The 57,671-nt window shown below is 71.9% G+C and carries 26 protein-coding genes and 1 pseudogene (1 of these 27 running past the window's edge); 19 read left to right on the forward strand and 8 right to left on the reverse strand.

The genetic code is table 11. From position 1 onward, the window contains the following. Positions 1-61: 61 nt before the first annotated feature. From LMU33_RS37670 to LMU33_RS37705, 8 genes are all read right to left on the reverse strand, one after another. A complete protein-coding gene (locus tag LMU33_RS37670) occupies positions 62-748 on the reverse strand; it encodes a DUF4097 family beta strand repeat-containing protein (protein ID WP_228626001.1) in 687 nt (228 codons plus the stop codon). A 184-nt stretch (positions 749-932) separates the two neighbouring features. Then, entirely contained in the window at positions 933-2,168 is a 1,236-nt protein-coding gene (locus tag LMU33_RS37675; protein ID WP_228626003.1) for an acetylornithine transaminase, read from the reverse strand. Beyond that, positions 2,165-3,115, reverse strand: coding sequence for an acetylglutamate kinase (gene argB, locus LMU33_RS37680; RefSeq protein WP_228626005.1), 951 nt, complete (start codon positions 3,113-3,115; stop codon positions 2,165-2,167). Before argB ends, LMU33_RS37675 begins: the two co-directional genes overlap by 4 nt. Then, on the reverse strand, positions 3,112-4,263 hold the full coding sequence (argJ, locus tag LMU33_RS37685; protein ID WP_228626007.1) for a bifunctional glutamate N-acetyltransferase/amino-acid acetyltransferase ArgJ: 1,152 nt from the start codon (positions 4,261-4,263) through the stop codon (positions 3,112-3,114). Before argJ ends, argB begins: the two co-directional genes overlap by 4 nt. After that, complete coding sequence (argC, locus tag LMU33_RS37690; RefSeq protein ID WP_228626009.1) at positions 4,260-5,288, reverse strand: N-acetyl-gamma-glutamyl-phosphate reductase; 1,029 nt, start codon at positions 5,286-5,288, stop codon at positions 4,260-4,262. Before argC ends, argJ begins: the two co-directional genes overlap by 4 nt. A 27-nt stretch (positions 5,289-5,315) precedes the next feature. Continuing rightward, positions 5,316-6,512, reverse strand: a complete 1,197-nt coding sequence (locus LMU33_RS37695) for a serine hydrolase domain-containing protein (RefSeq protein ID WP_228626011.1) — start codon at positions 6,510-6,512, stop codon at positions 5,316-5,318. A 157-nt stretch (positions 6,513-6,669) separates the two neighbouring features. Then, positions 6,670-7,653 carry an AfsR/SARP family transcriptional regulator gene (locus tag LMU33_RS37700; protein ID WP_228626013.1) on the reverse strand — a complete coding sequence of 328 codons (984 nt, stop codon included), beginning with the start codon at positions 7,651-7,653 and terminating at the stop codon, positions 6,670-6,672. 27 nt (positions 7,654-7,680) lie between these two features. Continuing rightward, positions 7,681-8,427 carry a thioesterase II family protein gene (locus tag LMU33_RS37705; RefSeq protein ID WP_228626015.1) on the reverse strand — a complete coding sequence of 249 codons (747 nt, stop codon included), beginning with the start codon at positions 8,425-8,427 and terminating at the stop codon, positions 7,681-7,683. Between the two features lie 474 nt (positions 8,428-8,901). Between LMU33_RS37705 and LMU33_RS37710 the strand changes: the two genes are divergently transcribed. The 19 genes and pseudogenes from LMU33_RS37710 to LMU33_RS37800 form a co-directional block, all read left to right on the forward strand. Beyond that, entirely contained in the window at positions 8,902-9,117 is a 216-nt protein-coding gene (locus LMU33_RS37710) for an MbtH family protein (RefSeq protein WP_228626016.1), read from the forward strand. Positions 9,118-9,336: 219 nt separating this feature from the next. Continuing rightward, positions 9,337-10,029 (forward strand): LmbU family transcriptional regulator, encoded by a 693-nt coding sequence (locus tag LMU33_RS37715; RefSeq protein ID WP_228626018.1) that lies wholly within the window; start codon positions 9,337-9,339, stop codon positions 10,027-10,029. Between the two features lie 90 nt (positions 10,030-10,119). Further along, positions 10,120-11,706 carry an amino acid adenylation domain-containing protein gene (locus LMU33_RS37720; protein ID WP_228626020.1) on the forward strand — a complete coding sequence of 529 codons (1,587 nt, stop codon included), beginning with the start codon at positions 10,120-10,122 and terminating at the stop codon, positions 11,704-11,706. 34 nt (positions 11,707-11,740) lie between these two features. Continuing rightward, the gene (locus LMU33_RS37725) at positions 11,741-11,971 is read left to right on the forward strand and encodes a phosphopantetheine-binding protein (RefSeq protein WP_208903924.1); all 231 of its coding nucleotides are present in this window, start codon (positions 11,741-11,743) and stop codon (positions 11,969-11,971) included. Positions 11,972-11,984: 13 nt separating this feature from the next. Further along, positions 11,985-13,172: an NAD(P)/FAD-dependent oxidoreductase gene (locus tag LMU33_RS37730; RefSeq protein ID WP_228626022.1), complete on the forward strand. Its 1,188-nt coding sequence runs from the start codon at positions 11,985-11,987 to the stop codon at positions 13,170-13,172. Positions 13,173-13,212: 40 nt separating this feature from the next. Further along, positions 13,213-21,006, forward strand: coding sequence for a non-ribosomal peptide synthetase (locus LMU33_RS37735; protein ID WP_228626024.1), 7,794 nt, complete (start codon positions 13,213-13,215; stop codon positions 21,004-21,006). Continuing rightward, a complete protein-coding gene (locus tag LMU33_RS37740; RefSeq protein WP_228626026.1) occupies positions 21,003-28,775 on the forward strand; it encodes a non-ribosomal peptide synthetase in 7,773 nt (2,590 codons plus the stop codon). The genes LMU33_RS37735 and LMU33_RS37740 overlap by 4 nt, the downstream gene beginning before the upstream one ends. A 4-nt stretch (positions 28,776-28,779) precedes the next feature. Then, entirely contained in the window at positions 28,780-32,667 is a 3,888-nt protein-coding gene (locus tag LMU33_RS37745; protein WP_228626028.1) for a non-ribosomal peptide synthetase, read from the forward strand. Between the two features lie 70 nt (positions 32,668-32,737). Then, positions 32,738-33,472: a thioesterase II family protein gene (locus tag LMU33_RS37750; protein WP_228626030.1), complete on the forward strand. Its 735-nt coding sequence runs from the start codon at positions 32,738-32,740 to the stop codon at positions 33,470-33,472. A 100-nt stretch (positions 33,473-33,572) separates the two neighbouring features. Next, positions 33,573-34,547, forward strand: a complete 975-nt coding sequence (locus tag LMU33_RS37755; RefSeq protein WP_228626032.1) for an ATP-binding cassette domain-containing protein — start codon at positions 33,573-33,575, stop codon at positions 34,545-34,547. Then, positions 34,544-35,308 carry an ABC transporter permease gene (locus LMU33_RS37760; RefSeq protein WP_228626034.1) on the forward strand — a complete coding sequence of 255 codons (765 nt, stop codon included), beginning with the start codon at positions 34,544-34,546 and terminating at the stop codon, positions 35,306-35,308. Before LMU33_RS37755 ends, LMU33_RS37760 begins: the two co-directional genes overlap by 4 nt. A 448-nt stretch (positions 35,309-35,756) precedes the next feature. After that, complete coding sequence (locus tag LMU33_RS37765) at positions 35,757-36,017, forward strand: acyl carrier protein (RefSeq protein ID WP_228626036.1); 261 nt, start codon at positions 35,757-35,759, stop codon at positions 36,015-36,017. Then, positions 36,014-37,264, forward strand: coding sequence for a cytochrome P450 (locus tag LMU33_RS37770; RefSeq protein ID WP_228626037.1), 1,251 nt, complete (start codon positions 36,014-36,016; stop codon positions 37,262-37,264). The genes LMU33_RS37765 and LMU33_RS37770 overlap by 4 nt, the downstream gene beginning before the upstream one ends. Further along, complete coding sequence (locus LMU33_RS37775; protein ID WP_228626039.1) at positions 37,261-37,998, forward strand: thioesterase II family protein; 738 nt, start codon at positions 37,261-37,263, stop codon at positions 37,996-37,998. The genes LMU33_RS37770 and LMU33_RS37775 overlap by 4 nt, the downstream gene beginning before the upstream one ends. 55 nt (positions 37,999-38,053) lie before the next feature. Next, positions 38,054-41,167 (forward strand): type I polyketide synthase, encoded by a 3,114-nt coding sequence (locus LMU33_RS37780; RefSeq protein WP_228626041.1) that lies wholly within the window; start codon positions 38,054-38,056, stop codon positions 41,165-41,167. 70 nt (positions 41,168-41,237) lie between these two features. After that, positions 41,238-46,778, forward strand: a pseudogene (locus LMU33_RS37785) (type I polyketide synthase); the annotation flags it as partial. A gap of 9 nt (positions 46,779-46,787) precedes the next feature. Continuing rightward, positions 46,788-53,372 (forward strand): type I polyketide synthase, encoded by a 6,585-nt coding sequence (locus LMU33_RS37790; protein ID WP_228626045.1) that lies wholly within the window; start codon positions 46,788-46,790, stop codon positions 53,370-53,372. 5 nt (positions 53,373-53,377) lie between these two features. Further along, a complete protein-coding gene (locus LMU33_RS37795) occupies positions 53,378-56,500 on the forward strand; it encodes a type I polyketide synthase (protein ID WP_228626047.1) in 3,123 nt (1,040 codons plus the stop codon). 153 nt (positions 56,501-56,653) lie between these two features. Beyond that, positions 56,654-57,671, forward strand: partial view of a non-ribosomal peptide synthetase gene (locus LMU33_RS37800; protein ID WP_228626049.1) — the 5' portion only. Its footprint extends 2,201 nt past the window's final position; the window shows 1,018 of its 3,219 coding nt (coding positions 1-1,018); the start codon lies at positions 56,654-56,656; the stop codon falls past the right edge of the window.

Genomic DNA, 57,671 nt, shown 5'->3' on the forward strand with positions numbered 1-57,671 from the left:
GACCGTTCGCCGCGATGGCCAACGTGCTCATGAGGGTGCTCCTTAGAGGGGCGGAGGGTGGTCAGAGGCTGCTGGCGGTGATGTCGCCGTAGGCGGTGGTGGCCCGGATGTTCAGGGCGGCGGCGCCGGTGTTGTGGAGCGAGTTCTGGATCCGGCCGTAGGTGGTGCCGGCGTCCAGGGAGGCGGAGACGCCGTGGGCGGCCACGACCGAGATGTCGCCGTACTGGGTGTCCAGGGTGACCGTGCCGCCATGGGCCTCGGCGATCCGGATGTCGCCCCTCTGTGTGCTGATCTGCGCGGGGCCGCCCAGGCGGCCGACCGTGATCTCGCCGTCGTGGGCGCTGAGGCGGGCGCTGGCGGCCTCGTCGAGCTTGACCGAGCGGTAGCCGCCCTCGAAGGCGACGTCGCCGAGCCGTCCGACGCCGCGGAACTCGGCGCCGGCGGTCTTCGCCTCGATCCGGGAGCCGGCGGGCAACTGGACGGTGACCTCGACGGACCCGGAGCTTCCGAGGAACCGGTTGGTCGCCTCCGGGGCCTGGATGCGCAGGACGCCGTCGCCGTAGGAAACCGTGATCTCCTCGGCCGCCCTGACGTCGCGGCTCTTGGCGGGGTTGGCGGGCCGGACCTCGACCGTGGTGTCGGTCCGGTCGGCGGCGATGAACTGGAGGCGTCCGGCGGGGATGTCGAGGACGGCGGAGATGGGGGCGGGGGTGTCGAACTTCTGCGGGGTGCTCAGGCTCTTCTGCATCGTGCGCTCCTTCGGCTCGCTGTTTCCGATAGTGGAAACGCTACGTTGCATTCATGATCCTGGCAACAAGTTCGTTGCATGAAATCAGCATAGCTGCAGGTGAAAGGCGAGAAATCGTTGCAACGGTCCTGAATCTAACGCAACGACCCTCACATGCTTCGTTGCAATGGATTGAGAGTGAACGCTATGCCGGGGACCCCACCGCCGTCAGCTCCCCGTCGAGGGTCTCGGACAGGGCCGCCCGGAAGCCCTCGACGCATGTGTCCACCTCACGGTCCGACACGATCAGCGGCGGGGCGAGCCGGACGACGTCCGGCATCACCGCGTTCACCAGCAGACCCCTGTCCTGGGCCGCCTGCTGTACGCGCGCCGCGAGGTTTCCGTGGAGCGCGACGCCCAACAGCAGTCCGGCGCCGCGGACTTCGCGCACCAGGGGGTGGCCCAGGGCTTCCAGGCCGTGCCGCAGACGCTGTCCCGCCGAGGTCACGTGGGCGAGGAGGCCCGCCCGCTCGATGGTGTCCAGTACGGCGAGGGCGGCCGCGCACACCACGGGGTTCCCGCTGAAGGTGGAGCCGTGCGCGCCGGGCGTGAGCAGCTCGGCGGCCGCGCCGAAGGCGAGCGTCGCGCCGATGGGCAGCCCGCCGCCCAGCCCCTTGGCGAGGGTGACGACATCCGCCTCGACGCCTTCGGCCTGCGCCGCGAACCAGTGGCCCGTGCGCCCGATGCCGGTCTGGATCTCGTCCAGGACGAGGAGGGTGCCGGTCGCCGCCGTGATCTCGCGGGCGGCCCGCAGATAGCCGGGCGGCGGCACGACCACACCGTTCTCCCCCTGCAGGGGCTCCAGGATCACCAGCGCGGTGTCCGCGGTGACGGCGGTGCGCAGGGCCTCTACGTCCCCGTACGGCACATGGCTGACGCAGCCCGGCAGTGGCTCGAAGGGACGCTGCTTGGCGGGCTGGCCGGTCAGGGCCAGGGCCCCCATGGTGCGGCCGTGGAAGCCGCCGGTGGCCGACACCATGTGCGTACGGCCCGTGAGCCGGCCGATCTTGAAGGCCGCCTCGTTGGCCTCCGCGCCGGAGTTGGCGAAGTACACCCGGCCGTCGCGCCCGGCGAGCCGCAGCAGGCGCTCGGCGAGGCGCACGGTCGGTTCGGCCAGGAACAGGTTCGAAACGTGCCCCAGCGAGGCGACCTGCTCGCTGACGGCCCGTACGACCGCCGGATGCGCGTGGCCGAGCGCGTTGACCGCGATACCGCCGAGGAAGTCGAGGTACTCGTTGCCCTCCGCGTCCCAGACCCGGGCGCCCTGGCCGCGGACCAGAGGCAGCCGCGGGGTGCCGAAGTTGTCCATCATGACGCCCTGCCAGCGGTGGGTCAGCGCCGCGTTGCCCGCCTCGGTGAAGATGTCCGCGCCGTCGCTCATGCCGTCGCTCCCTCGAAGCGCACGTCGTCGTCCGGCACGACCACCGTGCCGGTGCCGTCATCGGTGAAGATCTGCAGCAGGAGGGAATGCTTGACCCGGCCGTCGACGACGCGGGCGGAGCGCACGCCGTTGTTCACGGCGTGCAGGCAACCCTCCATCTTGGGGATCATCCCGGAGGCCAACCGGGGCAGCAGCTCGGCCAGTTCGCCGGCGGTCAGGCGGGGGATCACCTCGTCGCTGTGCGGCCAGTTCGCGTACAGACCCTCGACGTCGGTCAGGACGAGCAGCATCTCGGCGCCGAGCGCGGCGGCGAGGGCCGCGGCCGCGGTGTCGGCGTTGACGTTGAACACACCGCCCTCGGCGGCGTCCTTGTCGTCCTCGGGACGGGCGATGGAGGAGACGACGGGGATGCGTCCGCTGTCGATGAGGTCCCGCACGATCCCGGCGTCGACCCGGGCGACCTCGCCGACGCGGCCGATGTCCACGGGCTTGCCGTCCTTCTCCGCGTAGCGTTTGACGGCGGTCATCAGGCGGGCGTCCTCACCCGTCAGACCCACCGCGTGCGGGCCGTGCGCGTTGAGCAGCCCGACCAGCTCGCGCTGCACCTGCCCGGCGAGGACCATGCGTACGACCTCCATGGTCTCGTCGGTGGTGACCCGCAGGCCGCTCTCGAACCGGGACTGAAGGCCCAGACGCTCGAGCTGTGCGCTGATCTGCGGGCCGCCGCCGTGCACCACGACGGGGCGCAGGCCCGCGTGCCGCAGATACAGGATGTCCATGGCGAAGGCCGCCTTCAGGTCGTCGTCGACCATGGCGTTGCCGCCGAACTTGATGACGACGGTCTTGCCGTGGTGGTCCGCCAGCCAGGGCAGCGCCTCGACGAGGGCACGGGCCTTCGGCAGGGCGGCCGATCGAGAAGAAGACTGCGGAGACGGCGAAGCGCTCATGAGGCGTACTCGCTGTTCTCGTGGACGTAGTCGGCGGTGAGGTCGTTGGTCCAGATGACGGCGGAGTCCGCGCCCTCCGCGAGGTCAACGGTGATCCGGACCTCGCGGCCGGACATGTCCACCCGCGCGCGGTCCTCGCCCACCGCTCCGTTCTTGCAGACCCACACGCCGTTGATGGCGACGCCCAGCCGGTCGGGTTCGAAGGCGGCGGAGGTGGTGCCGATCGCGGACAGGACGCGGCCCCAGTTGGGGTCCTCGCCGTGGATCGCGCACTTGAGGAGGTTGTTGCGGGCGACGGAACGGCCCACCTCCACGGCGTCGTCCTCGCTCGCGGCGCCCACGACCTCGATGCGGATCTCCTTGCTCGCGCCCTCGGCGTCCCCGATGAGCTGCCCGGCCAGGTCGGCGCAGACCGCGCGGACGGCCTCGGCGAACTCGCCGTATTCCGGGGTGACCCTGGAGGCGCCGGAGGCGAGCAGCAGCACGGTGTCGTTGGTGGACATGCAGCCGTCGGAGTCGACCCGGTCGAAGGTGACACGGGTGGCGTCCCGCAGCGCCCGGTCCAGGGCCGCGCCCTCCAGGGCGGCGTCCGTGGTGAGGACGACCAGCATGGTGGCGAGCCCGGGGGCGAGCATCCCGGCGCCCTTGGCCATGCCGCCGACGGTCCACCCGCCCCGGGTGACGGCGGCCGTCTTGTGCACGGTGTCGGTGGTCATGACGGCGACGGCCGCGTCCTCGCCGCCGGACGTGGACAGCCGGGTGACGGCGCTCTCGACGCCGGCCAGGACCCGGTCCATGGGCAGTGGTACGCCGATCAGCCCGGTGGAACAGACCGCCACGTCCACCGCGTCCAGGCCGAGCCGCTCGGCGGCCTTCTCGGCGGTGGCGCACGTGTCCTGGTAGCCCTGTGGTCCGGTACAGGCGTTGGCACCACCGGAGTTGAGCACGACCGCGCGGATCTCGCCGTCCGCGAGCACCTGCCGGGACCACCGGACGGGCGCGGCCTGCACGCGGTTGGAGGTGAACACGCCCGCCGCGGCGCAGCGCGGCCCGTTGTTGACGACGAGCGCCAGGTCCCGGTTGCCGTTCTCCTTGATGCCCGCGGCGATGCCCGCCGCGGTGAAACCTTGTGGTGCGGTGACACTCACGGTGCGACTCCGATCGTGGAAAGTCCCAGTCCCTCGGGGAGGCCGAGCGCGGCGTTCATGCTCTGGACGGCACCGCCAGCGGTGCCCTTGGTGAGGTTGTCGATGGCGCTGATCGCGATGATCCGGCCGACCGCCGCGTCGAGGGCCACCTGGACCTGGGCGGCGTTCGACCCCCGCACGGCCGCGGTGCCGGGCCACTGCCCCTCGGGCAGCAGCCGTACGAACGGCTCGTCGGCCAGCGCCTTCTCGTACGCGGCCCGCACGTCGTGTGCGCCGACCCCGGGGCGCGCCGCGGCGGAGCAGGTGGCGAGGATGCCGCGGGGCATGGGGGCCAGGGTCGGCGTGAAGGAGACGGCGACCCGGCGACCCGCCACGGCGCTGAGGTTCTGCACCATCTCGGGCGTGTGCCGGTGGCCGCCACCCACACCGTACGGCCGCATGGACCCCATGACCTCACTGCCGAGCAGGTCCGCCCTGGGTGCCTTCCCCGCCCCGGACGTGCCGGACGCCGCGACGACCACCGCCTCGGGTTCGGCCAGGCCGGCCGCGTAGGCGGGGAAGAGCGCCAGCGACACGGCGGTCGGGTAGCAGCCGGGCACCGCGATGCGCCGGGCGCCCGCCAACGCGGCGCGGGCTCCCGGCAGTTCGGGCAGGCCGTAGGGCCAGGTGCCCGCGTGCGGCGAGCCGTAGAACGTCTCCCAGTCGGCGGCGTCCGCGAGGCGGAAGTCCGCGCCGCAGTCGATGACGAGCGTGTCGTCGCCCAACTGCTGTGCGACGGCGGCGGACTGGCCGTGCGGCAGGGCGAGGAAGACGACGTCGTGGCCCTCGAGGGCGTCGGCGGTGGTGGGCCGTACCTCCCGCTCGGCCAGCGGAGCCAGGTGCGGCTGCAGCGTGCCGAGACGCCGGCCCGCGCTGGAATGCCCGGTCAGGGCACCGATCTCCACTTCAGGGTGGGCCAGAAGCAGGCGGAGGAGTTCGCCCCCCGCGTATCCGCTCGCTCCGGCCACGGCTGCTCGGACGGTCATAAACCCTCTCCGTTGACAGACATGTCGCTAGTCACGCGATCCGGGCCCCGAGGCGGCAGGCGTGTCGCAGAACTCGCCGTTCAGAATCGGCAGCAAGGTCTCCGGTCCCCAGTCGCTGTTGTAGTTGAACGTGAGCTGGTGGCGGCCGTCCTCGGTGAAGGCGGTCATGGTGAGCCACCCCGCCGTGCCCCCGTCGCGGAACCAGAGGGGGGTGCCGCAGCTCAGCGTGATCTTTTCGATGTCCAGTCCGTAGGTCGCGCCCGGGAAGTCGGGGTTGGGGACGGTCGTCGTCAGCTCCTTCAGCTGCCGCGGCGGCAGCAGCTTCCCGCGGATCAGGGCCCCGTAGAACCGGTTCAGGTCGGCAGTGCTGGAGATGATGTCGCCGTTGCCCCAGACCTGCGAGCCGTTCATCTCGGTGACGTCGTCGATCCGGTCCGGCTGCGACAGGAAGAGCTTGGAGTAGCCGCGGCTGCTCGGCTGGGGCAGGGCGATGCCGTTCCCGGGGTTGGACGTCGCCCGGAGCCCCAGGCGTTCGATGATGCGCTCGCGCACCTCGTCCTCGTACGACCTGCCGTCGACCTTCTCCACGATCAGCGCGGCCAGGACGTCGTTGGTGTTGGAGAACGAGAACCGGGCCCCGGGCGCGAAAAGGGGCGCGTGGCCGAGGGCCACCTTCACGCGCTGCTCGGGCGTCAGCGTGTCGTACCGGTGCTGGAGGAAGCCGTCGCCCAGCGCGTACGTCTGGTAGTAGTCCTGGTCGGCGAGGTAGTCGAACAGGCCGCTGGTGTGGTTGAGCAGTTCCCGCACGGTGATCTTGCTGCCGTCGTTGCCGTTGCCCGTCACCAGGCCGGGCAGGTAACGCTCCACCGTGTCGTCGAGGCTGAGCTTCTTCTCCGCCTCCATCTGCAGGAGGACGGTCGCCACGAACGTGTCGGTCAGGCCGCCGATGCGGAACCGGTCGTTCTTGCCGCGCGGCGCACCCGTCTGCCGGTTGCCCACGCCCGACGCCGACTTCCAGACTCCGTCGGCATCGCGTGCCTCGACGGTGATGCCCGGGATGCCGGCCGCGACGGCCGCGTCGATCGCGCGCTGCGTCGCCTGGTGGTCGGCCGCCGTGGGAGCCGTGCCCTGCGCTGCCCGGGCGGGACCCGCGAAGGCAGTGGCCGTGAGCGCGACCGCCGCCAAACCGACCACGCCGGCCCGTGTTCTCTTCCGTCTCGTCATGCCCCGCTCCTGAGAATCGTCTCTACTTGGCTGATGTCGTACTTGTGCGCTCTGTGGGCGGCACAGTAGGTCACCTGCCTTGAGTGCGGGTCGTGTGTTCGCACCCCGGGGCGTGCAGGGTCCGTACCCGCACACCGCGAACCATGTGGCAGCGTTGTCAGCAGGCCGGCGCCACCGTGCTCGCCGTCAACTCCTGGAAGCGGCAGATCAGTTGGTCCTGCTCCTGCTGCAGTCGCTCGATACGGCGCTGCAGACGGGCTATCTCCTGGCAGAGGGCGAGCACCGCGTCGTCGGCCGTCGCGTCGGCCTGCGCGGGCACCGTCTCGGCCAGGGGCGGGGCGGCCGGACGGGGGCGCACGGCGGTGGCGAGGGCCGGGTCGTGGTGGAGGATCGCCTCCATCAGGCCGCGCAGGGCGGGGCCCGGCTCGACACCGAGTTCGTGCACCATGCGGTTGCGCGCCCGTTCGTACACGCCGAGCGCCTCCGCCTGCCGGCCGCAGCGGTAGAAGGCGACCATCAGCAGGTCGTAGAACCGCTCCCGCATGGGGTGGTCGGTGGTCAGCTCCATCAGCTCGCCGGTGATCTCGCGGTGGCGCCCGGTGCGCAGATACGCGTCGTACATCATCTCCAGGGCGGTCAGCCGGTGCTCCTCGAGCTGGGCCGCCCTGCCCGCGCAGATGTCGCCGAGCACGCTGCCCTCCAGCGCCGGGCCGCGCCACAACGACAGGGCCCGGCGCAGCAGTTCACCGGCCTGGCCGGGGTCCTCGCGCAGGACCCTGCGGCCCTGCTCGGCCAGGTGCTGGAAGCGCGCGGCGTCCGTGTCGACGGGGTCGAGCTGCAGGGCGTAGCCGCGCGAGGTGGTCACGATCCACGGGTGCGGTGCGGGCCGGCCGGGGTGACGGCTCTGCGGGCCGGACAGCAGCCGGCGCAGCCGGGTCACCTGCAGCTGCAGCGCGTTCGCCGCGTTGGCGGGCGGGTGTTCGCCCCACAGCTCGTCGATGAGCCGCTGCACCGAGACGTTGTGCCCGGCCTTCACCACCAGCGCCCCGAGCAGTGCACGCTGCTTGGCACCCGTGGGAAGGATGCGCAGACCGGTCTGTTCGTCCTGGACCTCCACGAGGCCGAGAATGCGGAACTGCATCTCTTCCCCTCACACAGGCTGGTGGCTTCAGCAGGAGCGCGCCGCGCCCGCCGCCCGAAGCGCGGTGGTCGCGTCCCGTTCGATCTGCCGCAGCAGCGGACCGGGATCGGCCTGGAAATAGAAGTGACCGCCGTCGAAGACCCGCAGCCCCAGGAAGTGCTCGCTGTACTCCGCCCAGCCGGCCATCCGCTGCGGTGCGGCGGAGTGGTCCTCGACGCCCGCGAACGCGGACAGCGCCACGGGCAGGGGACCGGCGTCGGGAGCGGGGCGCCAGTTCTCCACCAGACGCAGGTCGGCCCGGATGATCGGGTCGAACAGGTCCCACAGCTCGGGGTCGTCGAAGACCCCGTCGGGCGTGCCGCCGAGCAGTTTCAGACGATTCCGCAGCTCGGCGTCGGGCAGCTCGTGGTATCCGCCTCCCGGCCCCGCCAGCTGCGGTGCGCAGCGTGCGGAGACACCGGCCCACACCGGCAGCGGCAGGCCTCGGTCGGCGACCCGCCGGATGATCTCGTACGTCACGAGGGCACCCATGCTGTGCCCGAACAAGGCGTACGGACAGGTCAGTTCGGGCTCGATGCTGCGCAGCAGGTAGTCGGCGAGGCGGCCGGCGTCGGGGATCTGCGGCAGCTCGAGGAGGAGGCCGTGGCCCGGGGCGTCGAGCAGCCGGACGTCCCATGTGTGCGGTAGCCGCTGCGGCCAGTCGCGGTACAGCAGGTGTGAGCCGCCCGCGTGGTGCAGGACGAACAGGCGCAGGTCAGGTCGTGTGCTGTCCATCGCTCTCCCTCGGCTCGGGCCGCGCATTCCCGAACCATAGAACGGTGTCGGTCCGCGAGGGCGCGGGCACCGGCCGGTCTCCGCCGAGGGTGTGGCAGCTCTTGAGCGATCCTCAGGTGGCCGCCGCTCCACACCACCCGGGCGGCAAAGGGTCGGCATCGTGGCACACGAACCCGGTGGGGTACAGAGGATCCGGTGGGGTGCAGATCCGGGTGGACGACCTGGCGGTCGGCGAGCCCGTCGCCTTGTAGCGCTGACGGTCGAGTCCTTACGGTGACGTGGCAACGCCGGGGTCGCCACCGATGCCGGGTGTCCCGTCGACCGGACGGCCGAGAGTCCTGTCGGCCGGACAGCCGCAGTGTCCTGTCGACCGGACAACGCCGATCGGCGACCTCGCGCCCGGTGCTGTCTCGCACCCGGCCCTGGCGATTTCCCAATCCCGAGTCATTCCATGTCGGTTAAGGACGGTGCCAGTTGAGCGCGAACCCCTTCGATGACGAGGACGGCCGCTTCTACGTCGTGGTGAACGACGAGGAGCAGCACTCCCTGTGGCCGGTGTTCGCCGAGGTGCCCGCGGGCTGGCGGGTGGTCTTCGGTGAGGCGGCCCGGGCCGAGTGCCTGGAGTACGTCGAGCGGAACTGGACCGACCTGCGGCCCAAGAGCCTGCGCGAGGCCATGGCGGCGGACTGAACACCGGCCGCACACCGACGGGCTCGCGGGCCCGCATACCTACGTCTCGCCGGCGCTCGTGACGGTCACCGGGCAGGCCGGCCGAAGAGGAACGACGGCGATCGCCGCCCCGGGTGCGCGGCCGAGTGATCGCTTAACGCCCATGAAGACAGGCTGTGTTGGGAGATGAAGGTAGTGACGGGCGCTGTGAGGACCGCGAGCAGGTACAAGGCGATTCCGGTGGACAACAGCGGTGAACCGGCACAGCGCGATGTGCTCCTGTCCTTCGTGGGGACACAGGCCAAGGTGCAGAAGTCGGGGCTGATCTTCCCGCAGAACCTGCCGGAGCGGTCCTGGGAGCAGATCGGGACCAACCTGCGTGAACTGGTCAACTCCTCGGCGTGGTGGCTCGCCGACTGGCTGATCTACGGCGAGGCCACCTACGGGTGGCGGCGCTACAAGGAGGCCATCGAGCGCACCGGGCTCGACTACCAGACGCTGCGCAACTACGCGTGGGTGGCCCGGCGGTTCGAGCACCACCGCAGGCGGGACGGCCTCAGCTTCGCCCACCACGCCGAGGTGACCCGGCTGTCGCCGCCGGAGCAGGACTACTGGCTGCGCAAGGCCGAACAGCAGAAGTGGTCGCGCAACGAACTGCGCCGGGCGGTGCGGGCCAGCCTGGCCGTGCAGAGCGACACGGCCGAGGTCTCCCCGAGCGGTGGCGACGAGCAGCAGGAGGTGCCCCGGCTGGCCGAGTCGGCGGCCGCGGACAAGCGCCGGCAGCAGGTCACCACGCTCACCATCGAGCTGTCCGCCGGCCAACTGGAGCACTACTCGAAGGCCGCCGCCGCGCACGGTCTTTCCGTCGACAAGTGGGTGGCCCAGCTGCTCGAGGCCGCCGACCGGCGTCTCCCCGAGGCGCGCACCGCCTAGCGGCGCACGCCCGAAGGTGCCGGCAAGCCCGTTCCCCGGGGTGTGCCGGCGGCTCGTCCGACCGGACACCTCTCACATCGGAGTCAGTTGATGATCCTTCAGGGAAAGCGGGTCGCCCTGCCCTCGGCGCCCGTCGTCCACAAGCAGTTCGAGGCGCACGTGGAGGCCGCGCCCGACGCCCTCGCCGTCTCCTGCGGCGGTGAGCAGGTGACGTACGCCGAACTGGACGCGCGGGCGAACCGGTTCGCGCACTTCCTCGTCGCGCGCGGACACGGCCGGGGGGCGAAGGTCGGCGTCTGTCTCGACTACTCGGTCGACATGCTCGTCGCCATCCTCGGCACGCTGAAGGCCGGCGCGGCCTATGTGCCGTTCGACCCGGCCTACCCGGCGGCGCGGCTGCAGCTGCTGCTGGGCCAGGTCCCCGGCCTCGCCCTGATCGTGGCCTCGCGGGCGACGGCAGGGATGGTCGAGTCGGCGGCCGCCGAGGTCATCGGTGTCGAGGAGCTGCCCGGCCGGCTGGCAGGTCTCCCGGCGACCGCGCCCGATGTCCCCGTCACCGGGGACGACCTGTGCTACGCGGTCTTCACGTCCGGATCGACCGGCACGCCGAAGCTGACCGCGGTGCGGCACGAGGGCTGGTTCAACCTGATGAACTGGCTGAAGCTCGAGTACGGCCTGGACAGCGCGTCGAACAACCTGGTCGTGAGCGCCTTCGGCTTCGACCTCTCCCAGCGCGCCCTGATGACGGCGCTGTTCTGCGGCGCCACCCAGTACCTGATGGCGAGCCGGAACTTCGACGCCATGCTGGCGTACCGCCTGCTGACCGAGCACGACATCCGCACGGTGCACTGCGCCTCCAGCACGCTGTACCTGCTGGTGGACTGGGAGACCGCCCGCGGCGGAGACGCGCTCACCCAGCTCGACTACGTGCTCTTCGGCGGCGAGCCGCTGAAGTTCGAGCGGATCGCGGACTGGGCGCAGCGCGAGAACAACTACTGCACCCTCCTGCACCAGTACGGCGTGGCCGAGTGCACGGACGTCGCGACGTCGTACGACCTCGACGGGCACCGGCCCTGCGACCAGGACATCGCCCCGGTCGGCAAGCCGGCGTACAACACCGAGATCCACCTCCTCGACGAGAACCTGCGCGGTGTCGCGCCGGGGGAGTACGGCGAGATCTGCATCGCCGGGGCCAGCGTCGGCGCGGGCTACCTCAACGGCTCGGGCCCCGAGAACGAGAAGTTCACGACCGTCGTGGTCGACGGAGAGCCGCGCCGGCTGTACCGCACGGGCGACCGCGGCTACGTCAACGAGGCCGGCGACCTGGTCGTCGCCGGCCGGATGGACGCGCAGGTGAAGGTGCGGGGCATGCGCATCGACCCCACCGACATCGAGCGCGCGCTCGGCAGGCTGGCGGGGGTGCGGGAGGCCGCCGTGGTGGTCACCTACACCGACGCCGGCGAGGCCGAGCTGACCGCCTTCCTCGTCCCGGCGGGCGGCGAACTCGCCGAGGACGACCTGCGCAACGGCCTTCTGCAGACGCTGCCGCGGAACATGGTCCCGGCCAGGTTCGTGAACGTCCTGCGGCTTCCGCTCAGCCCGCACGGAAAAGTGGACCGCGCGGCGCTGGTCGATTCACTCAAGAACCAATATGCCGGCAGCGGCACGGCGGCATAGTCGACGGACCTTGCTGACGAACGAGAGGACTGTGATGATTGCCGACCGCGTGCGCGCCATTTGGTGCCGGGAACTCCAGCGCGATGACATTTCGGCCGACGACGATTTCTTCGCCCTGGGCGGCCAGTCCGTGATCATGGTCAGGATCCAGGGTGCCTTCATCGAGGAACTGGGCGCCGAGGTGCCGATGGACCAGCTCTTCCTCAACCCGACGGTGGCGTCGATCTCCGCGTACATCGAATCCCTGAGTGCGGTCACCAAATAGAAAGAGAGGCGCCATGTACGACGTAATTGTCATAGGTGCCCGTTGTGCGGGTTCGCCGACGGCCATGCTATTCGCGCGGCAGGGTTATCGCGTCCTGCTCCTGGAGAAAGCGAAATTCCCGCAGGACACGCTGTCCTCGCACTACCTCCACATGCAGGGCGTGGCGCTGCTGAACCGGTGGGGGCTGCTCGACAAGATCCGTGACTCGGGCGCCCAGCCGATCACCCGCCAGAGCTACCAGGGGCCCGACGTCCGCATCGAGGGCTTCTCTCTGCCGATCGACGGCCTGACGACCACGTATGCGCCGAGGCGGTACGTGCTCGACCCGATCCTCGCGGACGGCGCTGTGGCGGCCGGCGTGGAGTTCCGGCAGGGGTGCGCGGTCAGGGACCTGGTGTGGGAGGACGACCGGGTCGTCGGGGTGCGGTACACGACGCCCGGCGGCATCGAGGGGACGGACCGGGCGCGCCTCGTCGTCGGCGCGGACGGCATGCGTTCGCTGGTGGCACGCAAGGTCGGCGCGGAGAACGTCATCGAGCACCCGCGGATGACCACCACCTACTACAGCTACTGGTCCGGGGTTCCCGCGAACTTCGAGCTGTACGAGCGGCCCGGGCGCTGGATCGGTGTCCTGCCCACCAACGACGACCTCACGCTGCTCATGGCCTACTTCCCGCAGGGCGACTACAACGAGGTCCGCAAGAACGTGGAGCCCGCCTACCTCGACGCCTTCCGCACGACGGCGCCCGAGCTGTGGGAGCGGATGCAGTCGGGCAAGCGCGAGGAGCAGCTGTACGGCACGGGGCACCAGGAGAACTACTTCCGCAAGGCCTACGGGCCCGGGTGGGCGCTGGTCGGCGACGCGGTGAACCACAAGGACTCCATCACCGCCCGCGGTATCACCGAGGCCTTCGTCCAGGCCCAGTCGCTCACCGACCACATCGGGGACCGGCTGCACGACGACGACGCGCTCAAGGCGGCGCTGCGGCGCTACGAGAACGACCTGAGCGGCGAAGCCCTCAGCCACTACCAGGGCGCGCTCAACGTGGCCGAGCTCAAGCCCGAGGGGCGCACGGACATGCTGCGCAAGCTGGTCGGCCACCAGGACCACATCGACCGGTACTTCTCGACGCTGTCGGGCGCGTGCTCCATCGACGACTTCTACAACGACGAACTCCTCACCCTGCTCGACCAGGGCTGACCGAAGACCTGCTCACCTGGTTTGCCGATTTGGAGACACAATGATCCCGTTGTCGTTCGCGCAGCGTCGGCTGTGGTTCGTGGACCGGTTCGAAGGCCCGTCGCCCACCTACAACGGCGCTTTCGCCCTGCGGCTGACCGGTGAGCTGAACGCAGGGGCGCTCGAGGCGGCGCTCCGCGACGTCATCGACCGGCACGAAGTCCTCCGCACGGTGATCGTCGAGGGCGACGACGGCGTCCCGCACCAGCAGGTGCTGCCGTCCGGGGAGCAGCCGTTCGCCCTGCCGCTCGTCGAGGTCGCGGGGGAGGCCGAGCGGGCGGCGGCGGTCGACGAGGTGGCCACCGCGACCTTCGACCTGGCCGCCGATGCGCCGATCCGCGCCCGGCTGGTGCGGTCCGGGCCGCGCGAGCACACCCTCGTCGTCGTGGCGCACCACATCGCCGTGGACGGGGAGTCCTTCGGGCCGCTGTTCCGCGACCTCACCACGGCCTATGCGGCCCGCACCGAGGGCAGGGCGCCGGCGTGGGAGCCGCTCCCGGTGCAGTACGCGGACTACACGCTGTGGCAGCGGGACGTGCTCGGTGACGAGTCCGATCCGGACAGCACGGCGGCCCGGCAACTGGCGTACTGGCGCGAGGCCCTGGCCGATCTGCCGCAGCCGCTGGCCCTGCCGACGGACCGCCCGCGCCCGAGGGTGATGAACCCCGCCGGCGACCGGATCCCGTTCTCCATCGGCCCCGACCTCCTCGGGGCCGTGGAGAGGCTGGCCGCGGAAGCCGACACCACGGTGTCGATGGTCATGCACTCGGCGCTCGCGGTGCTCCTGCACCACCTCGGGTGCGGTGACGACGTGTCCATCGGCGCGCCGATCACGGACCGCACCGACGAGGAACTGCGGGACCTCGTCGGGTTCTTCGTCAACACCTGGGTGCTGCGCGTCGACCTCTCCGGGAACCCGACCTTCCGCCGGTTGCTCCAGCAGGTGCGGGACCGGTCCCTGGCCGCGTACGACAACCAGGACATGCCGTTCGAGCGGCTGGTGGAGCTGCTCAACCCGGACCGGTCCACCGCCTACAACCCGTTCTTCCAGGTCATGCTCTCCTGGCAGCCGCCCGTACCGCCGATGGAACTCCCCGGCCTCGCCGTCCGGGCCGAGCGGCTCGAGACCCAGACCGCCAAGTTCGACCTGTTCTTCGACCTGATCCCGAACGGCTCCGGCGGGGCGAACTGCCGTCTGGAGTACGCCACCGGCCTGTTCGACCGGGACACGGCCGAGGGCATCGCGCACCGGTTCGTCCGCGTGCTGGGCCTGCTCACGGCCGACTCGGAGCGCGCGATCGGGACCGTCGACGTGCTCGACGAGGCCGAGCGGGAGCGGCTGCTCACCGAGTTCAACGACACCGCCGCGGCGGTGCCCGAGCTGACGGTCCCGGAGCTGTTCGAGGCCCAGGTGGCCAGGACGCCCGACGCGCCGGCGCTCGTGTGCGACGAGCGGACACTGACCTACCGGGAGCTGGACGACCGGGCGAACGGCGTCGCCTGGGAGCTCATCCGGCGCGGTGCCGGGCCGGAGGACCTGGTGGCCCTCGCGCTGCCGCGCACCGAGGACCTGGTGGCCGGCCTGCTCGGGATCCTCAAGTCCGGTGCCGGATACGTGCCGTTGGACCCGCAGTACCTCAGCGGGCGCGCGGAGAGCGTGCTGTCCGAAGCGGCCCCGCGGTTCGCGGTCACCGACACCGCGACGTGGCAGGAGCTGCCGCAGGGCGACATGTCGTGCGTCAACCTCGACCGGCGCGCGGACTGGGACACGCCCGCGGGGGCGCCGGACGACGCCGCCCGGACCGCGCCGCTGAGCCCGGACAACCTGGCGTACGTGATGTACACCTCCGGCTCCACGGGCAAGCCGAAGGGCGCGACGATCACCCACCGGGGCGTCGTCAACGGCGTGCGCGAGCTGGTGCGCGTCCTCGACGCGCCGTCCGGGTGGCGGATGCTGGCCGGCACCTCGGTGAACTTCGACGTCTCGGTCTTCGAGCTGCTGACCACCCTGACCACCGGCGGCACGGCCGAGGTCGTGGCGAACGCGCTGGCGCTCGGCGAGCGGGAGCGCTGGGACGGCCACGTGATCAGCGGGGTCCCCTCGGTGCTCGGGGAACTGGTGGGCCACCTGGACAAGGCGCCCGACGTGCGCACGGTCGTGTTCGCCGGCGACGTGCTCCCGGGCCGGCTGGTGCGGCAGGTGCGCGAGGCCCTGCCCGGCGTGCGGATCGTCAACTCCTACGGACAGAGCGAGAGCTTCTACGCCACCACGTTCTCCCTCACGGCGTCCGAGGAGTGGGCGGACAGCGACGTGGCCCCCATCGGCACCCCCCTCGGGAACATGCGTGCCTACGTCCTCGGCCCGGGACTCACCCCGGTGCCGCAGGGCGTGATCGGCGAGCTGTACGTGGTCGGGACCTGCCTGGGCCGCGGCTACCACGGCCGCCCGGGCCTGACCGCCGAGCGCTATGTGCCGAACCCGTTCGGTCCCGCCGGCGAGCGGATGTACCGCACGGGCGACCTGGCCCGCTGGAACGCGCAGGGGCAGCTGGAGTGCGTCGGCCGCGGCGACGGCCAGGTGAAGGTCCGCGGCTTCCGCATCGAGACGGCCGAGGTCGAGGCCGCGATCACCGCGCACCTCGGCATCAGCGAGGCCGTGGTGATCAGCCGGGAGGTGCCCTCGGGCGGGCGGCGGCTCGTCGCCTACGTGGTGCACACCGGCGAGGGAGCCGTCGGTGACGACGGCGCCGGCGGAATCGGCGACGTGGATGTGCAGTCCGGCGCCTCCGCCGCCGAGCTGCGCAAGTTCGTCGCGGCACGGCTGCCCGACTACATGGTGCCGTCGGCCTTCGTGGCCCTCGGCCGGCTCCCGCTCGGACCGACCGGCAAGCTGGACCGCAAGGCGCTGCCCGAACCGGAGTTCCTCGGCGAGACCTACCGGGAGCCGCGCACCGAGACCGAGAAGATCATCACCTCGGCGTACGCGGACGTGCTCGGTGTGGAGCGGGTCGGTGTCGACGACGACTTCTTCGCGGTGGGCGGCGACAGCCTGCGCTCCATCCAGGTCGTGGCGCGGGCCCGCGCCCGGGGCCTGGAGCTGAGCACGCGGGAGATCTTCGAGTGCCGCACGGCGGCCCGCCTCGCCGAGGTGGCCTCCGACCGCCAGGGCCGGGTGCCCGTGCTCGCCGAGCTCGAGGGCGGCGGCGTCGGCCCGATGCCGCTGCAGCCGGTGGCGCGGCAGGTGTTCGAGCACGGCGGCGGGACGAACCGTTTCGCCATGTCGATCGTCCTCGAACTGCCCACGGGCATCGACGTGAACGGTCTCGCCGCGACGCTGGACGCCGTGCTCGACCGGCACGACCTCCTGCGCGCGCAGCTGGTGCGCGGCGACGAGCCCTCCCTCGTCGTGCGCCCGGCGGGCACCGTGCGGGCCGCGGACCTGATCCACCGGGTCGACTGCGACGGGCGGTGGGACGAGCCGTCCTCGCTCCAGTCGGCCAGGGCCGAACTGGACGCCTCGGTCGGCCGGCTCGACCCGGAAGCCGGGACCATGGCGGACTTCGTGTGGTTCGCCGCACCGTCGGGTGCGGGCAGGCTGCTCGTGGTGCTGCACCACCTGGCGGTGGACGGCGTCTCCTGGCGGATCCTCATGTCCGACCTCGCCGAGGCGTGGCAGCAGGTCCGCTCCGGCCGGACGCCCGAGCTGCCCGCGGTCGGCACATCGGCCCGCCGCTGGGCGTCGGCGCTCCAGGACGAGGCGCTGTCCCCGGAGCGGGAGGAAGAACTGACGTACTGGCGCGACCTGCTGGAGGCACCGAACCCCCCGCTGGGCTCGCGCGCGTTCGACCCGGCCGTGGACGTGTGGTCCACGCTCGACACCGTCCGGGCGCAGCTGCCCGCCGAGGTCACCGAGGCCGTGCTGACCAAGCTGCCCGCGGCGTTCAAGGGCACCGGGACCGACGTGCTGCTCGCCGCGCTCGCCCTGGCGGTGAACCGGTGGCGCGGTGAAGACCGCTCGACCCTGGTCCGCCTCGAGGGACACGGCCGCGAGGAGGAGGTCGTGCCCGGGGCCGACCTCTCCCGGACCGTCGGCTGGTTCACCGCCATGTACCCGGCCCGGGTCGATGTGCAGGGGGTGGACCTGGCCGACGTACTGGCGGGCGGCCCGGCGGCCGGCAAGGCGATCAAGCTGGTCAAGGAGCAGCTGCGCGCGGTCCCGGACAAGGGCCTCGGCTACGGCCTGCTGCGCTACCTGAACCCGGAGACCGCCGAGCAGCTCGCCGAGTACCCGGCGCCGCAGATCGGCTTCAACTACCTCGGCCGGATCTCCGACGCCGACGTGCCCGAGCACCTGCGCGCGCACGGGTGGGGGCCGGCGTCCTGGTCCGCCGAGCTGATCGCGACGCCCGACCCGGACCTGCCCGCGCTGTCCGCGCTCGAGGTCAACTCGGTCGTCACGGACACCGCCGACGGCACCCAGCTGCAGGCGGCCTTCATGTTCCCCACCGGGGTGCTGTCCCGCGAGCGGGCCGCCGAACTGGCCGAGCTGTGGGTGGAGGTGCTGCACGGCATGGCCGCGTACGCCGCACGCCCGCAGATCGGCGGGCTCACCCCCTCCGACGCCCCGCTGGTCTCGGTGCGCCAGGACGAGATCGAGGCCTGGGAGGAGCGCTACGGCCGGCTGGTCGAGGTGTGGCCGCAGGCCCCGGGGCAGTCCGGCATCCAGTTCCAGGCGGCGCTCGCCGACGGCACCTTCGACGTCTACCACATGCAGTTCGTGCTGCACCTGTCCGGCCATGTGGACCCGGAGCGCATGCGGGCGGCCGGCCAGGCGCTGCTCCGGCGGTACCCGAACCTGCGCTCCGCGTTCCTCACCGCGGCCGGCGGCGATCCGGTGCAGGTCGTGGCGGAACACGTCACCCTGCCCTGGCGGCACCTGGATCTGACCGGGCGGAGCGAGGCCGAGCAGGACGCCGCGCTCGACGCGGCCCTCGCCGACGACCGGGCCCGCCAACTCGACCCCACCCGGCCGCCGTTGTTCCGCCTCGCCCTGCTCACCTGCGGCCCCGAGCAGGCGAAGCTCATCATCACGGCGCATCACACCCTGTTCGACGGCTGGTCGTCGCCGCTGGTGATCACGGATCTGATCCGCCTGTACGCCGAGACCCGTGAGCTTGCCCCGGTCCGCTCCTACGGCGACTACCTGGCCTGGCTGTCCCAGCAGGACCGGGAGGCGTCGGCGGAGAAGTGGAAGGCCGAACTCGAAGGATTCGACCAGCCGACCCTCGTGGCCGCGGGCCTTCCCGCCGAGGGGGAGGCGACCGCCCTCGGACGGGTCGAGGTACCGCTGTCGATCGACAAGGGACGGGAACTCGCCCGGCGCGCCGCGGAACTCGGGGTCACGCTGAACACGCTCCTGCAGGGCGCCTGGGCGATCCTGCTCTCGAAGCTGACCGGGCAGCACGACGTGGTGTTCGGCGCCGCCGTCAACGGCCGCCCCGCGGACCTGACCGGCTCCGACGAGATGGTCGGCCTGTTCATCAACACCCTGCCGACCAGGGCCATGTGCCGATCGGACCAGAGCCTGGCCGATGTCATCACCGACCTGCAGAACCGGCAGATCGGCCTGCTCGACCACCACTACTACGGCCTCGCCGACATCCAGCGCGGTGTCGGGCTGCCCTCCCTGTTCGACACGATCGTGGTGTTCGAGAACTACCCGATCGACCGCGAGGGCATCGTCGACGCGAACGCCTCGGCCGGGTTCACGATCGACGCCATCCGCCCGTTCGCGGGCTCGCACTACCCGCTCACCCTCAACTCCTCCGACCCCTACCTGCGGCTCTCCCTCGACTACCAGAGGAACCTCTACGACCGCGCCTCGGCCGAGGTGATCGCCGCGCGGCTCGTCCGGGTGCTGGAGCAGGTGCTTCAGGACCCGTCGGTGCCGGTCGGCGCCGTGGACGTGCTGGGCGAGGACGAGCGGGACTGGCTGGTGCGCCGGGTCAACGACACGGCGCACCCGGTGGCCGCCGACACCCTGCCGGCCGCGTTCGAGGCCCAGGTGGAGCGTGACCCCGACCGGGTGGCGCTGATCGGTGAGCAGGAGACGCTGACCTACGGGGAGTTCAACCGGCGCGCGAACCGGCTGGCGCACTGGCTGGTGGAACAGGGCGCCGGTCCCGAGCGGCTGGTCGCGGTGAAGATCCCCCGCTCCGTCGACCTGCTCGTGGCGCTCTACGCGGTGGTCAAGGCCGGTGCGGCCTATGTGCCGGTGGACCCGGAGCTGCCCGAGGACCGGGTGCGGCACGTGCTCGACAGCGCGCAGCCGCTGCTGGTCCTCGACGAGAACCTTCCGGACGTCTCCGCGTACCCGGAGACCGACCCGCGGCGTGAGCTGTCCCCGGACAACGCCGCGTACGTCATCTTCACCTCCGGTTCCACCGGCGGCCCGAAGGGTGTGCAGGTCGCGCACCGGTCGATCATGAACCGGTTGAAGTGGGGTCTGGCGCACTTCGACGCCGGGGCCGAGGACCGGGTGCTGCTCAGCACGACGGCGAGCTTCGACGTGTCGGTGCCGGAGCTGTTCGCGCCGCTCCAGGTCGGGGCCGCCGTGGTCATCGCGCGTCCGGACGGGCGCCGGGACCCGGCCTACCTCGCCGACCTGATCCAGCGCGAGCGGGTGACCGGCGCCGACTTCGTACCCTCCCTGCTCGAGGCGTTCGTCGCCGAGCCGGCGGCCAAGGAGTGCACCAGCCTGCGCTGGATCGAGGTCGCGGGCGAGGCCTTCCCGCCCGCACTGGCCAACAAGGCCGTCGGTGTGCTGCCGGACTGCGGGGTGCACAACCTCTACGGGCCCACCGAGGCATCGGTCGAGGTCACGGCGTGGCAGCACGTGCCGGGTGCGGACCGGGTGCCGATCGGCGCACCGATCTGGAACACCCAGGTGTACGTGCTGGACGCGGCGCTGCGCCCGGTCGCGCCCGGGGTCGCCGGCGAGCTGTACCTGGCCGGTACCGGGCTCGCCCGGGGCTACCTCGGACAGACCGGGCTGACCGCGAGCCGGTTCGTGGCCTGCCCCTTCGGTGAGCCGGGGGCCCGGATGTACCGCACCGGTGACCTGGTGCGGTGGAACACGGACGGCCAGGTCGAGTACATCGGCCGGACCGACTTCCAGGTCAAGGTGCGCGGCTTCCGCATCGAACTCGGCGAGATCGAAGGGGCGCTGACCGCGCACCCGGACGTCGACAGCGCGGTGGCCGTGGTGCGCGAGGACCGCGCCGACGACCAGCGGCTGGTGGCGTACGTGGTGCCGGTCAAGGGCACGGATCCGGCCGGGCTGGATCTCACGGCCCTGACCGGCCAGGTCCGGGAGCACCTGCCGGAGTACATGGTCCCCTCGGCGATCGTGCCGCTCGCCGAGTTCCCCATGACACCGAGCGGAAAGCTCGACCGCAAGGCGCTCCCCGCACCGGACTACACCGAGGCCGAGACCGGACGAGGGCCGCGCAACCACACCGAGGAAGTCCTCTGCCGGCTGTTCGCCGAGCTGCTCGGGCTGACGGAGGTCGGCATCGACCTCGACTTCTTCAGCCGCGGCGGGCATTCGCTGCTGGCCACCCGGCTGGTCGGCCGTATCCGCAACGAGCTGAACGCCGACGTGAAGGTCACGACCGTGTTCCGCCATCCGACCGTCGCCCAGCTGGCGGTCCAGGTCGAGGAACTGGCCACCTCGAACCGCCCCCGGCTGCGTCCCCGGCTGGGCCAGATGACCGTTGAGGAGACGCGTCGATGATCCCTCTGTCCTTCGCCCAGCGGCGGCTGTGGTTCCTGCACCGTCTGGAAGGCCCGTCCGCGACCTACAACATCCCGTTCGTGCTGCGCCTGGACGGGCCGCTGGACACGGCGGCCCTGGCCGCGGCGGTCACGGATGTCGTCACCCGGCACGAGAGCCTGCGCACCCTGGTCGTCGAGAACGCGGACGGCACGCCGGAGCAGCGGATCCTGCCCCCCGAGGAGGCGGCCCCGATGTTCCGGGTGACCGACGTGGCCGCGGACGCGGTGGACGCCGCCCTGGAGGAGGCCGCGTGCGAGGGCTTCGACCTGGACACGGAGCTCCCTCTGCGGACCACCGTGCTCCGCGTCGGCCCCGAGGAGCACGTACTGGTGTTCGTGTTCCACCACATCGCCGCGGACGGCGCGTCGATGGCGCCGTTCCTGCGGGACCTGCTGTCGGCGTACTCGGCTCGCCACAGCGGCAGGGCCCCGGACTGGCCGCCGCTTCCGGTGCAGTACAAGGACTACACGTTGTGGCAGCGCCAGCTGCTGGGCGACGAGGAGGACCCGGAGAGCATCGCCGCCGACCAGCTGGAGTACTGGCGGGGAGAACTGGCCGGGGTGCCGCAGCCGGTGCAGCTGCCGCTGGACAGGCCGCGGCCGACGGCGGCCGGCCACGACGGCGGCCATGTCGACTTCGAGCTGGACGCGGACCTGCTCGCCGGGATCGGGAAGCTGGCCGCGGAGCGCGGCGGCACGGCGCCGATGGTCGCGCAGGCCGTCCTCGCGGTGCTCCTGCACCACGTCGGCGCCGGCAACGACCTGACGATCGGCAGCCCGATCGAGGGGCGCGCCGATGAGCAACTCGACGATCTGATCGGGTTCTTCGCCAACACCTGGGTGCTGCGCGTCGACCTGTCCGGCAACCCGTCCTTCGGCGAGCTGCTGGAGCAGGTGCGCGACCGGGCCCTGGCCGCGTACGACAACCAGGACGTCCCGTTCGAGCGCCTGGTGGAGCTGCTGAGTCCGGAGCGCACGACCTCCTACCAGCCGCTGTTCCAGGTGATGCTGGCCTGGCAGTTCGAGTGGTCGCAGATCGAGATACCGGGTCTTCGGGTCACCCCCGTCCCGGCGGGCACCGGTACCGCGAAGTTCGACCTGTTCTTCAACATCGTCCCGGCCCCGTCCGGCGGTGCGTACGGCCGGCTGGAGTACGCGACGGAACTGTTCGACCACGCCACGGCCGAGAGCCTCGTCGACCGCTATGTGCGCGTGCTGCGGCAGGTGGTCGCCGATCCCGGGACGCGGCTCGGCGCAGTGGACGTGCTCACCGGGGCCGAGCACGACCGGCTGGCACAGCTGAACGACACGACGGCGCCGGTGCACGCAGCGACGGTGCCGGAGCTGGTCGCCGCCCAGGTGGCCAAGACACCGGACGCGACGGCGGTGGTGTCCGGGCAGACCGAGCTGTCGTACCGGGAGTTGGACGCCCGCGCCGACCGGCTGGCCGCGGTCCTGAGGGAGCGCGGTGTCGGGCCGGACGTCCTGGTCGCCGTCGCCCTGCCGCGCTCGGCGGACCTGGTGGTCGCGCTGCTCGCGGTGCTCAAGGCCGGCGGGGCCTACCTGCCGATCGACCCCGGCTACCCGGCCGCGCGCGTCGACCTCCTGCTCGACACGGCCGGTCCCGCGCTGGTCCTGACCGACTACGCGGCGGCGTCGACCGTGGCCAAGTGCCGGCTTCCGGTGCTGCACCTCAATGACCTGTGCCTCGACGGCGGCCGCGCCGTCGAAGCCCCGGACGTGCGGATCGGCCCGGACAACCTGGCCTACGTGATGTTCACCTCGGGCTCGACCGGGACGCCCAAGGGTGTCGCCGTCACGCATGCCGGCGTGGTCAACGGCGTGCGGGACCTGCGGCGGACCGTGCACGTCGGGGCGGGGTCCCGGATGCTCGCCGCGACCTCGGTGAACTTCGACGTCTCCGTGTTCGAGATCTTCACCGCGCTCACCGCCGGAGCGAGCGTCGAGATCGTCCGTGACGTACTCGAACTCGCGGAGCGCGGCAGCTGGTCCGGCACCACCATCAGCGCCGTGCCCGCGGTGTTCTCCGCACTGCTCGACCAGCTCGCCACCGACGGCGCGAGCGGCCTCGAACTCGACGTGGAAACGGTCGTCTTCGCCGGTGAGGCCCTCTCGGCCGATCTGGTCCGCAAGGTGCAGCAGGCCCTGCCCGACGTCCGCGTCATCAACGCCTACGGACAGACCGAGAGCTTCTACGCCACCACGTTCACCCTCCCGCGGCAGCCGGCCGGCACCGGTGCGATACCGGTCGGACGGCCACTGGCCAACATGCACGCCTACATCCTCGGGCCGGAGCTGACGCCGGTCCCGCCCGGTGTGATCGGCGAACTGTACGTCGGCGGCCTGCTCGCCCGCGGATACCACCGAAACGGCCCGGTCACCGCCGACCGGTTCGTCGCCAGCCCCTTCGGTCCCGCCGGCGCGCGCATGTACCGCACCGGTGACCTGGCCCAGTGGGACGAGAACGGCCAGCTGAAGTACGCCGGACGAGCCGACACCCAGGTCAAGGTGAACGGCATCCGGGTCGAGCCGACCGAGATCGAGACGGTCCTCGCCCGGCATCCCGCGATCGGCCAGGCGGCGGTCACGGTGCGGCAGGACCACACCGGCACCAAGCGCCTCGTCGGCTATGTGGCACCGGCGGGCACCACGGACGGCGAGGCCGGCCCGGACGCCCGCGTCTCGGCGGCGGATCTGCGGCGGTTCGTGGCCGAGCGGCTGCCGGACTACATGGTCCCCGCCGTGTTCGTGGTGCTGGACCGGCTGCCGCTCAACGCGAACGGCAAGCTGGACCGGGCCGCGCTGCCCGAGCCGGAGTTCACCGGCGCCGCCTACCGGGCGCCGCGCAGCGAGGCGGAGCGGATCCTGGCCGAGGTCTACGCCGACGTGCTCGACGCCGGACAGGTGGGCATCGACGACGACTTCTTCACCAGCGGCGGTGACAGCATCCGGTCGATCCAGGTCGTCGCGCGGGCCAAGGCGCGCGGCGTCGTGGTCAGCACGCGGGAGGTCTTCGAGCACCGCACGGTCGCCCGGCTCGCGGAACTGGTCGAGGGCCGGGAGGAAGAGGAGCGGGTCACCCTGGCCGAGCTGCCGGGCGGCGGCGTGGGCTGGGCCCCGCTGCCGCCGACGGCGGCCCACGTCCTCGCGCTCGGCGGTGGCATCGGCCGGTTCTGCATGTCCGCCATGCTGACCCTGCCCGCGGACATCGACCGTACGGGCCTGCTCGCGACGCTGCAGGCCGTACTGGACCGGCACGACGTGCTGCGCTCCCGGCTCGACCGGGCGCAGCCGGGCCTGCGGATGGAGCCGGCCGGCCGGGTGGACGCCGGCGCCCTGCTGCGGGAAGTCCCCTACGGCGGCGCCGATGTGCAGGCCGAGCTGGACGCGGCCGCGGACCGGCTGGACCCGGACACGGGCGTCATGGCGCAGTTCGTGTGGTTCACCTCCGACACGGACACGGACCGGCTGCTGATCGTGTTGCATCACCTGGTCGTCGACGGGGTGTCCTGGCGGATCCTGCTGCCGGACCTGGTGTCCGCCTGGCAGCGCGTCCGCGACGGGCACACCCCGGCACAGCCGGGCGTGGGCACCTCGCTGCGCCGGTGGATGCACGCCCTGGCCGACGAGGCGGCCACCCCCGAGCGGGTGGCCGAACTGCCCGTCTGGCAGGAGATCCTGCGCGCCGAAGAGCCGGTGCTGGGCGCACGGGAGCTGGACCCCGCGCGCGATGTCACGGCCACCGTGGACACGGTGCGCGTCCAGGTGCCGGCGGACGTCACGCAGACCCTGCTGACCACGGTGCCCGCGGTGTTCCGCGGCGGTGTCGACGACGGGCTGCTGGCCGGACTGGCCCTGGCCCTCGCCCGCTGGCGCCGGACGCGGGGCGTTTCCGCGTCCCAGGCGCTGGTGCGGCTGGAGGGACACGGCCGGGAGGAGCACCTGGTGCCCGGTGCGGACCTGTCGGGCACGATCGGCTGGTTCACCGCGATGTACCCGGTGCGACTGGACCTGGCGGGCATCGACGTGGCCGACGCGTTCGCCGGCGGCGCGGCCGCCGGACGGGCCGTCAAGGCCGTCAAGGAACAGCTGCGGGCGGTCCCGGACAACGGCATGGGCTACGGCCTGCTGCGCCACCTCAACGAGGAGACCGCCGCCGAGCTGGCCGGACGGCGCGCACCGCAGATCGGGTTCAACTACCTGGGCCGCTCCTCCGGCGCGGACATCCCCGAGGACCTGCGGGGCCTGGGCTGGGCACCGGACACCACGCACCGGGACCTGATCGCCGCGCCCGACGCGGACATGCCGGTGCTGTCGGCGCTGGAGATCAACGCGGTCGCCGCCGGTGACGAGCTGACCGCCTACTTCGGCTTCCCGACCGGGGTGCTCTCCCGCGCCGAGGTGACCGAGCTGGCCGGGCTGTGGGTCGAGGCGCTGACCGCCCTGGCCCGGCACGCCACGACCCCGGACGCCGGCGGGCTGACCCCGAGCGACGCGCCCCTGGTCGAGGTGCGCCAGGACGAGATCGACGCCTGGGAGGCCCGGTTCGGCAAGCTGGCCGAGGTGTGGCCGACGACACCGGTGCAGTCCGGGATGCTGTTCCACACGGCGCTGGCCGACTCCTCCTTCGACGCCTACCACATGCAGCTGGTGTTCCACCTGTCCGGCGACGTCGACCCGGAGCGGATGCACCGGGCCGCGCAGGCACTGCTGGGGCGTCATGCCAGCCTCCGCGCGGCGTTCGTCGACCGGGCGGACGGCGATGCGGTGCAGGCGGTGCCGGAGACGGTGTCCCTGCCCTGGCAGTACCTCGACCTGACCACCTTCGGCGAGGCGGAGCGGACCGAGGAGTTCGAGCGGTTCCTCGCCGAGGACCGGGCCGCCCGCTTCGACGTGGCCACCCCGCCGCTGATCCGGATGGCACTCGTCCACCTCGAGCACGGCCGCGCCGAACTCGTGATGACCGCCCACCACGTGCTGATCGACGGCTGGTCCATGCCCCTGCTGATGCAGGACCTGCTGCTGCTCTACGCGTCCGGCGGCGACCCGGCCGGCCTGCCCGCGACCCGCGACTTCGGCGAGTTCCTGGCCTGGCGCGCCCGGCAGGACGAGAAGGAGTCCGCACGGGTCTGGGGGGCCGAGCTCGACGGCGTCGAGGAGCCGACCCTGCTCGCTCCCGGCTCCGAGGGCGCGGGCGAGGGCGTCGGCCAGGTCGACATCACCCTCCCGGTCGACGAGGCCCGCGCACTGGGCCGGCGTGCCACCGAGCTGGGCGTCACCATCAACACCCTGGTCCAGGGCGCCTGGGCGCTGCTGCTCGGCCAGCTCACCGGCCGCCAGGACGTGGTGTTCGGCGCGACCGTCTCCGGGCGCCCGCCCGCCGTGACGGACGTCGACTCGATGGTCGGGATGTTCATCAACACCCTTCCCGTACGCGTCGCGTACGCGCCCGGCGACACCCTCGCCGAGGTCCTCACCCGGCTCCAGAGCCGGCAGGCCGCTCTCCTGGACCACCACTACTACGGGCTCACGGAGATCCAGCAGTCCGTCGGCCTGAAGTCCCTCTTCGACACGCTGGTCGTCTTCGAGTCGTACCCGGTCGACGAGGAGGGCATCAGCGCCGCCTCCGACGCCGCGGACGGGATCGCCTTCACCGGCCTGCGCGCGTCCACGGCCACCAACTACCCGCTGACCCTGATGGCGGCAGCCGCCCCGCACCTTCAGCTCATCCTCCAGTACACGGAGGGCGTCTTCGACCGGGACACGGTGGAGGTGTTCGCGGCCCGCCTCGTGCGCGTGCTGCGGCAGCTCGCGGCCACCCCGGAGGCGAAGGCCGCGCACGTCGACATCCTGGACCCGGCCGAACGCGACCGGCTGCTCACCGAGTTCAACGACACGGCGGTGGCGACCCCGGACATCACCGTCGACGGGCTCGTCGCGGCACAGGCGACGCGGACCCCCGACGAGGTAGCCGTGGTCGCCGAGGGCGTCTCGCTCACCTACCGCGAGCTGGACGACCGTGCGGGCCGCCTGGCGCGCGAACTGGCCGGGCGCGGAGTGGGCCCGGAGTCGGTGGTCGCGGTGTCGCTGCCGCGGTCGGCGGACCTGGTGGTCGCCCTGCTCGCGGTCCTGAAGGCGGGCGGCGCGTATCTGCCGGTCGACCCCAGGTACCCCAGCCGGCGCCTCACCGCCATCCTCGACGAGGCGCGGCCGCGCCTGGTCCTGACGGACTCCACCACGGCCGCGACGCTGCCGGAGCACGCCGCCCCGGACGTCCTCCTCGACACGCTCGACCTGTCCGGCACCGACACCGGCCCGCAACTGCCGGTCCACCCGCAGCAGTTGGCGTACGTCATGTACACCTCCGGCTCCACGGGCAAGCCCAAGGGCGTCGCCATCACCCACGCAGGCGTGGTCAACGGCGTACTGCGGCTCGCCGACCGCGTGGGGCTGGGGCCGGGCAAGCGGCTGCTGGCGGGCACCTCGGTCAACTTCGACGTCTCGGTGTTCGAGATCTTCACGACCCTCGCCACCGGCGGCGTCGTCGAAGTGGTCCGGGACGTCCTGGTCCTGGGCGAGCGGAAGGACTGGAGCGGCAGCGTCGTCTCCACCGTGCCCTCCGCCTTCGCCGAACTCGTCGACGAGATCTCCGGCCGCACCAGTGTGGAGACGGTCGTCTTCGCCGGCGAGGCCCTGCCCGCCTCGCTCGTCGACAAGGTGCGGGCCGCCTTCCCCGGCGTACGGGTCGTCAACGCCTACGGACAGAGCGAGTCGTTCTACGCCACCACCTTCACCGTCTCCGACGGCACCCAGGGCTGGACGGGCAGCGCGCCCGTCGGCACCCCGCTCGGCAACATGCGGGCCTACGTCCTCGGCCCCGGCCTGGCACCGGTGCCGCCCGGCGCGGTCGGCGAGCTGTACGTCGGCGGGAGCGTGGGCCGCGGCTATCACGGCCGCGCCGCACTGACCGCCGAGCGCTTCGTCGCCGACCCGTTCGGCCCGTCCGGCACGCGCATGTACCGCACCGGCGATCTGGCCCGCTGGCACCCGGAGGGCCGGCTGGAGTACGTGGGCCGCGCGGACACGCAGGTCAAGGTGCGCGGCTTCCGCGTCGAGCCCGGCGAGGTCGAGGCCGCGCTCACAGCGCACCCCGGGGTCGCGCAGGCGGCCGTCCTCGCCTGCGACGGGCGCGGCAGCGGCACGGGCAAGCAGCTGGTCGCGTACGTCGTGCCCGCCGTCACCGGCGACGACGCGACGGCCGGCGACCGCGCCGTCCTGGAGACGAAGGAGCTGCACGGCTTCGTCTCGGAGCGGCTGCCGGACTTCATGGTGCCGGCCGCCTTCATGGTCCTCGACCGGCTGCCGCTCACCCCGAACGGCAAGCTGGACCGGGCCGCGCTGCCCGAGCCGGAGTTCACCGGCGCCGCCTACCGGGCGCCCCGCACTCCCCGCGAGGAGACCCTGGCCGCGCTCTTCGCCGAGGTGCTCGGCATGGAGCGGGTCGGCATCGACGACGGCTTCTTCGAGCTGGGCGGGCACTCCCTGCTCGCCACCCGGCTGATCAGCCGCGCCCGCGCCGAGCTGGCGATCGAGATACCCATCCGCAAGATCTTCGACCTTCCCACGGTGGCCGCGCTCGCCGCCTGGTCGGAGCAGTCGGCAGCCCCACGCCGCCCCAGTCTCCGCCAGATGATCGTCAAGGAGTGAAGCAATGATTCCGCTGTCATTCGCCCAACGCCGGATGTGGCTTCTGCACCAGCTGGAACAGGGGGCGGCGACCTACAACATCTCGGCGGCGTTCCGGCTGACCGGAGCCCTGGACCAGCAGGCCCTCGGCGCGGCGGTCCGCGACCTGGTCGACCGCCACGAGATCCTGCGCACCACGTACGCGACGGACGACGCCGGTGAGCCCTGCTCGCGGCTCCTGTCGACGGCGGAGGCCGCCCCGGAACTGCGGGTGGCCGAGGTGGCGCCCGAAGACCTGACCGGAGCGATCGAGGAGGCCGTAGCGCACCAGTTCGACCTGTCGGCCGAACTCCCCCTGCGGGCAAGCCTGTTGCGCTGCTCCCCCCAGGAACATGTGCTGGTCATGGTCGTCCACCACATCGCCTCGGACGGCAGCTCCAGCGCACCGATGATGCGGGACCTGATCCACGCCTACACCGCCCGCAAGGACGGCCGGGCACCGGAGTGGGAGCCGCTGCCCGTGCAGTACAAGGAGTACGCGCAGTGGCAGCGCGAGGTGCTCGGCGACGTCACCGACCCGGACTCCCTCGCCGCGGCGCAGGTCGAGTACTGGCGCAAGGAACTGGACGGGGTGCCGCAGCCGCTGACCCTGCCGTTCGACCGGCCGCGGCCCGCGGAGGCCAACTCGCACGGCGACACCATCCCCCTCGCGGTGCCGGCGGAAGTGGCGGCCAAGCTGCAGAAGCTCGCCGACGAGCGCGGGGCCAGCATGTCGATGGTCCTGCAGGCCGCGCTCGCGGTGCTGCTGCGCCGGCTCGGCGGCGGCGACGACCTGACGATCGGCAGCCCGATCGCCGGGCGGACCGACGAGGCGCTGGCCGATCTGATCGGGTTCTTCGTCAACACCCAGGTGCTGCGCGCCGACCTGTCCGGCAACCCGACGTTCACCGACCTGCTCGCGCAGGTGCGGGACAAGGCGCTGACGGCCTATGAGTACCAGGACGTGCCCTTCGACCTGCTGGTCGAGGCCATCAACCCGGAACGCTCCGCCGCCTACCAGCCGCTGTTCCAGGTGATGTTCGCCTGGCAGAGCTACCAGAAGCCGGACCTCGACATCCCCGGCCTGAAGGTGACGTTCGAGCAGGCCATCCCGTCGACCGCCATGGTCGACCTGTTCTTCAGCCTGACCGTGGACGAGTCGGGGGCGCTGCGGGGCGACCTGCAGTACGCGACCCAGCTGTTCGACCGCGACTCGGCCGAGGTGATCGCCGCCCGGCTCGCCCGGGTGCTGGAGCAGCTGGCCGCCGATCCGAGCGTGCGCGTCGGAGACGTCGACGTGCTGAGCGACCAGGAGCGGCAGCGGCTGCTGACGGAGGTGAACGCCGCCGGCAACGACATTCCCGAGGTCACCCTGGTCGAGCTGTTCGAACGGCAGGCGGCGCAGCGCACGGACGCGGTCGCGGTGACCTGCGAGGGCGCCTCGCTCACGTACGGGGAGCTGAACGCACGGGCCAACCGGCTCGCCCGGCACCTCGTCGCCCAGGGAGTGGGCCCCGAGTCCCTCGTCGGAGTCTGCCTGGACCGCTCGGCCGAGCTGGTCGTCGCGCTGCTCGCGGTGCTCAAGGCGGGCGGTGCCTATCTGCCCATCGACCCCGACTCCCCGGCCGACCGCATCGCCTACATCGTCCAGGACGCCCAGCCGGTCCTGCTCGTCACCACGAGCACCAACGGCACCGCACAGGGCCTGGACCACGACCTTCCGCTGGTCCACCTCGACCAGGCCGGGGCCTTCGCCGAGGAGACGGCCACCGACCTCACCGACGCCGAGCGCCGCGCAGCCCTGCGCCCCGACCACCCGGCGTACGTGATCTACACCTCCGGGTCGACCGGCCGCCCCAAGGGCGTGCTCATCCCGCACCGCAACGTGGTCGGGCTCTTCACCGCCACCGAGGACTTCGCCTTCGGCGCGGACGACGTGTGGACCCTCTTCCACTCCTACGCCTTCGACTTCTCGGTGTGGGAGCTGTGGGGGCCGCTGCTGTACGGCGGCCGCCTGGTCGTGGTCCCCTACGACGTCTCCCGCTCCCCGGCCGACTTCCTGCAGCTGCTCGCCCGCGAGCAGGTCACCGTCCTCAACCAGACGCCCTCGGCCTTCTACCAGCTCGTCCAGGCCGACGCCGAGGCTCCGGGCCAGGAACTGGCGCTGCGGTACGTGGTGTTCGGCGGCGAGGCCCTCGACCTGGGCCGCCTCGCGGACTGGTACGCGCGCCACGCCTCCGACGCGCCGGTGCTGGTGAACATGTACGGCATCACCGAGACCACCGTGCACGTCACCCGCATCGACCTGGACGAGCACTCCGCCGCCCGCTACAAGGCCAGCGTGATCGGCCCGGCCGTCCCCGGGCTGCGCGCCTACGTCCTGGACACGAACCTCAAGCCGACGCCCACCGGCGTGACCGGGGAGCTGTATGTGGCGGGCTACGGCCAGGCCCGCGGCTACCACGGCCGGCCGGGCCTGACCGCCGGCCGGTTCGTCGCCTGCCCCTACGGCGAGCCGGGTGAGCGCATGTACCGCAGCGGCGACCTGGTCCGCTGGAGCAGGAACGGCCAGCTGGAGTACGTCGGGCGAGCCGACTCCCAGGTGAAGATCCGGGGCTTCCGCATCGAGCTGGGCGAGATCGAGCACGCGCTGTCCGGACACCCGGGCGTGGCGCAGGCGGTGGTCCTGGTGCGCGAGTACCAGGAGGGCGACAAGCGCATCGTCGGCTACGTGGTGCCCGAGCCCGATGCCACGGTCGATGCCGGTGAGCTGTCCGCGTACCTGCACGAGCGGCTGCCGGACTACATGGTGCCGTCCTCGCTGATCCCGCTGGCGGAGATCCCGCTGACCTCGAACGGCAAGCTCGACCGGCGCGCACTGCCCGCGGAGGACACCACCGCCGTGGCCGGCCGGGAGCCGCGCAACGCCTACGAGGAGAAGCTGTGCGCCCTCTTCGGCGAGCTGCTCGGGCGGGACAACGTCGGTATCGACGACGGCTTCTTCGCGCTCGGCGGGCACTCGCTGCTGGCCACCCGGCTAAGCGTCCGCATCCGTCAGCAGTTCGACATCGACATCCCCATCCGGACGATCATCAAGTACCCCACGGTGGCAGAACTCGCCGCGCTGATGCTCGCCGGCGGCGTGCCCGCCGACGACGCCGACACGTTCGCGGTCGTACTGCCCCTGAACAGCGATCCCGGCACGGGCAAGCCGCCGGTGTGGTTCTTCCACGGAGGCGGCGGGCTGGGCTGGGCGTACTACAGCTTCGCGGCCCATCTGCAGGACCGGCCGGCCTACGCCCTGCAGTCCCGCGGCTCCGACGGCGTGGAGCCGCTCGCGGGCTCCGCGCAGGAGATGATCGAGGACTACGTCACCCAGATCCTGAAGATCCAGCCGGAAGGGCCCTTCTACCTGATCGGCTGGTCCTACGGCGGCACGGTCGTGCAGGCCGTCGCGGACGCGCTCGACCGGCGCGGGCACGAGGTCCTGCTCGTGGCCATCCTGGACGCCCAGCCCGGGGGACACGGGTTCAGGCAGGTCCATGCCGACAAGGAGTCGTCGGACTACCGGGCGGAGCTGGAGGACGACTTCGGCCAGTACATCCGCATGGGCAACCGGCAGGGCTTCCTGGACACCATGGCCAAGGTCATGGCCAACAACACGGCCCTCATGATCGACTTCGAGTCTCCGGTCTACCGCGGTGACGTGCTGTATTTCCACGCGGCGCTCGAGGACACGTCGTACGCGCACCTGTGGCGGCCGTACGTCGGCGGTTCCCTGGAGGTGCACGACCTGCACGCCACGCACCACGAGATGCACATGCCCGCACCCGTGACCCAGTTCTTCGAGGTCGTCGGCCCCAAGCTGGCGTAGCGACCGGACAGCTGTGTCCCGGAGCTGGTTCAACAAACGATCCAAGAGAAGATGATGGGGGTTGGTCAGGGTGACAGAACCCGGCGTATCCGCGGAACACGGGGAACAGACCACGCTGCTGTGCGTGCCGTTCGCGGGAGCGGGTCCCTCGTTCTTCCACCCGTGGCGGGAACTGGCCGCCGGCCGGTGGCGGGTGACCTCGGTCGAACTGCCCGGCAGGGAGCGGCGGATCCTGGAGACGCCGTACCGCAATGTCGTCGAGGCGGCCAAGGGCTCGATCGACGACATCGTCGCGGACCTCGGTGCGGGGACGCGGACCGTGCTGTTCGGGCACAGCCTGGGCGCGGTGCTCGCCTACGAGCTGGTGCACCTGCTGAGCACGCGCGGTGTGCACGTCGAACGGCTCGTCGTCAGTGGTTCGCCGGGGCCGTGGACCCAGCGCGAGCGGCGGGCGGCGGGCCTGCCGGACGAGGAGTTCCTCGCCAGGGTCGAGGAGTTCGCCGGGTTCCGGCACGAGGCTCTCGACCACCCGGAGATGCGTGAACTGATCCTCCCCGTGCTGCAGGCCGACTGCGAGATGCACGAGGCGTACGTCCCGAGCACCGACGAACCGGTGTCGGTGCCGATCTGCTCGCTGCGCGGCGACCACGACGGCCTGGTCACCGCGGAGGAGGCCCGGCAGTGGCAGGCCGCGACCACGGCGGAATTCAGCTATGCGGAGTTCCCGGGCGACCACATGTACCTGGTCGACCACGGCCGCGAGGTGCTGGACGTGATCGAAGCGGAGTCCGCCCGCGGCCGCTGACAAGGCGCCGGCCACCGACCCGATGCACGGCTCTGACCAGCGTGGACGGGGTCGAGCGCCGTGACAGGGGGGTGACAGGCCCGGAGAGGAAAGTGGAAGCATGAGAAGTTCAGCGATTGCAGTTTCAGGGCTGCGCAAGGCATACGGCGACAAGGTCGTGCTCGACGGCGTCGACTTCGATGTCGCCGCGGGGTCGATCTTCTCCCTGCTCGGTCCGAACGGGGCCGGCAAGACGACGACGGTGAACATCCTGACGACGCTGATGAAGGCCGACGCCGGAACGGTGCGGGTCGCCGGGCACGATGTGGTCACCGCGACCAAGCAGGTGCGCGCGGCCATCGGCGTGACCGGCCAGTTCGCCGCGGTGGACGAGCTGCTGTCGGGCCGGGAGAACCTGCGCCTGGTGGCTGACCTGAAGCGCGTGCGCTCGGCCGGCCAGCTGGTCACGCAGCTGCTGGAGCGGTTCGACCTGGTGGACTCGGCGGACAAGATGGCCGGGACCTACTCCGGTGGTATGCGCCGCAAGCTGGACCTGGCCATGACGCTGGTCGGCAACCCGCAGGTCATCTTCCTGGACGAGCCGACGACGGGTCTCGACCCGCGCAGCCGGCGCACGATGTGGGAGATCGTCCGCGAGCTGGTGGCCGAGGGCACCACCATCTTCCTGACCACCCAGTACCTCGAGGAGGCCGACCAGCTGGCCGACCGGATCGCGGTGCTCAACCAGGGCCGCCTGGTCGCCCAGGGCACCCCCGAGGAGCTCAAGCGCCAGATCCCCGGCACCCACGCCCGGTTCCGCTTCGCCGACATCCACGACCTCGACACGGCGGCGCGGGTGCTGCCCGGGTCCACGCGGGACGACGAGGAGCTGACCCTGCGGGTGCCCAACGACGGCGAGTCGAAGTCGCTGCTGGCCCTGCTGAGCCGGCTCGACGAGAACGCCCTCAACGCCAAGGAGTTCTCGGTGCACACGCCGGACCTCGACGACGTCTTCCTCACCCTGACCGACAACGCGGCCACCGGCAGTACGAACACCGAGCACACGATCAAGGAGAAGGAGGCGGTCGCACCGTGAGCAGTGTCGCGACCTCGTTCGGCGACGCGGCGATCATGATGCGCCGCAACTACAAGCACACGACCCGGAATCCGGTCACCGTGTTCAACGCGGTCCTGTTTCCCATCGTGATGATGCTCATGTTCGTCTACGTGTTCGGCGGCGCCTTCAACGTCAACGGCAAGTACGTCGACTACGCCGTGCCGGGCCTGATCGTGATGGCCATCACGTACGGGCTGGGCCCGACCGCGGCGGCCGTGAACAGCGACATGACGACCGGCATCACCAACCGGTTCAAGGCCATGGACGTCTCGCACGGCGCCGTGCTGTTCGGTCACGTCGTCTCCACGACGCTGCGCGCCCTGATCGCCGACGCGGCCATCATCGGCGTCGGCCTCGCGATGGGCTTCCGTCCGCACGCGAACTTCCCGCAGTGGCTCGGCGCGATCGGCCTCATCCTGTTCCTCGGGTTCGCGACCAGCTGGCTCACGGTCGCCATGGGCCTGGGCGCGAAGACCGTCGAATCCGCGGGCATGGCCACCGTGCCGCTGATCATGCTGCCGTTCCTGAGCAGCGCGTTCGTCCCCGCGCACACGATGGGGGCCGGCGTGCGCCAGTTCGCCGAGTACCAGCCCTTCACCCCGATCATCGAGACGCTGCGCGGCCTGCTGTTCGGTACCACGCCGTCGACCGGCCACGTCGTCGCCGCCGTCGCCTGGTGCACCGGACTCACGGTCCTCGGCTATGTGTGGGCGATCGCCAACTTCAAGAAGCGGGTGTGACCTCGCCCCACCGCTCCTCACCCCCTCCCCGGCCGCCCGGCGAACTCCCCTTCGCCGTGGCGGCCCTGTGCGTTCCGCGCGTCCTCGTCGCGCAGCCACAGCCCGTGGTCCAGGACGACGCCTCATTCCACTCGGCCTCTAACGTCGTTAAACCGGGGCGCTGTCGAATTGCCCTGTTCCGCCGACGGGACGCAGGAAGCACAGCACCTGCGGTGGCGTCAGCATGCGGGCTCGCAACCCGGACCGCCGGCGCAGCACGGGAGACCACCGAATCGGTGTGAATGGACGCGCATGCGCGACACACTCAATTCGGCCATTCGAAGAATTTGTCTCGCCGGCGGGACAGCGCACAGGGCCCCGGTGGTCGTCATGGCGATGACGGTCCGGACACCGGACCGAAAAGGACGCGAGCGGGCACTCCCGGTCGGCGGAGGAAGGAAAGACTGGCATGGAACGACAAGCCGCGCCTTCGAGCGCGCCGGTTTCGCTCGGGCAGGAAATCGCGCAGCTGTGGGCGGAATACCTCGACTGTGAGATCGGTCCGGAGGACGACTTCTTCGCGCTCGGCGGCAATTCGCTGTCCGGCATCAAGATCATCGAGCGGGTGGCCCAGGACTACGGCGTCCAGCTGTCCGTGCGCGACTTCTACCTGGCGCAGACTCCGGCCCGGGTCGCCGAGCTGATCGAGCAGGGGAGGGCCGGGACGTGAGGCTGACGCCGGGTCCCGCGCGCGACATCGACCTCGACAGCGTCGACCTGTTCGACCTGGACCTGTACACCTCGGGCGATCCGCACCCGATCTGGGACGTGATGCGGGCGAAGGCGCCCCTGCACCACCAAGTCCTCCCGGACGGCCGGGAGTTCTGGTCGGTGACCCGCCACGAGGACGTCTGCCGCGTGCTCGGCGACCACCGGGAGTTCACCTCGGAGCGCGGCACGACACCCACCCACGTCGGGGTGGACGACCCCGCGGCGGGCAAGCTGCTGACGTCCACCGACCCGCCACGGCACACCGAGGTCCGCAGGCCGCTCGGCTCCAAGCTCACCGCCCGGGCGGTGAAGTCCTGGGAGGACTCGATCCGCGGGACGATCCAGCGCTTCCTCGAGCCGGCGCTCGAGGGCGAGAGCTTCGACCTGGCCGAGCGGGCGCTGCTCCTCCCGGCGATGGTCACGGGCCCGCTGCTCGGCATCCCGGAGAAGGACTGGGAAGAACTCGTCCAGCTGACCGCGATGGTGACGGCTCCCTCGGACCCGCACTTCATGGTGGGCCACGAGGCGGCGACCCTGGCCATCTCCCACCACGAGCTGGTCAACTACGTCACCGAGTGGGTCAAGCGGCGGCGGGCGGCCGGAGGCGAGGACGACACCCTGCTCGCCCACCTCATGAGCGTCCGCGCGGGCGGCGTGCCGCTGACCGACGAGGAGATCGCCCTCGACGGCTACAGCATTCTCCTCGGCGCCAACGTGACGACGCCGCACACCGTCTCGGGCACGGTGCAGGCGCTCATCGAGCGGCCCGAGCAGTTCGAGAAGGCGCAGGCAGACCCGTCGCTGATCCCGGACCTGGTCGAGGAGGGGCTGCGCTGGACCTCGGCCGCGTGCAACTTCATGCGGTACGCGGTCGACGACGTCGAGATCGCCGGGGGCACGATCCCGGCCCGTGCGGCGGTCGTCGCGTGGATCGGGTCGGCCAACCGGGACGAGTCCCAGTTCACCGATCCGCACACGTTCGACATCACGCGGAGCAACGCCAAGCGCCACGTCGCGTTCGGATTCGGGCCGCATTTCTGCATCGGTGCACCGCTGGCCCGGATGACCCTGCGGATCTTCTTCGAGGAACTGCTGCAGCGGTTCGGCTCGATCGAACTCGCCGGCGAACCGCAGCACCTGCGGTCGTACTTCATCGCCGGGATGACCCACCTGCCCATCGTCGCCCAGAAACGAAAGACGCCATGACATCCGGCTCCACCACCGCCGCGTCGCCGTGGTTCGTCCGGCCGCCGTCCACCGGCCACCCCGCCCGGGTCTTCTGCTTCCCCTTCTCCGGGTCCGGGGCGTCGGCCTTCAGCGGATGGCCGGCCGCGATCGGCGACGTCGAGGTCTGCCCGGTGCAGTTCCCCGGCCGCGAGAACCGGCTCGGTCATCCCCACTACGGCACCTACGAGAACCTCGCCGCGGACCTGGTCGAACCCCTGGCGCCGCTGCTCGACCGGCCGTTCGCGTTCTTCGCGCACTGCGCGGGCGCGCTGCCCGCGTACGAGACCGTGCTCAAGCTCGCCGAACTCGGCCTGCCCACGCCGGACCGCCTCTTCGTCTCGGGCCAGCCGGCACCGCACGACGCCTCCCGCGACCGGATGCTCGGCATGACCGAGTCCGAACTGCGCGCGGAGGTGGAGTCGTTCATCCGCAGCCGGGGGATCGAGCCGCGGCCGGACATGCTCGACCTCGGCCTCATGGTGCTGCTGCGTGATCACGCGGCGGCGAATGCCTACCGGCGGGCGGAGCCGGTCGCGGTGGACTGCCCCGTCGTCGTACTGCACTGGCGCGACGACCCGGACGTGAGCCTCGCCGACCTGCAGGGCTGGCGCCAGTACGCGGACTCGGTCGAATTCCGGGTGGTCGACGGCGGCCACTACGACTTCATGGACGCGCCGGACGAGCTGCAAAAGCTGCTGACCCGTTGGCTGTGAGCGCAGTGCAGCCGCCCGTAAGAGCCGTACGCCGAGGGAACCGGAAGGAACACAGATGAGTGGCGCAGCCACCGATATTGCCGTCATCGGGATGTCGTGCCGCTTTCCCGGTGTGCACAACCCGGCCGAGTTCTGGCGCCTGCTGCTCGACGGGAAGTCGACCATCGGAACCTTCCCCGAGCAGCGGGCCGCCGACGCGAACTCGAAGCACACCTCCCACCCGGACGCCGCCACCCTGGGCTCGGGTTCGTTCTTCGACTCCGTCGACGGGTTCGACGCCGCCTTCTTCGGCACGGGGCCGGCGGAAGCGGCCGCCATGGACCCCGTGCAGCGGCTGGGTCTCGAGCTCGCCTGGGAGGCCGTCGAGGACGCCCGCATCCCGGCGACCGCGCTCGCGGGCCGCGAGGTCGACGTCGTGGTCGGCGCCGCGCCCTCCGGGTACGACCTGCTGCGCAAGCTGTCCGGCAGCGACCAGGACGACCACTACGCCGCGCTCGGCTCCAGCGGTGCGCTGATCGCGAACCGCATCTCGAACCTGTTCGATGCGCGCGGCATGAGCTTCTGCGCGGACTCGGGCCAGTCCTCCTCACTCGTGTCGTTGGCGCTGGCGTGCGAACGGATACGGTCCGGTGCCGTCGACATGGCCCTCGCCGGCGGCGTGCACCTGATCGTCGATCCGGAAGCGGGAGCCGGCCTGGCCAACCTGGGCGCCCTGTCGCCCGACGGCCGCTGCTTCCCCTTCGACGAACGGGCCAACGGCTTCATCCGGGGAGAGGGCGGGGCGTTCGTCCTGCTGAAGCGGCTCGACCTCGCCGTCGCCGACGGTGACCACATCTACGCGGTGGTGCGCGGCTGGGGCGTCAGCAGCGGCGGAGCGACCAGCCGGATGCCGGACCCGAGCCCCACCGGGCAGGCGGCGACCGTGCTGTCCGCCCTCGAGCGCGCGGCCGTTGCGTTCGACGGCGTCGACTACGTCGAGGCCCACGGCACCGGCACCCGGCTCGGCGACCCGGCCGAGATATCCGGTCTGCGCGAGGTGTTCCGGCGGACCGGCCGCAGCCGCACCCTGACGATCGGCTCGGTCAAGGCGAACGTCGGGCACCTGGAGCCGGCCGCGGGAATCGTCGGCTTCGTGAAGGCCGCGCTCTGCGTGGACCGCGCTCACCTCGTCCCCACCCCGGGCTTCCGCTCCCCGAATCCCGCCGTCCCGGACTTCCACGAGGACTTCGAAGTCCTCCGTACCGCGCGGCCCTGGCCGAGCGAGCCGGGCCGGCCGCGGCGGGCCGGGGTGTCGTCGATCGGGATGGGCGGCACCAACGCGCACGTGATCCTCGAGCAGGCCCCCGAAGGACAGGCCGAACTGCCTTCCGCAGCTGGGGACTTGACCGCCGCGGGCGTCTCCGGGGCGGTGCCGTGGGTGCTGTCGGCGCGCTCGGAACCGGCCCTGCGGGAGCAGGCGGCGCGGTTGCGGGAGCTGGTGGCCGCCGACGCGTCGCTGTCGGCGGTCGACGTGGGCCATTCGCTGGTGGCGGCGCGGTCGTCGTTCGAGCACCGGGCGGTGGTGCTGAGCGGTGACCGTACGGAGGCGCTGGCCGGCCTCGACCTGGTGGCGGCGGGCGGTGCCGCGGCGCGGGCGGTGCGCGGCGCGGCCACGGGGCCGGTGGGTCCGGTCGTCTTCGTGTTCCCCGGCCAGGGGTCGCAGTGGCTGGGCATGGGCAAGCAGCTGTACGCGGAGTCGGAGGTTTTCGCGCGCGCGATCGACGAGTGCGCAGGCGCTCTCGACCCGTGGCTGGACTGGTCGCTGGTGGACCTGGTGACCGGCGCGGAGTCGGCGCCGTCGCTGGAGCGCGGGGACGCCGTGGTCCAGCCCGCGTTGTTCGCGATGATGGTCTCCCTGGCGCGGCTGTGGCGGTCGCTGGGAGTCGTCCCCGACGCGGTGGTGGGGCACTCGCAGGGAGAGATCGCCGCGGCGTGCGCGTCGGGTGCGCTCTCCCTCGAGGACGCGGCACGGGTCGTCGCCCTGCGCAGCCGGGCACTGACCGCCCTGGCCGGCCTGGGCGGGCTGAACGCGGTGGCCGCGCCCCTGACCTGGGTCGAGGACCGGCTGGGGCGGTGGCCCGGGCGGCTGTCCGTGGCCGCGGTCAACGGGCCGGCCTCCGTGGTGATCGCCGGGGACCTCGAGGCACTGGAGGAGTTCGCCGCGCTGGCGGCCGGTGACGGGGTCCGGGTGCGCCGGGTCAAGATCGAGTACGCGTCCCACTCCCACCAGGTCGAACGCATCCGTGACCGAGTGCTCGAGGCCGCCGCGGGTGTCACGCCGAGACGGACGGCGGTGGAGTTCCACTCCACGGTCACGGCAGGACCGCTCGACACCCGGGTGCTCGACGCCTCGTACTGGTACGACAACCTGCGCTCGACGGTGCGTTTCGGCGAGGTCGTCGAGAACCTGATGCGCGAGCGCGGTGGCGTGTTCGTGGAGGTCAGCCCGCATCCCGTGCTCCAGGTGGCGATGGAGGAGGCCGCCGACGCGCTCGCGAGCCCGCCCACGGTGGTGAGCACCCTGAGCAGGCACGACGGGAGCCTGGGCAAGGTCCTGGCGTCACTGGCCGAGCTGCACGTGCGCGGCGTGCCGGTGGACTGGAAGGCGGTGTTCGCCGCCGGCCGGCCGCGCCGGATCGACCTGCCGACCTACCCGTTCCAGCGGCAGCGGTACTGGCTGACGGCGCCCGCCGGCACCGACACCGTGCACGGCCGCGACGCGCAGGCGGACGGACCGGGCGCGCACACCGCGGCGGCGCAGCTGGACTCCGCGTCGGCGGTGCTCGCGCTCGTGTGCGCGGAAACGGCAGCGCTGCTGGGCACGAAGGGCGCGGGTCTGACGGCCGCCGATCTCGAGGCGAGGTCGACGCAGACCTTCAAGGCCCTGGGCTTCGACTCCTCGATGGCGGTGGAACTGCGCAACCGGCTGGGCGCGGTGGCCTCGGTGCGGCTCCCGGCCACCGTCGCGTTCACCTACCCCACCCCGCACACGCTCGCCGACCACCTCTTCTCCCTCCTCGAGCCCGAAGCGACCGAAGCTCCCGAAGTTCCCGAAACGGTGGAGGAAACGAGTCTGGAAGGCCGCAGCGATGACGATCTCTACGCGTTGATCGAACGCGGATACGTATAGCCACACCCGTTCTTCTAAACAACCTTTGGGGGAGGCCCTGGTGGAGGATGTCGACAAGCTCCGGTCCTACTTGCGACGCGCCGTCGGCGACGCGCAGGAACTGCGCGAGCGAGTGCGCGAGTTGGAGGAGTCCGCGCGCGAGCCCATCGCTGTCGTGGGTGTGGGGTGTCGCTTCCCCGGCGGGGTGACGTCCCCCGAAGGTCTGTGGTCGGTCGTGTCCGACGGCGTGGACGCCATGGGCGACTTCCCGCCCGACCGTGGGTGGGACGTGGAGGCCCTCTACGACCCGGATCCCGAGGCGCACGGCAAGACGTACACGCGCACGGGCGGATTCCTGCCCGATCTCCCGGAGTTCGACGCGCAGTTCTTCGGCATCAGCCCGCGCGAGGCGCTGGCGATGGACCCGCAGCAGCGGCTGATGCTGGAGACGTCGTGGGAAGCGCTGGAACGGGCGGGTATCGACCCGGCCGGTCTGCGGGGTTCGGCGACCGGGGTGTTCACCGGGATCTACGGCGTCGACTACGGCCCACGGGTGGGTGGCGGCGCAGCCGGCGAAGTGGAGGGTTTCCAGCTCACGGGGAACTACCTCAGCGTGGCCTCGGGCCGGGTGGCGTACGTGCTCGGTCTGGAGGGTCCGGCGGTGTCGACCGACACCGCGTGCTCGGCGTCGCTCGTCGCCGTCCACCAGGCCGTGCGGTCCCTGCGGTCCGGGGAGTGCACGCTGGCGCTGGCCGGCGGGGTGGCGGCGCTGCCGACTCCGGGGATGCTCGTGGAACTCGCCCGGCAGCGGGGCCTGTCGGAGGACGGGCGGTGCAAGGCCTTCGCGGACGCGGCGGACGGCACCGGCTTCTCCGAGGGCGCGGGCGTGCTGGTCCTGGAGCGGCTCTCGGACGCGCGGCGCAACGGGCGCCGGATCTGGGCGGTGATCCGCGGTTCGGCGATCAACCAGGACGGGGCGTCCAACGGGCTCAGCGCGCCGAACCCACTGGCGCAGCAGCGGGTCATCCGGGCAGCCCTGGCCGATGCCGGGCTGTCGACCGGCGATGTGGACGCGGTGGAGGCGCACGGCACCGGAACCAGGCTGGGCGACCCCATGGAGGCGGAGGCCCTGCTGGCCACCTACGGTCAGGAGAGGGACCCGGACAACCCGCTGTGGCTGGGGTCGCTGAAGTCGAACATCGGTCACACGCAGGCGGCCGCGGGCGTCGGCGGCATCATCAAGATGATCATGGCGATGCGCCACGGGGTGCTGCCCAAGACCCTGCACGTGGACCGTCCCTCGACGCACGTCGACTGGTCGGCTGGTGCGGTGGAGCTGCTGACCGAGGCCAGGCAGTGGACCACGGGAGCGGGCCGGCCCCGCCGCGCGGGCGTGTCGTCCTTCGGCATCAGCGGCACGAACGCGCACGTGATCCTGGAGCAGGCACCCGATCCCCTCGCGCGGGAGGAGGCCCCGGCTCCCGCGGCCGCGGACCCCACCGCCGTCCAGGTGTCCGCCGACGCCCCCGGCGCGGTGCCGTGGGTGCTGTCGGCGAAGTCGGAGCAGGCGCTGCGGGAACAGGCGTTGCGGCTGCGGGACCTGGTGGCCGCGGACGCCGACCTGCCGGTCGCGGGCGTGGGGCACGCGCTGGTGACGACGCGATCGCTGTTCGAGCACCGGCAGGTGGTGATCGGCGCCGACCGGGACGAACTGCTCGCCGCCCTGGCCGCGGTCGCCGCGGGTGACGAGCCCGGTCCCGCCCGTGCGGTGTCCGGAGTCGCCAGGCCGGTGGGCAGGACGGTGTTCGTCTTCCCGGGCCAGGGGGCGCAGTGGATCGCGATGGGCCGGGAGCTGTGGGAGACCTCCCCGGTCTTCGCCGAGGAGCTGCGCGCGTGCGCCAGGGCGCTGGAGCCGTGGGTGTCCTGGTCGCTGGTCGACACTGTGTGCGGCGGCCCGGAGGCGGCGGACCTGGAGGACATAGACGTCGTCCAGCCGGTGCTGTTCGCGGTGATGGTGTCGCTCGCCCAGGTGTGGCGCTCGCTCGGGGTCACACCGGATGTGGTGATCGGCCACTCCCAGGGTGAGATCGCCGCGGCCTACGTCGCAGGCGCCCTGACCCTTGAGGACGCCGCCAAGATCGTGGCCCTGCGGTCCCGGCTCCTTGCCACGGTCACCGGGCAGGGCGGCATGGCCGGGATCCTGTTGCCCGAACACCGCGTGCAGGAGCTGATGCAGCGGTGGGGCAACCGGATCGGGATCGCCGCGGTGAACGGACGCAACTCCACGACGGTGTCGGGCGAGACCGCGGCGGTCGAGGAACTGGTCGAGGCCTGCCAGGCCGAGGGCGCCCGCGCGCGGCTGATCAAGTCCAGCGTGCCCGGGCACTCCCCGCTGATGGACCGGTTCGACGGCCGGCTCCAGCAGGAGCTGGGCCGGATCACCCCCATGCCCTCGCCGGTGGCGATCTACTCGACGGTGACCGGCGGGCTGATCGACCCCCTGCAGCTCGACACGGCCTACTGGTACCGCAACCTGCGCGAACCGGTCCAGTTCGCGGCCGCCATGGGGCGCCTGATCGAACAGGAGCGGGGCAGCGCGGTCATCGAGCTGAGCCCGCACCCGCTGCTCGTGATGAACATCCAGGAGATGTTCGACACCACCCCCGGCGCCACCGGGTTCGTGGTCGGTTCGCTGCGCCGCGACGAAGGCGGCCTCGCGCGGCTGTACCAGTCGGCGGCCGAGGCGTTCGTGGCGGGCCTCGCGGTGTCGTGGGAGGCGGCGTTCCCGGGCTGGGAGGGCCGGTGGGTCGAGCTGCCCACGTACGCCTTCCAGCGGCAGCGCTACTGGCTGAACACACCCGCCGAGACCACCACCGCGAGCACGTCGGACCATCCGCTGCTCGACGCCGTGATCGATCTGCCCGATGACGGCGAGCACGGCGGAGTCGCGGCCGGCGGGCGCCTGTCGCTGGAGCGCCACCCGTGGCTCGCCGACCACGTGGTCCACGGCGCCGTCCTGGTGCCGGCGACGGTGCTGGCGGAGCTGGCGGCGTGGGCGGCGCACAAGGCGGGGTGCGACGTCGTCGACGAACTCACCCTGGAGACACCGCTGGTGCTGCCCCGGACGGCCGAGCGCGAGATCCGCGTCGTGGTCGACGGCAAGCGTGTGATCAGCGTGCACTCACGGGGCGAGGGCGAACCCGAGTGGACGCGCAACGCCGTCGGGACCGTCGGATCCGGCACCGCAGCACCCCACGCGCAGGAAGACCTCGTCCCATGGCCTCCCGCGGGCGCGGCGAGTGTGCCCTTCGAGGAGGAGTACACCAGGCTGTCCGCCCTCGGGTTCACCCACGGGCCCCTGCTGCGAGGCCTGAAGCAGGTGTGGCGCCAGAAGGACACCCTGTTCGCGGAGGTGGAGCTGCCCGCGTCCGACGGCGCGGACCACGGCCGGTTCCGGATCCACCCGGCGCTGCTCCACGCCGCGCTGCTCCCGGTCGGCCTGGGACAGTTCGTCGACAACTCCCGGCCCGAGGGCTGGCTGCCGTTCCGCTGCACGGGCATCCGCATCCACCCCGCCCAGCCGACCGCGCTGCGCGTCCGTCTCGCCCCCGCGGGCGAGAACACGCTGTCCGTGACCCTCGCGGACCAGAACGGGACACCTGTCGGCGGTGTCACGTCGCTGAGCCTGCGGCCCGCGGAGGTCGAGAAGCTGACCGAGCTGAGCTTCGACCACCGGGACTCACTGTTCCAGCTGGAGTGGGTTCCCCTCACGGTCGCGTCCGGTCCGGCCGCGGACCGGTACGCGGTGGTGGGCGGATCCGACGCGATCACCGCATCCCTGGGCCAGGACCGGGCGGTCTTCACCGACCTCGACGAACTCGCCGCTCTGGGCGGGGAGATACCCCCGCTCGTCATCGCCGGCATCGAGCGTGCGGACGGCGCGGACACGCCCGCCGACGTGGAGGGGAAGCTCCACCGGGTGCTGCGCTGGACGCAGACCTGGCTCTCCGACGAACGGTTTTGCGACTCCCGCCTGGTCGTCGTGACGCGGGACGCCTTCCACGACGACGAGGTGCCGCACCCCGACCCCGCGGCTGCCGCGGTCTGGGGATTCCTGCGTACCGCGCAGACCGAGAACCCGGGCCGGTTCACGCTCGTGGACACGGACGACCGGGCCGCCTCGTGGGCCCAGGTCCCGGCCGCGGCCGCCACCGGGGAGGCCCAGCTGAAGATCCGGGCCGGCGGTGTGACCACACCTCAACTGGTCCGCGCCACGGGCGTGTCCGACGGGGCACTGGACGCTCTCGGCTCCGGTTCGGTGCTGATCACCGGCGGTACCGGCGGCCTGGGCGCGATGCTGGCCCGGCACCTCGTGGCCCGGCACGGGGTACGCCGGCTGGTGCTGACCAGCAGGCGCGGGGCGCAGGCTCCGGCGGCGGCCGCGCTGCGCGAGGAGCTGACCGGGGCCGGGGCGCACGTCGACATCGTGGCCTGCGACGTGACGAGCCGCGAGTCCGTCGCCGAACTGATCGCCGGGGTGCCGTCCGAGCATCCGCTGACCGCGGTGATCCACTGCGCGGGCGTGCTGGACGACGGCGTCGTGGAGGCCCTGACCGAGGACCGCGTGGACTCGGTCCTCGCGCCGAAGGTGCGCGGTGCCTGGCACCTGCACGAGCTGACCGCGCATCTGGACCTGTCCGCGTTCGTGCTGTTCTCCTCGATCGCGAGCGTGCTCGGCTTCGCGGGACAGGCCAACTACGCGGCGGCCAACGCCTTCCTCAACGGCCTCGCGGAAGCCCGTCGGGCCCAGGGACTGCCTGCCGGCGCGTTGTGCTGGGGCTTCTGGGCCGAGCGCAGCGAGATGAGCGCGGACCTCACCGACGCGGACGTGGTCCGCATGCAGCAGCAGGGCGTGCAGCCGCTGTCGTCGCAGGAGGGGCTCGCGCTCTTCGACTCGGCGGTCTCGGTGGACGAGCCGGTGCTCGTGCCGGTGCGGCTGAACCTGACGACGCTCGGCCCGATGGCTTCGCCGCTCCTGCGCACCCTCGCCGGCACGTCCGCCGGACCCGGCGGCCCGGCCGGCTCGGCATCCACCGACATCTCTCTCGCGCAGGCGCTGAGGTCGCTGCCGCCCGCCGAGGCGGAGGCGGCGCTGCTCGATGCCGTACGGACGCAGACCGCGCTCGTCCTCGGGCACGCCGACACGGCGCGGATCGGTCCCGCCGCGACGTTCAGGACGCTCGGGATCGACTCGCTCACGGCACTGGAGCTGCGCAACAAGCTGGCGGCGGTGACCGGCCTGAAGCTGCCCGCCACGCTCGTGTTCGACCACCCGAACCCGGCCGCGCTCGCCCAGTTCCTGGGTGCGGGCATCACCCCAGACGCCGGTGCCGGCGCACCGTCCCCGGCCGATCACCTGGTCAAGGAGATCGAAGGACTGGGCGCCCGGCTGGAGGAGGCGTTCCTCCAGCTCGCGGAGGACGACAAGACCACCATTTCCACTCTGCTCGGCGAGCTGCAGGGCCGAGTCCGTTCGATGGTGAGCGCCGGAGAACCGGCCGGCATCGTCGACCAGATCGGTTCGGCCTCAGCGGGAGAACTCCTCGCGCTGCTGGACAAAGAGCTTGGCTAGGGGAAAGCGATGACCAACGACAACAACGCCGACGTTCTCGACTACCTCAAGCGGACATCGATCGAGCTGATCGAGACACGCAAGCGCCTGCAGGAGCTCACGGACGCCGCCGCCGAGCCCATCGCGATCGTCGGTGTCGCCTGCCGCTACCCCGGCGGGGCCGCGTCCCCGGAGGAGTTGTGGGAGCTGGTGCGGGCGGGCGCGGACGTCGTGTCGGACTTCCCCGACGACCGCAACTGGGACCTGGAGTACGACCCGGACCCGGACCGGCCAGGCACCTGCTACACGCGCAAGGGCGGCTTCCTCTACGACGCCGGTGACTTCGACGCCGAGTTCTTCGGGATCAGCCCGCGCGAGGCGCTGTCCGCCGACCCGCAGCAGCGGCTGCTCCTGGAGACCTCGTGGGAGTCGCTGGAACGAGCCGGTGTCGACCCGGAGACCCTGCGCGGCAGCAACACCGGCGTGTTCGCCGGTCTCGCGTACTTCGGATACGGCAACCACTTCTTCACCCCCGAGGCCGTCGCGGGCTACGGCCAGGTCGGTTCCCTGCTGAGCGTGGCGTCCGGACGCGTGGCGTACACGCTGGGCCTGGAGGGCCCGGCGGTGTCCACCGAAACCGCGTGCTCGTCGTCGCTGGTGGCGGTGCACCAGGCGGTGCAGTCGCTGCGGCAGGGCGAATGCGGCCTCGCCCTGGCCGGTGGCGTCACCGTCGTCGGGATGCCGCAGGTGTTCCGGGAGATGTCGCGGCAGCGGGGTCTGTCGGAGGACGGGCGGTGCAAGGCCTTCGCCGACGCGGCGGACGGCACCGGCTTCTCCGAGGGCGTCGGCGTGCTGGTCCTGGAGCGGCTCTCGGACGCGCGGCGCAACGGGCGCCGGATCTGGGCGGTGATCCGCGGTTCGGCGATCAACCAGGACGGGGCGTCCAACGGGCTGACCGCGCCGAGCGGGCCGGCGCAGCAGCGCGTGATCCGGGCGGCGCTGGCGAACGCCCGGCTGCAGGCGGGCGATGTGGACGTGGTCGAGGCGCACGGCACCGGCACGACCCTGGGCGACCCCATCGAGGCAGGTGCTCTGCTGGCCACCTACGGTCAGGAGAGGGACCCGGACAACCCGCTGTGGCTGGGGTCGCTGAAGTCGAACATCGGTCACACGCAGGCGGCCGCGGGCGTCGGCGGCATCATCAAGATGATCATGGCGATGCGCCACGGGGTGCTGCCCAAGACCCTGCACGTGGACCGTCCCTCGACGCACGTCGACTGGTCGGCCGGTGCGGTGGAGCTGCTGACCGAGGCCAGGCAGTGGACCACGGGAGCGGGCCGGCCCCGCCGGGCGGCCGTGTCCGCCTTCGGGGTCAGCGGCACCAACGCGCACGTGATCCTGGAAGAGGCCCCGCCCGAGGAGCAGGCGGACGAGCCCGGCCCGGTCACGGGCGTGGTGGGCGGTCTGGTGCCGTGGGTGGTGTCGGCCAAGAGCGCCAAGGCGCTGGAGCAGCAGGCCGGCAGACTGCGCGACTTCGCCGCCGCCGACGCGGACCTGGACCTCGCCGACGCCGGCTGGTCGCTGGTGTCGAGCCGGTCGCGGTTCGAGCACCGCGCGGTGGTGCTGGGGCACGACCGGGACGAGCTGCTGAGCGCCCTGGCGTCGCTGGCCGACGGCGAGGAATCCGCCGCGGTGGTCCGCGGCGTCGCCGGGGAACGCGGCGGATCCGTCTTCATGTTCCCGGGCCAGGGCTCGCCCTGGGCGGGAGTGGCACGGCAGCTGTACGACACCTTCCCCGTCTTCGCGCAGAGCCTCGACGAGATCTGCGAACGCTTCGGCGCGCACCTGCCGTTCGCGCTGAAGCCCCTGCTCCTCGCCGACGAGGTCGAACCCGCGCAGCGCGAGCGCACGGACATCGCCCAGCCGGCCCTGTTCACCCTGCAGGTCGGCCTGTACCGGCTCCTGGCGCGGTACTGCCCGCGGCCGGACCACCTGATCGGTCACTCCGTCGGCGAGATCGCCGCCGCCCACGTGTCCGGGGTCTTCGACCTCGACACCGCGACCAGGCTCGTGGCCGCACGCGGGCGGACCATGCAGACGGTCACCGAGCGCGGCGCCATGCTGGCCGTACGCGCCTCCGAAGCCCACGTGAGCGCGCTGCTCGGCGACTACGACCGCGTCGGCATCGCCGCCGTCAACGGCCCGGAGTCGGTCGTGGTCTCGGGCCTGCGCGACCAGGTCCACGCGATCCGCGACCGGCTCGTCGCCGAGGGCACCTCGGCGAAGCTGCTCCCGGTCGACCACGCGTTCCACTCCCCGCTCATGGACCCGATCCTGGACGACTTCGCGGGATCGCTCGAGGAGTTCCCCACGGGCGAGATGTCGATCCCGATCGTCTCGACCAGGCTGGGCCGCGAGGTCACGCTCCAGGAGCTGACCTCCCTCGAGTACTGGGTGAACCACGTCCGTGAACCCGTTCGCTTCCACGACGCGGTCGAGTGCGCCCGTACGGCCGGTGCGGACGTCTTCCTCGAGGTGGGGCCGGGAGCGACGCTCACCGGCATCACCCAGGAGGCGTTCGCCGGCGAGGGTGTGCACGACGCGGTGGTCCTGTCGGCGTCGCGGCGGGACCGCACCGGGCCGCAGGCGCTGATCGGCGCGCTGGCCCAGCTGCACGTCCAGGGCGGGTCCGTGGACTGGAACGCCCTGTTCGGCACGCGCCGCAGGGTGGACCTTCCGACGTACGCGTTCCAGCGGCAGCGGTACTGGCTGGACCTCCGGGCCGGGACGGAGTCGGCGGACGTCGCCTCCGCCGGTCTGTCGGCCCCGGAGCACCCGCTGCTCGGCGCCGCCGTGGACCACCCCGGCACCGACGAGGTGGTGTTCACCGACCTGTGGTCCCTGCGGACCCACGACTGGCTGGCCGATCACGCCGTGTTCGGCGCGGTCGTCGTACCGGCGACGGCCTACATGGACCTGGCGCTGTCGGTGGGCGACCACGTCGGGTGCGGCGCGGTCGAGGAACTCACCCTGGAAGTCCCCCTGATCCTCCCCGACTCGGGCGACGTGCAGGTCCGCATCGTCGTCGGTGCGGCGGACGAGACGGGACGCCGCTCCCTGGACGTGTACTCGCGTCCCGCCGAGGACGGCCCCACGGCGGGCGGCTGGACCCGGCACGCGATGGGCAACCTGGCACCGGCCGCCCCGCCCACGGCCACCTGGGCGGACGACACCCGCGCGCTCGCCGTGTGGCCGCCGGCCGGGGCCCGGCAGCTCGACATCGCCGCCCTCTACGACGACTTCGCGGACGCGGGCTTCGACTACGGCCCGATGTTCCGCGGGCTGCGCGAGGTCTGGCAGCACGGCGACGACCTCTACGCCCTGGCCACGCTCCCGGACACCGCCGAGGGCTCGGCCGCCGGCGCCTTCGCCCTGCACCCGGCACTCATGGACACCGTCCTGCACGCGGCGATCGTCGGCGGAGTCATCGAGGTGACGGGCGAGCAGGGCCGGATGCCCTTCTCGTGGTCCGGGGTGAACCTGGCCGCGGAGTGCGGCACGACCGTGAAGGTCCGGCTCTCCCCCGTCGGCGAGGACGTCGTGTCCGTGGCGATCGCCGACGAGCAGGGCCGCAAGATCGCATCCGTCGAGGCGCTGACGTTCCGGCCGGCCAGCGCCGAGCAGGTGCGCTCGGTGCGCGGCGGGCAGGAGCAGTCGCTGTACGAACTGCAGTGGCGACCGGCCAGGCAGAGCAGGCCGGAGACCCACCGCGGGCAGTGGGGCGTCCTCGGTGCGGAGAACGGCCTGGCCTCCCGGCTCTGCGGGGCGGGTGACGGCGCTGCCGTGTTCTACCGGTCGATGGACGAGGCCCTCTCGGAGAAGGCCCCCCGGCACATCGTCCTGTGCCTGGACGACTTCGTCGCCGCCGGCCCCGATCTGCTCGCCGCGGTCGGCGACACGGACAAGCGCGTACTGGACTGGGTCCAGCGGTTCCTCGCCGGGGAACACCTCGACCGGTCCACGCTGGTGGTGCTCACCCGCCGGGCCCTCGACACCGGTTCCGGCGAGGGCGTCGAAAGCCTCCCCGGGGCGTCCGTGTGGGGCCTGATCCGGTCCGCCCAGACCGAGCACCCCGGCAGGTTCCGGCTCGTGGACATCGACGACGAGGAGACGTCCTGGGCACGCTTGCCCGACGTGCTCGCCGTCGACGAGACCCAACTGGCGCTGCGCGACGGTACGTTGCTCGTGCCCCGCCTGGCCGCGGCCGCACCCGAGGAGCAGCGGATCGAGCCGCCGGCGGCCGGCGCCCACCGTCTCGGCATCCCCAACAAGGGAACCCTGGAGAACCTGACCTGGGTCCCGTGTCCCGAGGTGGAAGCGCCCCTGACGAGCGGTCAGGTCCGCATCGCCGTACAGGCCGCCGGGCTCAACTTCCGCGACGTCACGATCGCGTTGGGCCTGGTGGACAAGACGGCCATCGACGCCGGGCTCGGCAGCGAGGGCGCCGGAGTCGTCCTCGAGGTGGCGGACGACGTGACACGTCTGGCGCCGGGCGACCGGGTGACCGGCATCTTCACCGGCGCCTTCGGCCGCACCGCCGTGGCCGATCACCGCATGCTCATGCCCATCCCCGACGGGTGGAGCTACGCCGAGGCGGCGTCCGTGCCGTGCACCTTCCTCACCGCCTACCACGGGCTCTTCCGCGTGGCGAACCTCAAGAAGGGGCAGCGGGTCCTCATCCACGCCGCGGCGGGCGGCGTCGGCATGGCCGCCGTCCAGCTCGCCCAGCACGTCGGCGCCGAGATCTACGCCACCGCGAGCCCGGCCAAGTGGCCCGTCCTGCGCGGCCTGGGACTCGACGAGACGCATCTGGCGTCGTCGCGCGACCTGGAGTTCGCCGAGAAGTTCCTGCACTCCTCGGGCGGCCACGGTGTGGATGTCGTGCTGAACTCCCTCGCGCACACGTTCGTCGACGCCTCGCTGACGCTGCTGCCGGGCGGGGGACACTTCGTCGAGATGGGGAAGACGGACATCCGCGACCCCCGTCGGGTGGCGGCCGACCACCCAGGAGTCGACTACGAGGCCTTCGACCTCTACGAGGCGGGCCCGGACGCGATCCACGAGATGTTCCGGGCCGTCATGGAACTGTTCGCCGACGGGCAGGTGCGCCTGAACCCGATCTCCCTGCGCGACATCCGCGACGCGCGCCGGACCTTCCGCGAGATGAGCCAGGGCCGCCACGTCGGCAAGCTGGTCCTCGAGGTGGGCGAAGGCTTCGGCGGGGGCACCGTACTGGTCACCGGCGGCACCGGGGGAGTGGGATCGCTCGTGGCACGGCACCTCGTCGCCGAACACGGTGTACGGAGTCTGCTGCTGGCCAGCCGCAGCGGAACGGCGGCCGACGGGGTGAGCGAACTGGTCGCGGACCTTCGGGACGCGGGAGCGGCGGTACGCGTCGTCCAGTGCGATGTCGCGGACCGGGCCGCCGCGGCGGACCTGCTCGCGGACATGCCCCCCGGGTACCCGCTGACCGCGGTCGTGCACGCGGCGGGAGTGCTCGCGGACGGCACCGTGGAGTCGCTGACCGCACAGAGCATCGACCACGTGCTGCGCGCCAAGGTCGGCGGCGCGGTCAACCTGCACGAGCTGACCCGGGAGCGCACCCTGTCGGCGTTCATCCAGTTCTCCGCCCTCGCCGGCACGCTCGGCAACGCGGGGCAGGCCAACTACGCCGCGGCGAACGCCTTCCTGGACGGTCTGGCGGCGCGGCGCAGGGCATCCGGCCTGCCCGGCACCTCGCTGTGCTGGGGCTGGTGGGAGCAGAGCAGCGGCATGACCGGGGACCTGGACCAGGCCGACCTCTCCCGGCTGCGGCGGATGGGCATCGCCGCCATGCCGACGCACGAGGCACTCGCCCTGTTCGACACGGCGTGCGCCAGCGGCAAGCCGGTCCTCGTCCCGGCCCGGCTGGACGTCGCCGCGCTGCGCAACAAGACCGGTGACGAACTGCCCTCGCTGCTGCGCGACCTCGTCGACGGCGGCCGGCCACGCCGCACCAGGGCGGGCACGGCCAAGGACGGCGGCTCGCTCGCACTGGCCGCGAAGCTGGCCACCCTGCCGGCGGACGAGGCACAGGCAGCCGCCCTGGACTGGGTCCGCGACCAGGCCGCCGTCGTGCTCGGCCACCCGTCGGGCACGGCCGTCGACAGCGACCAGGCCTTCACCCTGCTCGGATTCGACTCGCTGACCGCGGTCGAACTGTGCAACCGCCTGGCTGCCTCGACCGGACTGCGCCTGCCGTCCACGCTCGTCTTCAGCTACCCGACACCACGCGAGCTGAGCGAGCACCTGTGCGGCCTGCTGCGTCCGGAACCGGACACCGGCTCGGCCGAGGCCGCCGAGCAGGCAGCAGACGCCGAGATCCGGGAGGTGCTGCGGACCGTCTCGATCGACAGCCTGCGCAGCGCGGGCGTCCTGGACCTGATCCTGGCGTGCGCCGAGGCGCCCGAGCCGGGCGGCGACGCACCGGCGGCGGACGAGGACGCCGAAGCGGACGAACTGTCGGACCTGGACCTGGAAGCACTGGTCGACCTGGCTCTGGGTGAGAAGGGGTAAGTGACATGACCAACTCCGCAGATCGCACCGCGGACGGATCGGACCGCGTCCAGCGGGCACTCCGCACGCTCATCGAGGAACGCGACCGCCTCCGGCGGGAGAACGACGCCCTGAAGGCCGGCCGCGGCGAGCCGATCGCCGTGGTGGCCATGGCGTGCCGCTACCCGGGAGGCGTGTCGACACCCGAGGACCTGTGGGACGTGGTCCGCGAAGGCCGGGACGTCGTCGGGGACTTCCCGCAGGACCGCGGGTGGCGGGACGTCTACGACCCGGACCCCGGCGCCGCCGGCAAGGCGTACACGCGTCAGGGAGGGTTCCTGGCCGACGTCGCCGGATTCGACGCGGACTTCTTCCACCTCAGCCCGCGTGAGGCGCTGGCCGTCGACCCGCACCACCGCCTGCTGCTGGAGACGTCCTGGGAGGCCTTCGAGCGGGCCGGCATCGTCCCCGCCGACGTACGCGGCTCCGAGGTCGGCGTCTTCTCCGGGGTCAGCTCGTCCGAGTACGGGTGGCGCTTCCTGGAGGGCGGCCAGAAGGAACTGGAGGGCTACTTCCTGTACGGCAGCGCGCTGAGCGTCGCGTCCGGCCGGGTGGCGTACGAAATGGGGCTGACCGGGCCGGCGGTGTCGGTGGACACGGCGTGCTCGTCGTCTCTGGTGGCCCTGCACATGGCGGTGCAGTCGCTGCGTTCGGGCGAGTGCTCGCTCGCGCTGGCGGGCGGGGCGCTGGTGATGGCGACGCCCGCGATGTTCGTGGAGTTCTCCCGGCAGGAGGCTCTGTCGGCCGACGGCCGGTGCAAGGCCTTCGCCGACGGAGCCGACGGGACCGGCTGGGCCGAGGGAGTGGGTGTGCTGCTCCTGGAGCGGCTGTCCGACGCCCGGCGCAACGGCCACCCGGTGCTGGCCGTCGTGCGCGGCAGCGCGGTGAACCAGGACGGGGCCAGCAACGGGCTGACCGCCCCCAACGGCCGCGCCCAGGAGAAGGTGATCCGCAAGGCCCTGGCGAACGCGGGGGTCTCGCCCTTCGAGGTGGACCTGGTCGAGGCCCACGGCACCGGAACCTCGCTGGGGGATCCCATCGAGGCGGACGCTCTGCTGGCGACCTACGGAAAGGACCGGGCCGAGGACAGGCCGCTCTGGCTGGGGTCCCTGAAGTCGAACATGGGGCACGCCCAGGCCGCCGCCGGGGTCGCCGGGGTCATCAAGGCCGTGCTGGCCATGCGCCACGGGTACCTGCCGAAGACCCTGCACGTGGACACGCCCTCCCACCACGTCGACTGGTCCTCCGGCGCGGTCGAACTCCTGGTGGAGGGACGTGAGTGGCCCCGGACGGACGGTCCGCGGCGGGCCGGGGTGTCCTCGTTCGGGGTCAGCGGCACCAACGCGCACGTGATCCTGGAAGAGGCCCCGCCCGAGGAGCAGGCGGACGAGCCCGGCCCGGCCGCGGGCGTGGTGGGCGGTCTGGTGCCGTGGGTGGTGTCGGGCAAGCGGGCGAAGGCGCTGGAGCAGCAGGCGGGCAGGCTGCGCGACTTCCTCGCCGCCGACGCGGACCTGGACCTCGCCGACGCCGGCTGGTCGCTGGTGTCGAGCCGGTCGCGGTTCGAGCACCGCGCGGTGGTGCTCGGGCGCGGTCGCGACGAGCTGCTGACCGGCCTGGCGTCACTGAGCGAGGGGGCGGACTCCGCCGCGGTGGTCCGCGGCATCGCCGGGAACCTCGGTGGCGTCGCCTTCATGTTCCCCGGCCAGGGCTCGCAGTGGGTCGGCATGGGCCGGGAACTGTACGACGCCTTCCCGGTCTTCGCCCGGTCACTCGACGCGTGCGCGGCCGCACTGGCCGAGTGGGTCGACTGGTCGCTGCTCGACGTGGTGCGCGGCGTGGAGGGGGCGCCGACCTTCGAGCGGGTGGACGTGGTGCAGCCGGCGCTGTTCTCGGTGATGGTGTCCCTGGCCGCCCTGTGGCGGTCCTGGGGCGTGGAACCGGCCGCCGTGGTGGGCCACAGCCAGGGCGAGATCGCCGCCGCCCACGTCTGCGGTGCGCTGTCCCTGCGGGACGCCACCAAGATCGTGGCACTGCGCAGCAAGGCCCTGATCGAGCTGAAGGGGCTCGGCGGGATGGCCTCGGTCGCGGAGTCCGCGGAGGTGGTGGCGGAGCGACTGGCTCCGTGGAGCGACCGGGTCAGTGTCGCCGTGGTCAACGGACCCCGTTCCGTGGTGGTGTCCGGAGAACCGGACGCACTCGACGAATTCGTCGAGAAAATGAAGGCCGACGGCGCCCAGGCGCGGAGAATACCGGTCGATTACGCCTCCCATTCCCACCAGGTGACCCGGGTCCGCGACCAGGTGATCGGCGCGCTGACCGACGTGAGCCCGAAAACCTCGACGCTGCCCTTCTATTCGACCCTCTACGGCGAAATCATCGACACCGCAGGGCTGAACGCCGACTACTGGTACAACAACCTGCGCGAAAAGGTCCTCTTCGAGACCTCCGTCCGGCAGCTGGCCGAGGACGGCTTCCGGGTGTTCATCGAGATGAGCCCGCACCCCGTGCTGAACGTCCCGGTGCAGGAGATCGTCGAGGAGGTGGACGACGCGCTGGTCCTGTCGTCGTCGCGGCGGGACCGCGACGAGGTGGAGGCCGTGCTCGGCTCGCTGGCCCAGCTGTACGTCCGGGGCGGGACCGTCGACTGGGACGCCCTGTTCGGGACGCGCCGGCGGGTGGACCTGCCGACGTACGCGTTCCAGCGGCAGCGGTACTGGCTGAACTCCTCGCCCACGGCGGCGGTGGCGGCGGAGGTGTCCTCGACGCAGCCGCCCGCGGACGACGAGCAGGTCGTCCCGCTGCCGGACAGGATCTCCGCCCTCCCCGACGACGAAGCGCACACACTCGTCCTCGACCACGTCCTCGAGAAGGCCGCCGTCGTGCTCGGACACCCCTCCAGCGCGTCCATCGACCCCGACGAGAAGTTCTGGGAGATCGGATTCGACTCGATGCTGTCGATGGAGCTGAGCAAACGCCTGAGCGCGTCGACCGGACTCAAACTGAAAGCGAACATGGTGCTGCGGCACCCCACCGCGCGACTGATCGCCGGACACATCGTGTCCTCGATGCCCGCGCGCGCTGCGCGGTGAAGTGTCCCGCCGGCGGGACACCGCAAGCTCGGCAGCGGCTTGTCCCGCCGGGAATCAAGTTGTCTTGAACGGCTGACCCACCCCGCCCGACCATGGGGGTGATCTGCGAATTCCTCCGGTGTCCCGGTTTGTTTGTTCGAGGGGTTGATCTCTGTGCGTTCGTTCGGTGCGTCGTCTGCGCATAAAGGCATGTGGCGGGCGCAGGAAATGGCTCCCGACACGCCGAACCATGCGCTGACCATGTGGGATGTGGACGGCGAGCTGGACGCGGCCGTCATCCGGTCGGCGTTCCTGCACGTGATGGGCGAGGCGGAGGTGCTGCGCGTCAACTTCGCCGACGACGGCGGCGGACTGCGCCTCATCCCCCGCGAACTGGGGGACTGGCGGCCGTTCTTCCTGGATCTCAGCGCCGAGGCCGACCCCGAGCAGGCGGCGCGCGAAGCCCTGGCCGACCTGGTGCGCCGGCCGTTCGACCTGGAACGGGATCTGCTGTTCCGGCTCGGTGTGGTCAAACTCGCGGAGACCCGCCACCTCCTGGTGATCGCCTACCACCACCTCATATCGGACGGGTTCGGCGCGGGCGGCCTGCTGTCCAAGCGCCTCGCCGAGGTGTACACGGCGCTGGTGCGCGGCGAGCACGTGCCCGAACTGCCGCACCCGTGGGACACCGAGTCGTTCGCGACCGAGGCGACGGAGTACCTCGCCTCCCAGAAGTTCACCGAGGACTCGGAATTCTGGCGCGACTACCTGACCGATGCGCCCCCGCCCGCGCAGGTTCCGCGTGTCGCCCTCTCCGACGACCAGCGGTCCGCGCTGTCGGAGCCGATGAGCAGCGCCGACCGCTGGTCGGAGGTGGCCGAGACCATCGGCATGGTGAGCCGGACGCTGACCGTTCCCCGCGCCGAGGCGGACGTGTGGACCGAGACCGCGCAGTCCATGGGCGTGTGGATGTCACAGATGCTGACCGCGGCCACGGCGGTGTTCCTGCGCCACCGCTGCGATCGGCCGGAGTTCCTCCTCTCCCTGGCCGTGGGCAACCGGGTCGGCGTGGCGAGCCGGACGCCCGGCCTCGCGGTGAACGTGGTGCCGGTGCGGGTGGCGATCGACCTCAACGCGACCTTCACCGAGATCGCCGACATGCTCGTCGACCAGACCTACGACCTCTTCGACC

The sequence above is a fragment of the Streptomyces barringtoniae genome (genome assembly GCF_020819595.1).
GTDB lineage: Bacteria > Actinomycetota > Actinomycetes > Streptomycetales > Streptomycetaceae > Streptomyces > Streptomyces barringtoniae.

Bases quoted from the DNA above. Each gene is read 5' to 3' on its own strand.
- LMU33_RS37705 (WP_228626015.1), bottom strand. From the start codon at position 8,427: ATGGACAGCACACGACCTGACCTGCGCCTGTTCGTCCTGCACCACGCG.
- LMU33_RS37795 (WP_228626047.1), top strand. From the start codon at position 53,378: ATGACCAACTCCGCAGATCGCACCGCGGACGGATCGGACCGCGTCCAG.
- LMU33_RS37790 (WP_228626045.1), top strand. From the start codon at position 46,788: ATGACCAACGACAACAACGCCGACGTTCTCGACTACCTCAAGCGGACA.
- LMU33_RS37725 (WP_208903924.1), top strand. From the start codon at position 11,741: ATGATTGCCGACCGCGTGCGCGCCATTTGGTGCCGGGAACTCCAGCGC.
- argB (WP_228626005.1), bottom strand. From the start codon at position 3,115: ATGAGCGCTTCGCCGTCTCCGCAGTCTTCTTCTCGATCGGCCGCCCTG.
- LMU33_RS37775 (WP_228626039.1), top strand. From the start codon at position 37,261: ATGACATCCGGCTCCACCACCGCCGCGTCGCCGTGGTTCGTCCGGCCG.
- argC (WP_228626009.1), bottom strand. From the start codon at position 5,288: ATGACCGTCCGAGCAGCCGTGGCCGGAGCGAGCGGATACGCGGGGGGC.
- LMU33_RS37755 (WP_228626032.1), top strand. From the start codon at position 33,573: ATGAGAAGTTCAGCGATTGCAGTTTCAGGGCTGCGCAAGGCATACGGC.
- LMU33_RS37730 (WP_228626022.1), top strand. From the start codon at position 11,985: ATGTACGACGTAATTGTCATAGGTGCCCGTTGTGCGGGTTCGCCGACG.
- LMU33_RS37735 (WP_228626024.1), top strand. From the start codon at position 13,213: ATGATCCCGTTGTCGTTCGCGCAGCGTCGGCTGTGGTTCGTGGACCGG.
- LMU33_RS37670 (WP_228626001.1), bottom strand. From the start codon at position 748: ATGCAGAAGAGCCTGAGCACCCCGCAGAAGTTCGACACCCCCGCCCCC.
- LMU33_RS37695 (WP_228626011.1), bottom strand. From the start codon at position 6,512: ATGACGAGACGGAAGAGAACACGGGCCGGCGTGGTCGGTTTGGCGGCG.
- LMU33_RS37675 (WP_228626003.1), bottom strand. From the start codon at position 2,168: ATGAGCGACGGCGCGGACATCTTCACCGAGGCGGGCAACGCGGCGCTG.
- LMU33_RS37780 (WP_228626041.1), top strand. From the start codon at position 38,054: ATGAGTGGCGCAGCCACCGATATTGCCGTCATCGGGATGTCGTGCCGC.
- LMU33_RS37745 (WP_228626028.1), top strand. From the start codon at position 28,780: ATGATTCCGCTGTCATTCGCCCAACGCCGGATGTGGCTTCTGCACCAG.
- LMU33_RS37720 (WP_228626020.1), top strand. From the start codon at position 10,120: ATGATCCTTCAGGGAAAGCGGGTCGCCCTGCCCTCGGCGCCCGTCGTC.
- LMU33_RS37740 (WP_228626026.1), top strand. From the start codon at position 21,003: ATGATCCCTCTGTCCTTCGCCCAGCGGCGGCTGTGGTTCCTGCACCGT.
- LMU33_RS37700 (WP_228626013.1), bottom strand. From the start codon at position 7,653: ATGCAGTTCCGCATTCTCGGCCTCGTGGAGGTCCAGGACGAACAGACC.
- LMU33_RS37765 (WP_228626036.1), top strand. From the start codon at position 35,757: ATGGAACGACAAGCCGCGCCTTCGAGCGCGCCGGTTTCGCTCGGGCAG.